Source organism: Streptomyces sp. NPDC057486, assembly GCF_042802415.1.
Lineage (GTDB): Bacteria > Actinomycetota > Actinomycetes > Streptomycetales > Streptomycetaceae > Streptomyces > Streptomyces yanii.
Genome location: NZ_JBHVEE010000012.1, coordinates 1 through 57,671 on the forward strand (window position 1 = coordinate 1; position 57,671 = coordinate 57,671).

42 protein-coding genes, 1 tRNA gene and 2 pseudogenes (1 of these 45 running past the window's edge) are annotated in these 57,671 nt (G+C 70.7%); 26 read left to right on the plus strand and 19 right to left on the minus strand.

The annotated features are described in order from the left end of the window. Positions 1-720: 720 nt before the first annotated feature. On the plus strand, positions 721-1,200 hold the full coding sequence (locus tag ACFU6I_RS08635) for an HIT family protein (protein ID WP_384363091.1): 480 nt from the start codon (positions 721-723) through the stop codon (positions 1,198-1,200). Between the two features lie 63 nt (positions 1,201-1,263). Here the strand turns inward: ACFU6I_RS08635 and ACFU6I_RS08640 are convergent, their stop codons facing one another. Together ACFU6I_RS08640 and ACFU6I_RS08645 are read right to left on the minus strand one after the other, a co-directional pair. Continuing rightward, on the minus strand, positions 1,264-1,473 hold the full coding sequence (locus ACFU6I_RS08640; RefSeq protein ID WP_384363093.1) for a hypothetical protein: 210 nt from the start codon (positions 1,471-1,473) through the stop codon (positions 1,264-1,266). 515 nt (positions 1,474-1,988) lie between these two features. Beyond that, a complete protein-coding gene (locus ACFU6I_RS08645) occupies positions 1,989-2,975 on the minus strand; it encodes an NAD-dependent epimerase/dehydratase family protein (RefSeq protein WP_384363095.1) in 987 nt (328 codons plus the stop codon). Positions 2,976-3,475: 500 nt separating this feature from the next. Between ACFU6I_RS08645 and ACFU6I_RS08650 the strand changes: the two genes are divergently transcribed. Then, on the plus strand, positions 3,476-4,021 hold the full coding sequence (locus tag ACFU6I_RS08650) for a lamin tail domain-containing protein (RefSeq protein ID WP_384363097.1): 546 nt from the start codon (positions 3,476-3,478) through the stop codon (positions 4,019-4,021). Between the two features lie 432 nt (positions 4,022-4,453). On the opposite strand, the gene ACFU6I_RS08655 is transcribed toward ACFU6I_RS08650, so the two are convergent. Continuing rightward, on the minus strand, positions 4,454-5,062 hold the full coding sequence (locus tag ACFU6I_RS08655; RefSeq protein ID WP_384363099.1) for an NIPSNAP family protein: 609 nt from the start codon (positions 5,060-5,062) through the stop codon (positions 4,454-4,456). A 509-nt stretch (positions 5,063-5,571) separates the two neighbouring features. Between ACFU6I_RS08655 and ACFU6I_RS08660 the strand changes: the two genes are divergently transcribed. The 4 genes and pseudogenes from ACFU6I_RS08660 (at position 5,572) to rox (ending at position 10,470) form a co-directional block, all read left to right on the plus strand. After that, a complete protein-coding gene (locus tag ACFU6I_RS08660; RefSeq protein WP_384363101.1) occupies positions 5,572-6,528 on the plus strand; it encodes a hypothetical protein in 957 nt (318 codons plus the stop codon). Positions 6,529-6,646: 118 nt separating this feature from the next. Then, positions 6,647-6,854, plus strand: a pseudogene (locus ACFU6I_RS08665) (aldo/keto reductase); the annotation flags it as partial. Between the two features lie 1,515 nt (positions 6,855-8,369). Then, the gene (locus ACFU6I_RS08670) at positions 8,370-8,552 is read left to right on the plus strand and encodes a DUF6480 family protein (protein ID WP_345515775.1); all 183 of its coding nucleotides are present in this window, start codon (positions 8,370-8,372) and stop codon (positions 8,550-8,552) included. A gap of 487 nt (positions 8,553-9,039) precedes the next feature. Continuing rightward, entirely contained in the window at positions 9,040-10,470 is a 1,431-nt protein-coding gene (gene rox, locus ACFU6I_RS08675; protein WP_384363103.1) for a rifampin monooxygenase, read from the plus strand. A gap of 191 nt (positions 10,471-10,661) precedes the next feature. On the opposite strand, the gene ACFU6I_RS08680 is transcribed toward rox, so the two are convergent. The 3 genes from ACFU6I_RS08680 to ACFU6I_RS08690 form a co-directional block, all read right to left on the minus strand. Further along, positions 10,662-12,056, minus strand: coding sequence for an NAD(P)/FAD-dependent oxidoreductase (locus ACFU6I_RS08680; protein WP_384363105.1), 1,395 nt, complete (start codon positions 12,054-12,056; stop codon positions 10,662-10,664). Between the two features lie 46 nt (positions 12,057-12,102). Then, positions 12,103-12,339 (minus strand): hypothetical protein, encoded by a 237-nt coding sequence (locus tag ACFU6I_RS08685; protein WP_384363107.1) that lies wholly within the window; start codon positions 12,337-12,339, stop codon positions 12,103-12,105. 101 nt (positions 12,340-12,440) lie between these two features. Continuing rightward, positions 12,441-13,184: a TetR/AcrR family transcriptional regulator gene (locus ACFU6I_RS08690; RefSeq protein WP_384363109.1), complete on the minus strand. Its 744-nt coding sequence runs from the start codon at positions 13,182-13,184 to the stop codon at positions 12,441-12,443. Between the two features lie 92 nt (positions 13,185-13,276). On the opposite strand from ACFU6I_RS08690, the gene ACFU6I_RS08695 reads away from it, so the two are divergent. Next, complete coding sequence (locus ACFU6I_RS08695; protein WP_384363111.1) at positions 13,277-14,911, plus strand: amidohydrolase; 1,635 nt, start codon at positions 13,277-13,279, stop codon at positions 14,909-14,911. Between the two features lie 120 nt (positions 14,912-15,031). Here ACFU6I_RS08695 and ACFU6I_RS08700 read toward each other — a convergent pair whose 3' ends face one another. Further along, positions 15,032-16,084 (minus strand): LacI family DNA-binding transcriptional regulator, encoded by a 1,053-nt coding sequence (locus tag ACFU6I_RS08700; RefSeq protein ID WP_384363113.1) that lies wholly within the window; start codon positions 16,082-16,084, stop codon positions 15,032-15,034. Between the two features lie 130 nt (positions 16,085-16,214). On the opposite strand from ACFU6I_RS08700, the gene ACFU6I_RS08705 reads away from it, so the two are divergent. From ACFU6I_RS08705 to ACFU6I_RS08725, 5 genes are read left to right on the plus strand one after another with little or no spacing between them, the layout of a single operon-like run. Beyond that, positions 16,215-17,858 (plus strand): ABC transporter substrate-binding protein, encoded by a 1,644-nt coding sequence (locus ACFU6I_RS08705; protein WP_384363115.1) that lies wholly within the window; start codon positions 16,215-16,217, stop codon positions 17,856-17,858. After that, positions 17,855-18,808: an ABC transporter permease gene (locus tag ACFU6I_RS08710; RefSeq protein ID WP_345515823.1), complete on the plus strand. Its 954-nt coding sequence runs from the start codon at positions 17,855-17,857 to the stop codon at positions 18,806-18,808. The genes ACFU6I_RS08705 and ACFU6I_RS08710 overlap by 4 nt, the downstream gene beginning before the upstream one ends. After that, entirely contained in the window at positions 18,805-19,689 is an 885-nt protein-coding gene (locus ACFU6I_RS08715) for an ABC transporter permease (protein ID WP_384363117.1), read from the plus strand. Before ACFU6I_RS08710 ends, ACFU6I_RS08715 begins: the two co-directional genes overlap by 4 nt. 5 nt (positions 19,690-19,694) lie before the next feature. After that, positions 19,695-20,702 (plus strand): ABC transporter ATP-binding protein, encoded by a 1,008-nt coding sequence (locus ACFU6I_RS08720; protein WP_384363119.1) that lies wholly within the window; start codon positions 19,695-19,697, stop codon positions 20,700-20,702. Beyond that, positions 20,699-21,511: an ABC transporter ATP-binding protein gene (locus ACFU6I_RS08725; protein WP_384363121.1), complete on the plus strand. Its 813-nt coding sequence runs from the start codon at positions 20,699-20,701 to the stop codon at positions 21,509-21,511. Before ACFU6I_RS08720 ends, ACFU6I_RS08725 begins: the two co-directional genes overlap by 4 nt. 676 nt (positions 21,512-22,187) lie before the next feature. Here the strand turns inward: ACFU6I_RS08725 and ACFU6I_RS08730 are convergent. After that, positions 22,188-22,331 (minus strand): hypothetical protein, encoded by a 144-nt coding sequence (locus ACFU6I_RS08730; RefSeq protein WP_384363273.1) that lies wholly within the window; start codon positions 22,329-22,331, stop codon positions 22,188-22,190. A 25-nt stretch (positions 22,332-22,356) separates the two neighbouring features. On the opposite strand from ACFU6I_RS08730, the gene ACFU6I_RS08735 reads away from it, so the two are divergent. Beyond that, positions 22,357-22,512, plus strand: coding sequence for a hypothetical protein (locus ACFU6I_RS08735; RefSeq protein ID WP_384363123.1), 156 nt, complete (start codon positions 22,357-22,359; stop codon positions 22,510-22,512). Positions 22,513-22,866: 354 nt separating this feature from the next. Here the strand turns inward: ACFU6I_RS08735 and ACFU6I_RS08740 are convergent, their stop codons facing one another. After that, positions 22,867-26,628: a S8 family serine peptidase gene (locus ACFU6I_RS08740; protein ID WP_384363125.1), complete on the minus strand. Its 3,762-nt coding sequence runs from the start codon at positions 26,626-26,628 to the stop codon at positions 22,867-22,869. 144 nt (positions 26,629-26,772) lie between these two features. Between ACFU6I_RS08740 and ACFU6I_RS08745 the strand changes: the two genes are divergently transcribed. Continuing rightward, complete coding sequence (locus ACFU6I_RS08745) at positions 26,773-29,658, plus strand: AAA family ATPase (protein WP_384363127.1); 2,886 nt, start codon at positions 26,773-26,775, stop codon at positions 29,656-29,658. Between the two features lie 276 nt (positions 29,659-29,934). Here ACFU6I_RS08745 and ACFU6I_RS08750 read toward each other — a convergent pair whose 3' ends face one another. The 3 genes and pseudogenes from ACFU6I_RS08750 to ACFU6I_RS08760 all read right to left on the minus strand — a co-directional run. After that, positions 29,935-30,375, minus strand: coding sequence for a heme-binding protein (locus ACFU6I_RS08750; protein ID WP_384363129.1), 441 nt, complete (start codon positions 30,373-30,375; stop codon positions 29,935-29,937). Next, the gene (locus ACFU6I_RS08755; protein WP_384363131.1) at positions 30,372-31,883 is read right to left on the minus strand and encodes an APC family permease; all 1,512 of its coding nucleotides are present in this window, start codon (positions 31,881-31,883) and stop codon (positions 30,372-30,374) included. The genes ACFU6I_RS08750 and ACFU6I_RS08755 overlap by 4 nt, the downstream gene beginning before the upstream one ends. An 816-nt stretch (positions 31,884-32,699) precedes the next feature. Beyond that, a pseudogene (locus ACFU6I_RS08760) lies at positions 32,700-32,819 on the minus strand (oxidoreductase); the annotation flags it as partial. 169 nt (positions 32,820-32,988) lie between these two features. Between ACFU6I_RS08760 and ACFU6I_RS08765 the strand changes: the two are divergent. Then, the gene (locus tag ACFU6I_RS08765; RefSeq protein WP_384363133.1) at positions 32,989-33,837 is read left to right on the plus strand and encodes a hypothetical protein; all 849 of its coding nucleotides are present in this window, start codon (positions 32,989-32,991) and stop codon (positions 33,835-33,837) included. A gap of 567 nt (positions 33,838-34,404) precedes the next feature. On the opposite strand, the gene ACFU6I_RS08770 is transcribed toward ACFU6I_RS08765, so the two are convergent. Both ACFU6I_RS08770 and ACFU6I_RS08775 read right to left on the minus strand, forming a co-directional pair. Then, positions 34,405-34,478, minus strand: a tRNA-Pro gene (locus tag ACFU6I_RS08770). 50 nt (positions 34,479-34,528) lie between these two features. Then, the gene (locus ACFU6I_RS08775) at positions 34,529-37,153 is read right to left on the minus strand and encodes an ATP-binding protein (RefSeq protein WP_384363135.1); all 2,625 of its coding nucleotides are present in this window, start codon (positions 37,151-37,153) and stop codon (positions 34,529-34,531) included. A 107-nt stretch (positions 37,154-37,260) separates the two neighbouring features. Between ACFU6I_RS08775 and ACFU6I_RS08780 the strand changes: the two genes are divergently transcribed. Together ACFU6I_RS08780 and ACFU6I_RS08785 are read left to right on the plus strand one after the other, a co-directional pair. Continuing rightward, positions 37,261-37,755, plus strand: coding sequence for a DUF309 domain-containing protein (locus tag ACFU6I_RS08780; RefSeq protein ID WP_384363137.1), 495 nt, complete (start codon positions 37,261-37,263; stop codon positions 37,753-37,755). An 81-nt stretch (positions 37,756-37,836) separates the two neighbouring features. Continuing rightward, positions 37,837-38,217, plus strand: a complete 381-nt coding sequence (locus ACFU6I_RS08785) for a hypothetical protein (protein WP_384363139.1) — start codon at positions 37,837-37,839, stop codon at positions 38,215-38,217. Between the two features lie 12 nt (positions 38,218-38,229). Here the strand turns inward: ACFU6I_RS08785 and ACFU6I_RS08790 are convergent, their stop codons facing one another. From ACFU6I_RS08790 to ACFU6I_RS08800, 3 genes are read right to left on the minus strand one after another with little or no spacing between them, the layout of a single operon-like run. Next, a complete protein-coding gene (locus ACFU6I_RS08790) occupies positions 38,230-39,474 on the minus strand; it encodes an FAD-dependent oxidoreductase (protein ID WP_384363141.1) in 1,245 nt (414 codons plus the stop codon). Then, positions 39,471-40,895, minus strand: a complete 1,425-nt coding sequence (locus tag ACFU6I_RS08795; RefSeq protein WP_384363143.1) for an FAD-dependent oxidoreductase — start codon at positions 40,893-40,895, stop codon at positions 39,471-39,473. The genes ACFU6I_RS08790 and ACFU6I_RS08795 overlap by 4 nt, the downstream gene beginning before the upstream one ends. After that, positions 40,892-42,325 carry an FGGY family carbohydrate kinase gene (locus tag ACFU6I_RS08800; RefSeq protein WP_384363145.1) on the minus strand — a complete coding sequence of 478 codons (1,434 nt, stop codon included), beginning with the start codon at positions 42,323-42,325 and terminating at the stop codon, positions 40,892-40,894. Before ACFU6I_RS08800 ends, ACFU6I_RS08795 begins: the two co-directional genes overlap by 4 nt. Positions 42,326-42,714: 389 nt before the next feature. On the opposite strand from ACFU6I_RS08800, the gene ACFU6I_RS08805 reads away from it, so the two are divergent. Then, positions 42,715-43,722 (plus strand): hypothetical protein, encoded by a 1,008-nt coding sequence (locus tag ACFU6I_RS08805; protein ID WP_384363147.1) that lies wholly within the window; start codon positions 42,715-42,717, stop codon positions 43,720-43,722. 70 nt (positions 43,723-43,792) lie between these two features. Next, entirely contained in the window at positions 43,793-45,322 is a 1,530-nt protein-coding gene (locus ACFU6I_RS08810) for an amino acid permease (RefSeq protein ID WP_384363149.1), read from the plus strand. An 84-nt stretch (positions 45,323-45,406) separates the two neighbouring features. On the opposite strand, the gene ACFU6I_RS08815 is transcribed toward ACFU6I_RS08810, so the two are convergent. Next, complete coding sequence (locus ACFU6I_RS08815; RefSeq protein WP_384363151.1) at positions 45,407-46,174, minus strand: sulfite exporter TauE/SafE family protein; 768 nt, start codon at positions 46,172-46,174, stop codon at positions 45,407-45,409. 254 nt (positions 46,175-46,428) lie between these two features. Between ACFU6I_RS08815 and ACFU6I_RS08820 the strand changes: the two genes are divergently transcribed. From ACFU6I_RS08820 to ACFU6I_RS08850, 7 genes are all read left to right on the plus strand, one after another. Then, on the plus strand, positions 46,429-49,365 hold the full coding sequence (locus ACFU6I_RS08820) for an alpha-L-fucosidase (RefSeq protein ID WP_384363153.1): 2,937 nt from the start codon (positions 46,429-46,431) through the stop codon (positions 49,363-49,365). A gap of 350 nt (positions 49,366-49,715) precedes the next feature. Then, positions 49,716-50,882: a substrate-binding domain-containing protein gene (locus ACFU6I_RS08825; protein WP_384363155.1), complete on the plus strand. Its 1,167-nt coding sequence runs from the start codon at positions 49,716-49,718 to the stop codon at positions 50,880-50,882. Between the two features lie 102 nt (positions 50,883-50,984). After that, positions 50,985-52,343 (plus strand): extracellular solute-binding protein, encoded by a 1,359-nt coding sequence (locus tag ACFU6I_RS08830; protein WP_384363157.1) that lies wholly within the window; start codon positions 50,985-50,987, stop codon positions 52,341-52,343. 45 nt (positions 52,344-52,388) lie between these two features. Beyond that, complete coding sequence (locus ACFU6I_RS08835) at positions 52,389-53,387, plus strand: carbohydrate ABC transporter permease (protein WP_384363159.1); 999 nt, start codon at positions 52,389-52,391, stop codon at positions 53,385-53,387. After that, positions 53,384-54,262 (plus strand): carbohydrate ABC transporter permease, encoded by an 879-nt coding sequence (locus ACFU6I_RS08840; RefSeq protein WP_384363161.1) that lies wholly within the window; start codon positions 53,384-53,386, stop codon positions 54,260-54,262. Before ACFU6I_RS08835 ends, ACFU6I_RS08840 begins: the two co-directional genes overlap by 4 nt. 43 nt (positions 54,263-54,305) lie before the next feature. Then, entirely contained in the window at positions 54,306-55,358 is a 1,053-nt protein-coding gene (locus ACFU6I_RS08845; protein WP_384363163.1) for a hydroxyacid dehydrogenase, read from the plus strand. Next, a complete protein-coding gene (locus ACFU6I_RS08850; RefSeq protein WP_384363165.1) occupies positions 55,355-57,241 on the plus strand; it encodes a DUF2264 domain-containing protein in 1,887 nt (628 codons plus the stop codon). The genes ACFU6I_RS08845 and ACFU6I_RS08850 overlap by 4 nt, the downstream gene beginning before the upstream one ends. A 45-nt stretch (positions 57,242-57,286) precedes the next feature. On the opposite strand, the gene ACFU6I_RS08855 is transcribed toward ACFU6I_RS08850, so the two are convergent. After that, a protein-coding gene (locus ACFU6I_RS08855; protein ID WP_384363167.1) for a lactate utilization protein C crosses the window boundary here: on the minus strand, positions 57,287-57,671 show its 3' portion. The gene runs 248 nt beyond the window's last position; only the last 385 of its 633 coding nucleotides appear in the window; its start codon lies beyond the right edge, outside the window; its stop codon occupies positions 57,287-57,289.

Here is a 57,671-nt window from a genome sequence, read left to right on the forward strand (position 1 = left end):
CAGTTGCACTCGCGTCACGTAAGACGGTCTATCGGACCGGACCGTCTCACGTAGGAACATCCCTCAAATTGATCACGACTCGATACGCGCCCTAGCTCCGCCCAGGAGATCCAGGACTCGCCGTGCAGCTCATCACTCCGGGGCTCGAAGTGAGCAAGGACCTCTTGTGACACGTCATGGGGGAGGCCGCGGTGATCGGCGAGGGCGCGGAATGAGGTGGTGTCGCGGACACCGAACAGGGACCCGAAAGCAACGTAGGAGCGCCCGTTGTAGAGATGCGCGAGGTCGATGGCGCCGAACCAGCTGCGGTCGTCCTCGTCCAGCCAGCGATCCCAGCGGCACTCGATGAACCCGTGTATGTCTGTCCCCATACCCGGCATTGTTCTCCGCCGACGTGAGGCGGGCGACGAAATTTTCTGGCTCCTTGCCAGCCGCGCGTGCGGCCTCTCGGGCCACGCCTTCCCCCAGGTGCGCCCCGAGAGTACCCCCCAGCGGAGAAATCGCACCTCAGACGTGCCAGGGGGAGGCCTCTGTGAATCTGTCTGGACTCAGCCAATCGGTGTCGTGCCTGCCGTGCGCTTGTGCGACGTCGATGGCGGACTGCCGCACTGTCTGGTCCCGACCAGGCGCTGCTGCGTGTGGCTTATCCGGCCCTTGAACTGTGTGAGGAGGGTGGGGAGCCAAGAGCGGTCCTTGATCACCGGCATGTAGGTTCTGGCCATGACTGGTGATTGGCAAATGGACCGGATCGGGACTGCTCTGCGGGGTGAGAACCCCACCGTCTTGCGGCGGTTGACATCGGGGTTCGCAGTGATCGGGGACGTTCAGTTCCTGCCGGGGTACTCGGTACTTCTCGTGGATGAACCGGATGTGCAGCGGCTGTCCGACCTGCCGAAGGCGAAACGGCTGTCGTTCCTGTCCGACATGGACCAGCTCGGTGAAGCGGTTGAGCGGGCCTGTCGGCGGCTGGACCCGGCTTTCCGACGGGTGAATCTGGAGATCCTGGGGAACACGGACCCGTTCCTGCATGCCCATGTGTGGCCGCGGTTCGAGTGGGAGCCGGCCGATGTGGTGGGTGCTCCCGTGTGGCTCTATCCGCGTGAACGGTGGAGCGACGAGCAGTTCAGGCTCGGTCCGCAGCATGATGTGCTGCGGGACGCGATCGGCAGCGAACTGGACCAGTTGCGCTCGATGGCCTGACGGCGGCGGGCCCGCCGACCGTCAGGTCGGTGGGCCCAGTCATCGGTGACGGTCAGCAGAATCTCATTGAAGTCGCCGTAGCGGGGCGACCTCGGAGACACGGTTGGTGATGGTGGGGCGGGCGGCTTCCGGCGTCGCGAGCAGGGCGACGATCGTGACGGGCTGATCGCGGTGCGGGCAGTTCCGAACAGCCGTCGGCGCCAGGGATTCGACGGTTCCGGGGGTGTCGGTGTACTCCAGAAAGTGCTCAAGCAGGTAAGGGCTCGCGCGCATTGGGGCCGTTTCGCCCGGCACTGCTGGTGGTGCGCTGGTTCCGTGAACGCGGCTGTGTGCACTGCCTGGCCCGCGACGCCGGGGGCTCGCAGGCCACCGGCTACCGCTACCTGCACGAGGGCATGCTCGCCTCGGAGCCGCCCGGGGCGTACAGAACCGGCCCCACCTCCCAACACCCAGGCATGAAACGGCATCTGGGTGCGCACGGACTTCAGCGCGCTGTCCGCGCCGGCCCCATCACCGACGGAGCCGATCCACCCGTCGCTCGTCATCTTCTCGACGTGCACCGAGCCGCCGCGCTCGCACACCCAACGTTCCGCCGTCCCCTCGGCATCGCCCTCATCCCAGAAGGGGACCCGCTGCGAACCGATGCGGGCGACGTACACCGCGCGCCGCCGTCGTGCCCGCGCAGCTCGACCGCACCGGGGCCGGCCGGCGGATCACCGACGCGGCCGACGCCGGCGACCCGTCGGATCTCCACCCCAGTTCGCGCGGCGCGCGCCCACCGCGCCCCGCTACCTCAGCGCGTCCAGGAGAGCACGCTCACGCTCGGTGCTCAGGCCGGCCCGGCGAGGTCGGTCGAGACCCTCTTTCCGCTCCCAACGCAGCGCGTCCGCCAGCAGTTGGGCCCTGGGCCGGTGCCGCAGCCCGGCCGCGCTCGCTGCGGCGCCGTTGCGAGCGCTGAAGCCGGCCCAGTCCGGGTCGGCCATCCACATCGCGAGCGACTCCGGGCCCATGAACTGACCCACTTCCTGCCCGAGCAGCCAGTCGGGGTCGGCCTCCACCACCGGTCCGGTGTGCCCGCCGATTTCCCGCGACAGTGCGACCCACTCCCCGAAGGGTACGATCGGGCCGACCGCGTTGTACGTTCCGGTCGTCCCCTTCTCCGCACAGTCGAGCAGCCATGCCGCCAGATCCCGCGCGTCGACCGCCTGCGTCGGGATGCCCGGGGAAGCCGGCACCAGCAGCGGCGCCAGCGGGTCGCGCGCCGCGCGGCCGACCCAGTAGCCGGTGCGGCCGCTGTGGTCACCCGGGCCGCCGATCAGTCCCGCCCGCGCAATGAGAAGGCGGTCGCCCACCGCGGCCGTCGAGGCTTCCTCACAGGCCACCTTGGCCTCCCCGTACTCCTCGCGGTCGACCTCGTCCCGCTCGGACGCCGGTAGCAGTTCCGCCGACTCGTCCGCGTCCGGCTCCGCGTGAGAGGCGTACGCGCTGACCGACGACACGTACGTCCAGTGGCCTGCCCGCTCGCCGAGCGCCGCCAGCGCCCCACGGACGAAACCAGGCTGCCACGACACCTCGACCACGGCGTCCCAGTCCCGGCCCGCCAACCCTTCGTATGCCGACGGGTCGCGCCGGTCCGCGGCGACCAGCGCCGCACCCCCTGCCACTTCGCCGCTCTCTCCGCGGGCCAGGCAGGTCACCCGGTGCCCGCGTTCCAGTGCCTGCCGCGAGACCTCGCGGCCCACCCATGCCGTTCCACCCAGTACCAAGATCTCCATCGGCCCACTCAAACAAAGACCTTGAGCCTGCGCGCCCTGCTTCGCCGAGAGCGGAGCGGCCCACCGGGAAGAGCTCCGGACTCCGCACCAGCTGGATCTGCCACTGCCGACGACTCGGCGAACTGTCGCGTGGGTGTATGACCATCGCGCCACTGTCCGAATTATTAAGTATTGCGCCTGTTACCCGATTGGCGTGGTGCTGGTGGCGGAGTGCGGTGCGGAGCGGCGGGGTGCGCCAGGGGCCGGAAAGGGCTTGCCACCGAGCCCGGCCGGGGTGGATGCCACTCCCAGTGAATGTCAGGGGCACGCCTACACGGGGTGTGTGACCGTTACAGTTGCCAGTTACTGAAATGTCCGCATTGTGTAACGGGGGTCAAAGTCTCCGCCGGCGCCGGGGCGGGTGTTCCAAGGTGTGGGTCCTCGGCTTGTTGGGCCGGGACCCGTATCGCGCAGCATGGCCCTTCTCCGGGCCTGGGCGCCTCTGACTTGAGGGGACATCAGTGTCTGCTTCTCGTACCGTCCGTCGTCTCGTCGCCACCGGTCTGGCGGCCGGATCCGCCGTCGCCGTGGCGGCGATGCCGGCGTCCGCCGACGACGGCCACCAGTGGGGCCGTCACCACCAGGAGCACTCCAGGGTGGTGCTCGGTGACATCCAGTACAACAGCCCGGGCCGTGACGACTACTCCAACCGTTCGCTGAACGCGGAGTGGGTCGAGGTCACCAACACCGGTCGCCGGGCGGTGAATCTGGACGGGTGGACGCTGTCGGACAGGGACGGCAACCGATACCGCTTCGATGACCTGCGCCTGGCCGGCCAGGCCACGGTCCGGGTCCACACCGGCTACGGCCGTGACACCCGCACCGATGTCTACCAGGACCGCAGCAACTACGTCTGGGGCAACCACTCCGACCGCGCCACCCTGCGCAACGACGACGGTCGGGTCGTCGACACCGAGTCCTGGGGCCGTGACCGCGACCGCGACCACCGCTACGGCGACCACCGCGACCGCGACCACCGCTACGGCGACCGTTGGAACCGCCGCTGACCTGACCCCGGCCCGCCACTGATCGCGGGCGCTCCTCGGGAACCAGTGGCGTGCTGCCATCCCCCGCCCCGGGGTGGCGGCACGCCACTCGCGCGCTCACCGGTGTTCTTGCGGGCAGGGGTTCGTCGGGGCAGCACGGACCGGACACGCACCGCGACCCTGGTCCGCGCATCCTGTGGGTTGGTCCATAACTGCGCACGCTACGTTCAACGACGCACGCACGCGACAGGCACGGGGTGCCCGGCCGACACTGTCGCCTGATCAAAGCGAAGGCTCTCCGCCTTCGCGACGAGGGCCGGCTGCGACGGTCACAGTCGACAGCGAGTGTCGACGGCTCCGGACAGCGGTTGCCGACCCTGGGCTTCCGGGACGCCCGCAGACTCCCCCTACAAAGCCGCCGCCCCTGATCCACCAGGAATGACGGGACACCCCTCAGGACCGCCGCCCCCGGACGGGCTCCAGCCGTAGCTGCTGCGGAGCCGATTTCAGATGGGCCGAGAGGTCCGGAAGGGGTGTTGCCTCCCCCGCCGTGAACCAGAGCATGACGTCCTCACCGGTACGGACCGGCAGTGCGGGGAAATTGTTCTCCGCGTGCTCGGTGCGGTGGACCGCCTGCGGAGGAGCTCCGGCGGCGGTCAGCCGGGGTCGCAGGTGCTGCTCGAAGTGGTCGGCGAAGGCCATGTCCAAGGGGTGGCAGATGGTCGCGACGACCGGCGTCGCGGCGTCCGGAGCCGCAAAGCCCGGTCCGCGCAGCAGGAGAACGTCGTCCGAGTTCAGCATGGTCGCATTGGCCGCCTCACGGTGGGTCTGCCAGACGGGACCGTAGTAGAAGGCGTGCAGCGCTCGCGCCCGCGCAGCCATGTCCGGGAAGCTGCGCAGCCAGACGAAGCGGTTCGGGTCGTCCAGGTCCCGGAACCGGCCGCCGACGGTGATACCGACCGCCTCCTGACCTCTGACGAACTGCTGCTCGAAGAGGTCGACCAGCGTGTCCCGGGCGCCCGGGTGCAGGGTGTACTGCCGGAGTTCGACTATGGCGTTCATGGCCGAGAAGTTAGCGGCACTCCACTGACATCTCCTGTCAGTGGAAATCGGCATGAGCAAGCGACCCACGCATGACCGCAGGGGCCCACCCGGCCCGGAGCCGGACAGCCCTTGGCCGACATGGGCCGGAGCTCGCCATCCAGCGGGGCCCGGACGAGCGGCGTGAGGCTGTGCAGGACGGCGGTGCCGATCCGGGGCGTGGGCACCGGCCCAGCGTTGCGCAGCACGGTGGCGTGCCGGCCGAGGCCGGGGAGACGCCGACGCGTTCGGCGAGCGCGGTGGCCGTCGCCGGATCGCGCACACCTCGGAGGACCGCGGCGCAGGTCCGGCCGAGCAGCGGGACGTCGTACGAGGAGCACGACGGCAGGTGCAGGATCGGCGGGTGTGACGGTCGGGGTGAGGCCTTTCGCCCAGACGTGAAAGGCCATGCGGTCGCGGGGTGCCCTGGGCAGGCTCTCGAGCGTCCCCGAGCGGCGGGGGCCACCCATGTGTACCCGGAGGTCGCAACGATGCCCGGCACCAACCGTCTTCTGTGTCTCGGCGCCTCGGTCCTGCTGGCCGGCCTGGCAGCCCAACCCATCCCGGCTGTCGCGCACGATCTGCCGCGCACCTATGTCATCACGCGGTCCCCAGGGGTCTTGCCCGAGGGGATCGCGATCGACGGCGACGGCACGATGTACGTGTCCTCCGACGGCACCGGCGCACTGTACCGGGGGAACGTCCGCGCCCCCCGCCTGCACCCCTTCCGTGCGGACGGCGTCGAGGACCGAACGAGCACCCTGGGGGTGCACACCGACGCCCAGGGTCGGGTCTTCTCGGTCGGAGGCGCCGAGCTGACCGTCCACGACCGCCGCGGGCGCCTGCTGGCCACGCTCACCGCACAGAGCGGACCGCTCGGTGCGCCCGACCTCAACGACCTTGTGATCACCGAGGACGCCGTCTACGTCACGGACTGGGCCAATCCCGTCGTGCACCGCGCCGAGATCCACGACGGTGAACTCGGGCCCCTGGAGCCCTGGTTCGACATCCGCTCCGCCTTCCCCCGGTTCCCGGCACAGTTCTGGCTGCTGAACGGCATCGTGGCGGACCGGTCGGGGCGAACCCTGCTGGTGGCCTCCAACGGAACAGAGGCTGTGTGGCGGGTCGACGTCGCCACCCGGGAGGTAGGCCAACTGGATCTGGGCGGGGCGTCCTTCGGTGCCGACGGCATGCTGCTGCGCGGACGAACGTTGTACGCGGTGCTCAACTACGGTGCCCCGAGCGGGGTCTACGTCGCCTCGCTCGACGAGGAGCTGCGCACCGGATCGGTGACCCACCGGATCACGGGCGAACCGTTCGACCTGCCCACCACGCTGGCCCGTCACGGCTGCCGGCTCTACGTGGTGAACAGCCAGAACGACGACCCCCCGGGGGAGCCCCCGTACACCGTGAGCGCGATCGACGACCCGGTCTGCGACCGTCCCTGACTTGGTCTCTCACCTGCGCGCTGCGGTCGTGGGGTCGCTGACTTCCTCCGTCGCGGTTTCGGTCCCGCGTACGCCCCGGCCCTGCCGAGCAGTTCGTCGTGCGATCCCACCTCCGCGATCCGTCTCGCAGTCGGCCCTGGCACGGCTGCTCGCTCAGGGCGAGCACATCGTGCCCATCCCCGGCACCCGCAGCGCGGATCGAGGAGAACGCCGGCGCCGCGGACGTCACGCTCACCGAGGCCGACCTCGACTTCGCAAGGGAGATCCTGCCCCATGAACGGCTTCGACGCCGCTACGCCGAGGAGGGTATGCCCACCTGGATCTGAACGCCCGGACGCAGGACCGCCACCAGCCCCGGGTCACGGAAGCGCGGGTGTGGGCGATTCCGTCAGGGCGAGTGGATGTCCGCGTGCAACGACAACGAGGCGGTCAGCCGATACACACAGCGATCAGGCAGATCTGCGTCGGGGATGTCGGATCACCCGGCGACGTGATCGGCCGAAGGTTCACAGCCGATGGTCCTGCGTCGGGGCGTTCGGCGGCAGCGGGCGCGGTCGTCTCCGGGGCCTGGGCCTGAGCCTGGGCCGGGGTGTCGGCGCTGCCGACGTGCGTCGCGTCTGCCGACTCGGGTGTGGTGTGCGGCGTTGCCCTCGGGATCGCGGGAGACGGGGCCGTGGCGGCGGCCTTCGACTGCCGGCTCGTCGTCCCCGTGCGAGGCGCGGCAACGGTGGCGCTCCGCTGTCGGCTCGTTGTCGTGGGTGGGTGAGGGTCGGGATGCCGCGAAACCTGGGCGTCCGGTTGCTCCGATACCGAGTCGGTGGTCGCTGTCCGGGGCGTGGCCGCGGTCACCGGCTCCGGCGGTGAGGCTGCGTGCGTGTGGCTGCCGGCAGGCCGGGTGGACGGCAGCGCGGCAACGGTCAGGCCGCCACCGACAAGGGCAACGGCCGTTGCGGCCGCGGCCCGACGCTTGTTCTTCTTCCAACGTGCCCGCTGCCGACGCCGAGCCGCCCGGCCCTGTCCGGTGGAGGCGGTGCCTTCGTGGCCGCTGATCGAACCAGCGCCCGAAGCATCCACCGCGTCTCCGAATGCGCCGCTGCCGATCGGTTCGGCGTCGGAGTGCTGAGTGCCGAGGTAGGACCCCGGAGGGGGCATCTCCTCCGCGCTCCATGCCTGCCCGGCCGTCGCAGCAGCGGCGGCCGCGCCGGGGAGGCGCTGGGCGGGCGGGGCAATGTCGGGAGCGTATGCGCCGCACCCCGGACACACGAGTGCCCCATTGAGAAACCGGCGGCACGCGGAGCAGTAGTCCATCTGCGATCTTTCTGTGCTGGCTGCGCCGCCAGGGATGTCGGCGACCTGTCTCGGGCTTTCGCACGCGGGATCGAGCGGGCAGCAACGCTACTGGCACCCGCCGAAGATGATGCGCAGCCCTTGTGACGCTGCTGCAAAGATCTACCGGCGGTGGCGCGGCCCTTGCATGGAGCGGGTGAAAGGGACCGAGCTCTGGCCCCGGGATCGGGAATGACGGATCCGGCCCGGCCGAGCGGGTCACGTGTGTCGGCGGGCCCGGTCGGCCCTGAGGTCAGCGCATCGTGCGTGGTCCGGGGATGCAGGGGCGGGGTACCTCACGCCCTGGGGTACCACGGGTCGGCATGGGCGGTCCGTCGCTCTGGTCGTGCGGGGCGACGACCCTGCCGATGTGGCCCGTCCATGCCCGAACCGCGGGAGAATCGCGCTCCTTGTCGTCTGCAGAGTTGCGCCCACCCTTCCCCCGGCCGCGCGTACAGCGGGATCACTGCCCTGGACCCCATGCGAACGGCATGCGCGCAGGAGAGGGTGGAGGCATGGCCATATCACTGAATCCCCCAGGGGAGACACCACCTGCCGAGGGCTCCATCAGCGAAGCCCACCAGGAACGCCCGGACGGAGGCATCTGGGAACACCCCGCCCTATGGGCAGGACTCATTCTGCTGGGATCGGTCATCTTTGCCGCGTTCTTCATCGCGCGGATCTTCGGATACGGATGACCAGCCGGCCTCGGCGCCGGCCGGTGACCGGACCAGGCCTTGGCCGGCGTCGATCGCGGTGAGCATCGGGCAGCGAGTCGGCGTCCCAGCGACGGTTGTCCGGTCCCCCACCGGACGGCGTCCCCGCCGGCGGCGAAGGCCGGAGCAGCGTGTCCGTCGGACACCGGACCCACCGGCTCGACGGACGCGACACAAGACAAAGGCAAGGAGGTTGCCCACTCCTTGCCACTCTCAACCTATAGCGCATGGGGGGCCTTGCGGCAAGACCCCGGTCGTGCTGCAGAATCTCCGACCGAAGCCATTACCTGAGGAAAACAGGGCTTCGCGAAGTACATGCGCTTTGTCGGCATGTGGGTCTCGCCGGACGCGGACTGTCGGTGGGACTCGAGGTGCGGTTGCGGGCACTCGGCACGGAGGTGCGGGTGTGCGCGCCGCCGGGCTACGCGGAGCAATCGGCCGAATGCACATGTGTTGACTGGGGGGTTTCATGATCGACGTGATCATTTCTGGCGGCGGTCCGACCGGCTTGATGCTGGCCGGCGAGCTGCGGCTGCACGGCGTGCGCGTGCTCGTGCTGGACAAGGAGGCGGAGCCGACCGTGCAGTCCCGTGCGCAGGGCCTGCACGCGCGCAGTGTCGAGGTGATGGACCAGCGCGGTCTGCTGGAGCGGTTCCTCTCGCTCGGCAAGAAGGTCACAGCCGGCGGCTTCTTCGCCGGCCTCGGCCAGGCGTGGCCCGAGCGGCTGGACACGGCACACTCGTACGTCCTCGCCATCCCGCAGCAGGTCACCGAACGCCTGCTGACCGAGCACGCCACCGAACTCGGCACCGAGATCCGGCGCAGCTGCGAACTGGTCGGGCTGAGCCAGGACGAGCACGGGGTGACCGTCGAGCTGGCCGACGGCACGCAGCTTCGCTCGCGCTACCTCGTCGGCTGCGACGGCGGCCGCAGCACGGTGCGCAAGCTCCTCGGCATCGGGTTTCCCGGTGAGCCCTCCACGGTCGAGACGCTGCTGGGCGAGATGCAGCTGACCGCTTCGCCGGAGGAGCTGGCCGCCGTGGTGGCCGAAGTCCGCAAGACCCAGACGCGGTTCGGCGTCATGCCCCAGGGCGACGGTACGTACCGCGTCATCGTGCCCGCCGAGGGGGTGGCCGAGGACCGTACGACCGCGCCGACCCTCGATGAGTTCAAGCAGCAGCTGCGGGTGTACGCCGGCACCGACTTCGGCGTGCACGCACCGCGCTGGCTCTCCCGCTTCGGAAACGCCACCCGGCAGGCCGAGCGCTACCGGGTCGACCGGGTGCTGCTGGCCGGCGACGCGGCGCACATCCACCCGCCGACCGGCGGGCAGGGCCTCAACCTCGGTGTCCAGGACGCGTTCAACCTCGGCTGGAAACTGGCTGCCGCGGTGGGCGGCTGGGCGCCCGAGGGTCTCCTTGACAGCTACCACGCCGAACGGCACCCGGTGGCCGCCGACGTGCTGGACAACACCCGCGCGCAAATGCAGTTGATGTCCACCGAGCCGGGTCCCCGGGCAGTGCGCCGGCTGATGTCGGAGCTGATGGACTTCGAGGAGGTGAACCGGTACCTGATCGAGAAGATCACTGCGATCGGGGTCCGCTACGACTTCGGTGAGGGCCACGAACTCCTCGGCAAGCGGCTGCGGGACGTGGAGCTGAAGCGGGGGCGCCTCTACAAGCTGATGCACAGCGGCCGCGGACTGCTGCTCGACCAGACGGGCCGGCTCTCGGTGGCGGGCTGGGCGGATCGGGTCGACCACGTCGTCGACGTCAGCGAGGAACTGGACGTGCCCGCGGCGCTGCTGCGGCCGGACGGTCATGTGGCGTGGGTCGGTGAAGACCAGGAGGAGTTGCTCGGCCGGCTGCCCAAGTGGTTCGGCACTGCCGCCGCCGGCTGAGCGCGCAGGCGTGGCTCGAAAAGGCGGGACGTGTCTCCGGCCGGGTCAGGCGCGGTCCGTGACACCCGGTCCCGATGCCTGGGGTGGTGGCGGCCGCATGGGCGCGGGGCAGTCCCCGCGGAGCTCACCGAACGGGCCCTCTTGGTTGGCACCACCGATGTCGAGTACGGCGAGATGCGAACGGCCCGGCGTCAGCTGTCGAAGCCGAGGCCGAAGCGGTCGAGCGTCCTGAGCCAGAGGTTGCGCCGGCCCTCGTTGCGGTCGGCGCGCGCCATCGACCACTTGGTGATGCCGATTCCCGCTGCTCGGACCGGCTCCGGCGGGAACGGAAGCGGCTTGCGGCGGACGAGCTGGAGCTCGGTCCGCGCGGTGCGTTCGCCCGCCAGAAGGTCGAGCATGACCTCGGCACCGAACCGGGTGGCGCCGACGCCGAGGCCCGTGAACCCGGCCGCGTAGGCGACCTTCCCGTGGTGACTCGTGTCGAAGAACACGCAGAAACGGGTGGATGTGTCGATGGCACCGCCCCAGGCATGGGTGAAACGGACCCCGTCCAACTGCGGAAAGGTCGTGAAGAAGTGCCGGGCGAGGGTGGCGAAGGTCTCGGGCCGCTGGTCGTGCTCGGCGCGAACCCGGCCGCCGTAGCGGTAGACGGCGTCGTAGCCGCCCCACAGGATGCGGTTGTCCGCGGAGAGCCTGACGTAGTGGAACTGGTTGGCGCTGTCCGCGAAGCCCTGCCGATTGCGCCAGCCGACGGAGGCGAGCTGCTGTTCGGTCAGTGGCTCGGTCATGAGGGCGTAGTCGTACACGGGGACGGTGTACGGGCGGTGGCGTCGGAGCAAGGAGGGGTAGGCGTTGGTGGCCAGGGCGACGCGCCGGGCGCCGATCCGGCCGTAGGGAGTACGAACCGTGATCCCGACGCCGCGCTCGTCGAGCGAGGTGGCGGGTGTGTGCTCGTGGATACGGACGCCGAGGTCGAGGCAGGCGCGCTTGAGCCCCCAGGCGAGCCGGGCCGGGTTGACCATGGCCACGTCGTCCTTGTTCCACAGGCCGCCGAGGAATGTCGGCGAGTCGATCTCGGCCCGGACGGCCTCGGCGTCGAGCAGCACCGGCTTGCCGCCGTAGCGGGTGAGGGCCTCGGCCTCTTCCTTCAGGCCGTCGACCTGATACGGCTCGGTGGCCACGATCAAGGAGCCCGTGCGCTCCCAGGAGCAGTCGATGCCGTGGCGTTCCACGGCTTCCTCGATGGCCTGGAGGTTCTCGCGACCGAGCCGTTCCAGGAGGCCGATCTCCTCGGGCCAGCGCTGGAGTCCGTTGTGCAGTCCGTGGGTGAGGCTGGATTCGCAGAATCCGCCGTTGCGGCCGGATGCGGCGCCGCCGGCCTCGTCCGCCTCGATGAGCACCACATCGGTGGACGGATCGCGCTCCTTGGCGACGAGGGCGGTCCACAGCCCGGTGTACCCGCCGCCGACCACCAGCAGGTCGCAGGTCGTGTCGCCGACGAGGGCGGGTCCGGACTGCGGCCGACCGGGGTCGTCGAGCCAGAACGGGGTCGGTGCGGCGTCCCGGAGCGAGGCGAGGTGGTTCATGGGCGGACTCCTTCGGATCGCGGAGGTACAGGCCTCCGAAGTGCCGCTATGAGACCGCCCGCGAGACATCAAGGTCAATGGTGTTGACATAAGCGTCTCCCGCCGTCGCCCCACCGGGCCAGGAAAGCACGGCCCTCTCGGCGATCGCGTCGACGTCGAAGGCGGTACGCAGCAGCCGCCCGGCCTCGAAGGATGCGGCTGCCTCACCGTGGGAGGCCCCGATACGGTCCCCGAGCCCCAACTCCGCGTCCAGAGGGGCGACATCGACCCGTCCGGGGGCCACCCATAAGCCGCTCTGCAGGTGACCGGATCCGGCCCCGACGAGCCGTGGGGGAACGTCGTGGCCACGCCTCCCGGAGCTCGGCCACGCCGGCCCGCGGGCCGTCAAGCCCGGGCGTGACGGTCCCCGGAGCCGTCCGCCGGAACGCCTGCGGCGGGCAGCCGGGCCGCCATCGCATCGAGCATCAGTTCCAGAGCGAAGGGATAGCCACTGCCGCGCATGTCGTCGGCGAGCAGGGGCAGGGTCGCTGCGATGTTCGGGTGCGTGGCGGCCGGCAGTTTGCCGTACACCGCGTGCCAGACCTCCGCGTCCGCTTCGTGGGCGGCCCGCGGAAGGGCGAGAGCAGCGGCGTCCTGGGCCGCGAAGGCGAGGGCCTGGTCGACGAAGGCGTGGTACATCCGCACCGCGAGAGGGTCCGGAAAGTTCACCGAGCGCAGGACACCGAGGATCGTCTCAACGGCCCGGGTCTCGTGGGCGCGCCCGGTCGTGCGGTGCGCCGCCAGAAGGGCGGCCTGCGGGTTGGACCGGTAGGAGGCATGAATCCGCAGACCGATCGCACGGAGGTCGGCACGCCAGTCGCCGGTGGGCTCCCAGCCCTCCTGTGCGCGGCCGATGAGCTCGTCGGCGAGAGAGAGCAGCAGTGCGTCGGTGTTGCGGAAATACCGATAGATGGCGCTGGGATCGGCGCCCAGTGCGGCACCGAGCCGCCGTACCGAAAGTGCCTCCGCACCGTGCTGCGAGACCAGACGCAGCGCGGTCTCGACGATCATCCGTTCGGAGAGGACGGCACCCTGCTTGGTCGGCCTGCGCCTGCGCCGCCCGCTCTCGGGAACCACACGTTCGACCATGCGGCGACCTTACGACAACACCATTGACGTGTAAATGACCGAGCGGCTTGCATGGCGCCCACCTGATGTTTCCTCACGTTCTGGAGCACCGTATGACCACGGCCGATCTGGTCTTCACCCGCGGCGCCGTCTTCACCGCCGATCCGGCCCGCACCCGGGCCACTTCACTCGCCGTCGTCGGCGACCGGATCGCCGCTGTCGGGCACGACGACGTGCGCGAGCTCATCGGCCCCGGCACCGAAGTCGTCGACCTGCGGGGGAAGCTGCTGCTCCCAGGCTTCCAGGACGCCCACATCCACGCGGTGTTCGGCGGGACGGAGCTGGCCGAGTGCGACCTGACCGGCACCGTCGGCGTCGAGGAGTACCTGGACCGGATACGGGCCTACGCGAACGCCCACCCCGACCATCTGTGGATCACCGGCGGCGGGTGGTCGATGGAAAGCTTCGACGGTGGTCTGCCGACCCGGCAGTTGCTCGACTCCGTGGTCCCGGACCGCCCGGTCCTGCTGTCGAACCGTGACCACCACGGCGCGTGGGCCAACACCCGGGCACTCGAGCTGGCCGGAATCACCGCCGCCACCCCCGACCCGGCCGACGGCCGCATCGAGCGCGAACCGGACGGCACGCCCAGCGGGATGCTCCAGGAGGGCGCCACGGCGCTGGTCTCCCGCCTGGTGCCGGCGAGCACCCCCGCGGACCGGCTCGCCGGTCTGCTGCGGGCCCAGAAGCTGCTGCACTCCCTCGGCGTCACCGGCTGGCAGGACGCCCTGCTCGGAGTGTTCAGCGGCAGGCCCGATCCGTCGGACGCCTATCTGACCGCCGCCCGCGACGGCTCGCTCACCGCCCGGGTCACCGGCGCGCTGTGGTGGGACCGCGAGCGCGGTGCCGAGCAGATCGACGAGCTGGTCGCACTGCGCGAGAAGTTGAGCCACGGACGGTTCCGGGCCCGATCCGTGAAGATCATGCAGGACGGCATCGCCGAGAACTTCACCGCCGCGATGACCTCCCCGTATCTCGACGGCTGCGGATGCGCCACCGCCAACAGCGGCCTCAGTTTCGTCGACCCGCAGGAACTGCGCAGCCACGTCACCCGGCTCGACGCCCTTGACTTCCAGGTCCATTTCCATGCGCTCGGCGACCGGGCCGTCAGCGAGGCCCTCGACGCGATCGAGGCCGCCGTCGAGGCCAACGGGCACCGCGGCAACCGCCACCATCTCGCCCATCTCCAGGTCGTGCACCCCGACGACCTCGCCCGCTTCGCCCGGCTCGGTGCCATCGCGAACATCCAGCCGCTGTGGGCCGCCCACGAGCCCCAGATGGACGAACTGACCATCCCCTTCCTCGGCCCCGAGCGCGCGGCCTGGCAGTACCCGTTCGGCGACCTGCTGCGCGCGGGCGCCACCCTGGCCGCCGGGAGCGACTGGCCCGTCAGCAGCCCCGACCCGATCGAAGGCCTCCATGTGGCGGTGAACCGCATGGAGCCCGGCGCCACCGACGGCCGGGTCTTCCTCCCCGAGCAGCGCCTGGACCTGGCGACGGCCGTCGCCGCCTACACAGCGGGTACCGCCCATGTGAACGGCCTGGACGACACCGGCAGTCTGCGTCCCGGCAATCTCGCGGACCTGGTGGTCCTGGACCGCGACATCTTCACGGCGCCGCCGGAGGAGATCGCCGAGGCACGCGTCCTGCGGACCTATGTCGGCGGCACGCTCGTGCACGCCTCCTGAGCCTGCCGCCCGGACCGGCTCGGCCTGGTGCCGTGACCGGCAATGCTTGCCCCATGAGGAGCGTCGTCCGGTGCGTGCGTGCCGGGCGGTGCGACGGGGCAAAGCCTGCCGGTCGCAGCTCTAGCTCGTACGCAGCGAGGACGCCCGCACCTGGAGCCGGGTCGGCACCAGCACTCCGGCCGGCCCGGCCTGCCCCTCTTCCAGCGCTGCGACAAGGAGCTCGATCCCGGCCTCCGCAACCTCCCGGGGCCCCAGGCTCAGCGTCGTCACCGGCGGCTGGGTGTGGACGGCCGTCGTGTCCTCGCTGACGCACACCAGGAGCAGATCGTCGGGTACGTCGTATCCGTGGCGGCGTGCCGCTTCCAGGACGAGCGGTGGACTGACCTCGGCCACGACGAGCAGGGCGTCCGGCCGGTCGGCCCCGGTCAGGGCGTCCTCCACGGCTTGTACGACCGGTCCGTTGCCTGCTGCGGCGGCGAGCACGACCTGCTCCGGCAGCTCCTGCGCGGCGGACCACTCGCGGTAGGCGTCGAGGACCGCCACGTGGAACCGCGTCGTACTGTCGGGCAGCACGAGCGCGGGCCGCCGGGCACCTTGCGCCTTGAGGTGGTCCAGTGTCTCGCGCACGGCCGCGGCGGCGTCGACGTCCACCCAGTGCGCTCCCGGCCGTCCCTCGACGGAGCGGTCGGTGAACACCGGGATCCGGGCGGCGAGCAGGTCCTCCACGATCCGGTCGTCGGCGACAGGGTCGGCGACGATCACCGCGTCGAGCGGCAGGTCGGCCCACTCGCCGTGCAGCTCTCCCGCGGGCAGCAGCACCAGGGCGTAACCGCGCTTGAGTGCGGCCGCCGCGGTGGCGCTCGTCAGCTGGGCGAAGTACGGCGACTCCAGGAACGCCCAGGGGGCGCCGGAGAATTCGCCCACCACGTATCCGATCAGCCGGGCCCGTCCCGCTCGCAGTTGCCGCGCGGTGGCGTTGGGTCGGTAGCCCATCCTCCGCGCGGTCTCCCTGGCCTTCTCCCGTACGGCTGGGGAAAGCCGCCCGGTGCCGTTGAGGGCCGCCGAGACGGTGGTCTTGGACAGTCCCGCCTCGCGGGCCACGTCGACGAGCCGTACGCGCGGAGGTGTGGGTGGTGAAGAAGGCCCACCACGCCCTGAAGCAGCTTTTGTCATGGGCTGATGCTGCCACCCCCGCGACCTCAGCAAAACCGTTCCCGCAAAGCCTTGTGCGGGAACGTTCCCGCAACAATACTCACTCCATTCCCCAGCGCCCGTCACTACACCCGTAAAGGGGTGGGTCTCCATGCGCATGCCCAGAGTCATCGCGCTGCTCGTCTGTTCCGTCGCCGTCGCGACCACCGCCACCGCCTGCTCCGGCGCCACGGGCTCCGGGTCCGCCGGCAACGGCGCCGGCCCCGCCTACCGGATCACCCCGACCTCACCGCCGGCGAAGGGCCCACTGGACTCGTTCACCTGGTCCCTCTACGCCGAGCCCTACACGCTCGACTACGCCCTCGCGTACGACTACCCGCCCAACACCGTGCTCGCCAACGTGTGCGAGCAGCTCCTGCGGGTCACGCCCGACATGAAGATCCAGCCCGGCCTCGCGGTCAAGTACGCCCAGCCGGATCCAAAAACCCTGGTGTACACCCTGCGTCCGGGAGTGAAGTTCCACGACGGGACGACGATGACCGCCGACGACGTGGTCGCCTCCCTCAAGCGCCAGATGGCCCCGGCCACCGGCTCGCCCTGGGCGTCCTCGTTCAAGAACGTCGAGGTCATCGAGAAGACCGGCCCGCTGGAGGTGACCATCCGGCTCTCCAAGCCCGATGTCCTCCTCAACGAACTGATGGCCGCCTCCCCCGGCACCGTCGAGAGCGCCGCCTTCCTGGCCAAGGCCGGCAAGGGTTACGGCGGCCCCGGGGGCAAGGTCAACTGCACCGGCCCGTACGCCCTCACCGACTGGGCCCAGGGCGACACCATCACCCTCAAGAAACACGCCGCGTACTGGGACCGGTCGCTGGCCCCGAAGGCCGACAAGGTGACGTTCACCTTCATCGAGGACCCGGCCGCCCGCTCCAACGCCTTCCTCTCGGGTACCGCCGACGGCGGGTACATGGTGCCCTCCGCCTCATTCGCGCAACTGCGCTCCAGCCGCAAGGGAACCGTGCTGTTCGGCCCCAACACCGCCGCGGCCAACCTCGCCGTCCTCGACTTCAAGGGCACCCTCGGGGACCTCAAGGTCCGCAAGGCGCTGTCCATGGCGCTCGACCGCAAGAACATCATCAAGGCGGCCGCCGGCGGCATCGGCGTCCCCTCCAAGGCCCCCGCCGCGCGCGGCGCCTGGGCGCTGGCTCCGGAGAAGACCGACGGCTACTTCGACGCCCTGCCCGAGCCGACGTACGACCTGAAGGCCGCGAAGAAGCTCGTTGTCGAGGCCGGCGCCACGGGCCGGAAGGTCACCGTGGCCACCAGTTCGCTCGCGCCCGAGGTCAGTATCGCCGCCAACGCCGTCCAGGCGGCCGGCCGGCAGATCGGCCTCGACGTCCGACTGAAAGCGGTCGCCCCGGAGGCGTACAGCAGCATCTTCGTCGACCCCGACGCCCGCAAGGGCCTCGACCTCGTCATCACCAACGGGTACGACAACACGCCCGACCCGCTGGAGTTCTACCAGTACCTGCGTACCGGCGACTTCGGGAACTACGGCAAGTGGTCGAACGCCGAGTACGACGCCGCGTTCGACCGGGCGAACGCGGAGGCCGATCCTGCCGCCCGCGCCGACCTGACCGCCGAGCTCCAGAGGATCGCGGTGCGCGAACTCCCGATCATCCCGCTGTACGAGTCGCCGTACACGGTCTTCCTCGGCAGCCGCGTGACCGGCGCCCCCACCGGCATCGCGCAGCTGTACTACCCGTGGGCCGCGACGATCGGGGCCGCGAAGCCATGACCCGCTATCTCGTCGGACGGCTCCTCGGCCTCGCGACGGTGCTGTTCGTGACCTCGCTGGTGGTCTTCGGCACGGTCCACCTGGCCCCCGGCGATCCGGTGTCCTTCCTGCTGCACGGCCGCCCGGCGACGCCGGAGGCCACGGCGGCGCTGCGAGCCCAGTACCACCTGGACGACCCGCTGCCCCTGCAGTACACGAAGTGGCTCGGAGGCGTGCTGCACGGCGACTTCGGCCGGTCCGCCCAGTTCCACCAGGACGTCGGTAGCCTCATCGGTTCCCGCCTTCCGGGCACCGCCCTCCTGGTGGGATACGCGGCGCTGCTGGTCGCCGTCCTCGGTGTGGGGGCCGGTCTCCTTGCCGCGCTTCGCCCCGGCCCGGTGGACCGCGCGGTGCTGCTCGGCACGGGGGTGGCCACGGCGACACCCTCCTTCGTGAGCGCCATGGCGCTCGTCTCGCTGTTCTCCGTCCAACTGGGCTGGTTCCCGGGACCGGGCGGCACCCCGGAGGGTTTCCCGGATCGGCTCTACCACCTCACGCTGCCCGCCTTCGCTCTGGCGCTGACCTTCGCGGGGCTGCTCGCCCGGGTGACCCGCTCGGCAATGCTCGACGAACTCGGACGCGACCACGTCGAGGTGGCGCGCGCCCGCGGTGTCGCGCGTCGGGCCGTGATCCGCCGACACGTGCTGCGCAACGCGCTGGGCCCCGTCGTCACTGTCGGCGGCACGATGCTCGCCGGTCTGCTCATCAGCACCTCGATCGTCGAAACCGCCTTCGACGTGTCCGGCATCGGCTCCCTGCTCGTGCAGTCGGTGACGGCCAAGGACTTCGCCGTCGTGCAGGCGATCACCCTGCTCAGCGTGGCGGCCTTCGTCGTGGTGAACCTCGCTGTCGACCTGCTCGCCCCGGTCATCGACCCGCGGCTGTCCCTCCGGGGGGAAGGCTCCTCATGACCACCACAGCAACTCCCGCGGCCGGAACACCCACACTGCGCCGCCGCCCCGGCCTGCGCGGCCTCCGGGTCCTCGGCCAGGGCCCCATGTTCACCGCAGCCGTCGTGGTCCTGGCCGCGCTCGTCCTGGTCGCCGTCCTGGCACCCGTCCTCGCACCGCACGACCCCGAGTCGCTCGACCTGTCGGCGAGTCTGGTCGGGACCACCGGAGACCACTTCCTGGGCACCGACCAATCGGGGCGCGACGTCCTGTCCCGGCTGATCCATGGCGCGCGGACCGGTCTGTTCGGACCGCTGCTCGTCGTCGGTGTCTCCACGCTCCTCGGCACCCTGCTCGGCGTGATCGCCGCCTGGCGGGGCGGCTGGGCGGACACGGTCCTCTCCCGGTCGATGGACATGGTCTTCGCGATCCCCGGACTGCTGCTCGCGATTCTCCTCGTGGCCGTGGTCGGCTCCGGCATGACCGCACCGGTCATCGCCATGGCCGTGGCCTACACCCCGTACGTGGGACGGCTGGTGCGAAGCATCGCGCGCCAGGAGAAGGCCCGTCCGTACATCGAGTCCTACCGGGTGCAGGGCTGGTCCGGCTGGACGATCTGCCTGCGGCACCTGCTGCCCAACATCGCGCCCACGGTCCTCGCCCAGTCCGCGATGAACTTCGGGTACGCGCTGATGGACCTGGCGGCGCTCTCCTACCTCGGCTTCGGTGTGCAGCCGCCCACCGCCGACTGGGGCGCCATGATCAACGAGGGCCAGTCGGCCCTCCAGCAGGGGGCGATGCTGCCCGCCCTCGCGCCGTCCGCGTGCATCGTGCTCGCCGTGGTGGCGTTCGGCATCGTCGGCGAGGGACTCGCCGACCGGATCGCGAAGCGGGAACGGTGAGTGCCATGACCCAGGACAGCCCTCAGGTGCGAAGCACCGGGGACGGCTCCCCCGTACTCGACATCGACGGGCTCGGCGTACGGCTGCCGGACGGGCAGGCAGCCCGGCCGATCCTGGACGGCGTCAGTCTCCGGGTCCTTCCGGGGGAGACGGTCGGCCTGGTCGGCGAGTCCGGCTCCGGCAAGTCTGTTGCCTGCCGCAGCGTGCTGGGGCTGCTGCCCGCCGGGGCGCGGACGAGTGGGACGGTACGGGTCGCCGGCCGGGATGTGCTGACCATGAACCGTACGGAGCTTGCCGCACTGCGGGCCCGGCAGGTGGCCATGGTCTTCCAGGACCCGCGCGCCGCCGTCAATCCGCTGCGCCGGGTCGGTGACTTCGTCACCGAGGGGCTGCGCGCGTCCGGTCTCCCCGCCGCCGCGGCCACCACCCGGGCCGAGGCTCTCCTCGACGCCGTGGGCATCCGCGATCCGCGGGGCGCGCTTCGCCGCTTTCCGCACCAGTTCTCCGGCGGGATGCTCCAACGGGTGGTCATCGCCGCGGCCCTCGCGAGCGAGCCCGCCCTGCTGGTCGCCGACGAACCGACCACGGCCCTGGACGTCACGACGCAGGCGGAGATCATCGCGATCCTCACGCGCCTGCGGGCCGAACAGGGCACCGGACTCCTCTTCGTCACCCACGATCTCGAACTGGCCTCGGCCATCTGCGACCGCGTGTACGTCATGTACGCGGGCCGGATCGTCGAGACCCGGGGCACCGACGAGCTGTTCGACCGGCCTCGCCATCCGTACACGTCGGGGCTGCTCGCCTGCACCCCCCGCATCGAACCGGGCGCACCGACCCCCCGGCCCATCCCCGGTCGTCCCGTCTCCCTCGCCGAGGCGCCGCCGGGGTGCGCCTTCGCGGCGCGCTGCGCGCACGCGCAGCCGCGCTGCTCCGAAGAGACCCCCGTACTGGCGCGGTACGGCGACGGTCTCACCGCGTGCCACCGCGCCGACGAAGGGATCACACTGTGACCGGAACGACGAAGGGGCTCGTGGTCGACGGGCTGCGCAAACGGTACGGGGACCACACCGCGGTCGACGACGTGTCGTTCACCCTGGCACCGGGGTCCTCCCTGGCCGTCGTCGGCGAGTCCGGCAGCGGCAAGACGACGACCGTACGCATGCTGGTCGGCCTGGAGCGGCCGGACGGCGGCACCGTCCGCCTCGATGGCCGGGACCGGTCGGCCCGCCCGCGGAACCGAGCCGAACGACTGTCGCGCGCCCGGGAGATCCAGATGGTCTTCCAGGATCCGTACCTCTCCCTCGACCCGCGGGTGACGGTGGCCGGCTGTGTCGATGAGGTCCTGCGTCTCCACACCCGACTGAACGCGGACGCCCGGCGCTCCCGGGTCGCCGAACTGCTGAGCCAGGTAGGCCTCGGCGAACGGGAGGCCGAGGCCTTGCCCCGACGGCTCTCCGGCGGGCAGCGTCAACGCGTCGCCATCGCCCGGGCCCTGGCGGTCGAACCCCGCGTCCTCATCCTCGACGAGGCGGTCGCAGCGCTCGACGTGTCCATCCAGGCCCAGATCCTCGATCTGCTCGCCGCGATCCGGCGCGAATCGGGGATCGGCTACCTCTTCGTCACCCACGACCTCGCCGTGGTCCGGCACATCGCCGAGGACGTCATCGTGCTCAAGTCGGGGCGGCTCGTGGAGGCCGGCCCGACGGACCGGGTGCTGGACGCCCCGGAACATCCCTACACGCGCCTGCTCCTCGACTCCGTGCCCCGACGCGGCTGGAACCCGGCCCTCGCGGCACCGGGCCGCCGTGCCCTCGGCTGACGGACACCGCAGGGAACGCCGCCGCGGGGAGGCGGCGTTCCCTGCGTTGCGCCGGACCGCGTGCCTCGCGCCGACCACCGGTCGTGGGCAACCGGACTTCACGCCGCCTCGGTCAGACACGGCCTCCGCCATGCGTATCTGCACGTCGGCACGACAGGCTCGAAACCTGCGCCCCGTGACCCCCAGGAGTGCGGGTCACCTGAACTGTCCGCATACACCGGACCGGTCTCCGCAACGTCCGTGCACCGGCATGCTCGAAGTTCGGTGGCGCGCACGGCGTGCGGTCCCCAACCGGGCTCCAGGGCAGAGCTGCTGTGCAGCCGTCAGAGAAACAGGGGCTTGCCGATGCCGGCCCTGAGCGCTGCGCTGGTGCGTCCTTTCCGCCTCGTCCATGAGCCGTTACACAGTCAGGTCGCGCGGGAGGCTGGGACGGTGAACCGGCTGCTCGGCCGCCGGACGTTCAAGCAGGTCGACCACGTGCTACAAGCCTTACGTTCCTCGGCAGTTCGGATCACCGCCATGAACTGGACCGACCACACCGGTCGGTCCCCGGCCGCTCCCGAGAATGGTCGAGGGGCCGTATCGGATTCCTCTGATACGGCCCCTCCGCTCGAAGGCAGCACGGCGCCGTTCTGACTGCCGTCCCGCGCCCCGGCACGACAAACTATGTCTGCGACTACCGTTTCAGCCGGCCGCGGATTGCCATGACGGCGAATCCGAGGAGGACCGGCTCGGTCAGACGAGACGCCATCTCGGTGTAAGTGCCGGCGGTGGTCAGGTTCCGATCGGAGGAACGGAAGATCACCGAGTTGATGACCACCCGCAGAGACTTCCCTACCCTCCTCATGACCGCTCCGGGACAGCTCGCCCCGGTCCGGACCACGGTGGCTCCCCGTATGCCCGACATCGTGCGAGCGGTGGACGTACCGAAGGCGGGTCAGTGGCTCGTTGAGGAGAATCCCGTTTTCATCACTGCCGAACTGCTGCGCCTCCTCGACTGACGACATGGAGTGGGACCGACTACAGGGCTTCCCGACCGCGCCGCCCGGCGACCATGGACACACGGGCGCTCCGAAAACCGCGGGCAAGCAGGGCGCAGGACCGGCTCTCTGCTACCGACGGCCTGAAAGTCTTGGCCTTCTCACGGAGCTCCTCGACCGTGTGGTTCGACACCAGCGACACGATTTCCGGGTCAAGAGGTCTGACGGGCTGAAGTATCGGGGATTCCTGCGGGAGCGCCCGCACATCGGCTGCCAGGTGGCGTGCCTTGCGGACGGCGCCTCCTGCCCGGAACGGGCGGAAAGCGCAACAGCGCGGCCGTCCCGTCCGGGGCGGCCGCGCTGTCCGTCAGCCTCCTACCGCTCGGTCCAGGGATCGAAGTAGGCGACGGTCGCGGTGTCGATCTCGACTCCGGTGTCGAAGCTTCCGGCCGTCGAGCTCTGGCCGGTCACGAACATCCGCACACCGTCCTTGGTCGCGTCCATGGCGATCGCGTGGCCGCTGTCCAGGGAGCCGACGAGGCCGTCGTACCGGCCGAGCCAGACCTGGTCGCCGCTGGCGGTGTCGTACGCGATCGTCACGTAGTCGCTCCCGGCGTCGCTGTCGCTGCTCGTGCCGGTGATGACGACCTTGCTGCCGTCCGGCGTGACGGCGATACCCCACGACGTGTCGTCGTAGTGGGCCTTGCCGTCGTAGCGCTGGACCCACAGCCGCTTCCCGGTCGCCTCGTCGTAGGCCACGGTCGTCATGTCGAACCGGGTGCCCTCGCCCTCGGTGTTGCCCGTGACGTAGACCTTGCCGCCGGCCACCGTGACGGCGTACGGGTTGTCCGACGCGTGACCCGGCCCGTCGTAGCGGTCGGTCCACAGCCGCTTGCCGGTGGCGATGTCGTAGGCCTCCGTGGCCAGGTCGGTCGAGGTCGTGGCCGAACTGCTGGCGCCCGTCACGATGACCGACTTGCCGTCCTCGGAGACCGCCATCGCCGACGGGATGTCGAACCCGTTCGCCGGGCCGTCGTGGCGAGCCGTCCACTTCTGCGCGCCGGTGGCGGCGTTGTAGGCGACCGTGCCCCAGTCGGAGTAGCCGGTCTCGGTGGTACCCGGGCTCTGGCCGCTGACGATCAGCGTCGCGCCGTCAGGCGTGATCGCGATCATCCGGGAGTCGTCGGTCTTGTGGCCCGGGCCGTCGTACGTCGTCGCCCAGGTCTGCGCGCCGGTCGCCGTGTCGTACGCCGCCGTGAAGTAGTCGTCGATGCCGCCCTCTTTGAGCGTCGTCATGCCGGTCATGTAGACGTGCTTGCCGTCGGGGCTGACCACGTTCGCCCAGGCCGAGGCCGTGAGCTCGCCGGGACCGGTGTAGCGCGCGTCCCACTTCTGCGCCCCCGTCGCGGTGTCGTAGGCGATCGTCACGGCGTCCGTGCCGGTGTCGACGCCCGTGGTCGCACCGGTGACATAGAGCGTGCGGCCGTCCGGGCTGATGTTGGTGTCGAGGGGCTCGGCGTAGTTGTCCGTCGGGCCCGCGTAGCGCGACGTCCACAGCTGGGCGCCGGTCTTCGGGTCGTAGGCGATGGTGACGATGCTCAGGTTCTGCTGACCCGGCGCCGACCCGTAGTTGATCGCGGTGACGTAGACCCGCTTGCCGCTCGGGTCGAGGACGACCTGCTCGCCGGAGTCCTGCACGCCCGGGACGCCGGTGACGGTGGTCCAGGCCTCCGCCACGGGGCGCGCCACCATCGGGATCCGCACGCGGTGCGTGTCGTCGGCCCAGGTCAGGGAGCCCGACACATAGGTGTTGACGGCCGCGGTGGTCCGGGTGAACTTCACGCTGAAGGACCGCGTCTCTCCGGGACGCAGCGTGAGCCGGTTCGGCGTCACCTTCACGGTCACGCCGTCGAGGCCGCTGACCGAGGGGCTGTAGGACGCCGTGTCCGATCCGACGTTGGTGACCTCACGGGTTACCTTCTGGGTCCCCGGCGCGAGCCGTCCGATGGCGATCGACGGGGTGTTGAGGTCGCTGGGGTCGAAGGACTCGCCCTTCTTGGCCTCGGCGTCACAGACGTCCTGCCGGACGCCCTTCGTCGTGCCGCACAGGAACGCGAGCCAGTCGTCGGTACCGCTGTCGTAGACGAGACCGGGGTCCACGGCGCTGTTCGGCTGGACGTGTCCGGCACCCTGCGCGAAGGCGACCGCCGGCTTGCTGGCCGGGCCGTCGAGGAGGTCGGTGCCGGTCGTCATCAGGGCCGACTTGATCGCCATCGGCGACCACTCGGGGTGGCGCTGCTTGAGCAGGGCCGCGAGGCCGGCGACGTGCGGGGCCGCCATCGAGGTGCCGCTCATCAGGTTGAAGTCCAGCCCACCCTGACCCGGAGGGGCGACCGCCGCGAGGATGTCCTGGCCGGGCGCCGCGAGGTCGGGCTTGAGCAGGTCGCCGTCGGCAGCCGTCGTCGGCCCGCGGGAGGAGAAGGAGGCGATGTTGGGCGCAGGGGCGTCGGAGGCGATCTTGGCCGCGGAGATCGTGGCGGTGGCGTCGACGGTGTCGGCGTACGCCTTGACCGCGGCGCGGTTGGCGAACGGCAGGTGCACCGACGGCACGGCGTGGATGTCGGAGTCGATGTCGTTGGCGTCGGCGCTGGTGTTGACCATGATCATGCCGATGCCGCCGGCCTCCTTCACCGCGAGGCTCTTGTTGACGCGCGGGTTGTTGCCACGCTCGCAGACGACGATCTTGCCGGTCACCTTGGCGGGGTCGAGCACGGGCTTGCCGTTGTTGTCGGCGGCCGCGTAGCACAGCTTGGAGAGCGTCTCGCTCGACGTCGAGAGACCGGCCGTCGCCTTGCCGGCGTAGACGAGCGGGGCCGAGCCGGCCGAGGTGGCCGCGAGCGAGGCTCCGGTGTAAGTCTTCCCGTTGCCCAGGGTGACCGTGCCGGTCGTCGTCCGGTTGTGCGTGTCGGCGGCGACCGTCGTCACCCAGGGGGACGGGTGCGCGACGGTGGTGGCGGCGGGGCCGCTGTTGCCGGCGGAGGCGGAGACGAAGATGCCGGCCTCGGCCGCCGCGAGGAAGGACACCTCGGACGGGTCGAGCAGGTCGGTGGTCGTGCCCGACACGGAGAAGTTGATGACGTCGACGCCGTCGGCGACCGCCTGGTCGATGGCGGCCACGACGTCGGAGTTGGCCCCCGACGCAGTGGAGCCGTCCTTGGCCGACCACAGCGCCTTGTAGGAGGCGATGCGAGCGCGCGGCGCCATGCCCGTGATCGCGCCGAATATGGACGTCGGCCCGGTGGCGGCGACCCCGTGGTCACCGCCGGAGGTCGAGGAGGTGTGAGTGCCGTGCCCGTTGTAGTCGCGCGCGGAGAGGAATTCCCACGGCATCTGGCTCTTGATGCCGACGTCGCCGCCCCACGCCTCGTCGAAGTGGCGTGCGGCGACGATCTTGCCGTTGCAGTCGCCCTCGCCCCATGAGCCGTCGGTGGCGAGGTCGCAGGTCCCGTGGAAGTCGGTGAGCGGCGCGTATGCCTTCCCGCTGACGTCAGGGTTGGCGAAGCTCTGGCTGTCCGGCCAGACGCCGGAGTCGATCACGCCGATGACGCGGCCCTCGCCGGCGCCCTCGGGACCGGCGAGCTGGTCCCAGAGGCCGCCCGGCTTGTCGAGGCCGAGGAAGGCGGGCGTCGACGACGTCTGCGTCGTCACCTTCTGATCCTCGGTCACGGCGACGACTTCCGGCATCGCGCGCAACTGCGCCGCCTGACGAGTCGTCAGCTCGGCCGCGAAGCCGTCGAAGGAGTAGACGTAGCTGTAGAGCTTCTTCACCCCCGCCGCCCGTACGGCGCGCTGCTGCTTGTCGCGGAGGTGGTCGACATACCGCTTGACGTTGGCCGACCGAGGGTTGATCTTCTTGCCGCGGGCCGGCTTGGTCGCCGCCAGCCCGGGCTCGTCGCCGCCGTAGGCGACGACGGGAGCGAGTGCCATCTGGACGATGTAGGTCTGCTCCTTGTCAGGGCTTGCCGGGTCCGGGGCCGCCGACACGGGCGCGGCCGTGGCGGCTGTCAGCACGATCGCTGTCAGCGCCACGGTGCCCGGCCACCACCGCCGGGAATGGCGGGAGTTGGTCCGTCTCATTCGTTCACCTTCCACATGGATCTTCGAGGGTGAGCGCTGACGGTAGCGACGGTGCGCTCTCGGTGGCCTCCGTAGGGCACACGGAATTTTGGGGGGTAGCCTGATCGCGACGTTGCGAGATCGGGCTGGTGGGAGGGTCGAAACATGTCCTTGGAGTCGCAGTCAAGCCACGCAGACGACCCGGCCGACACCCTGATCGGACGGCGAGAGGAGCTCGCCGTCCTCCAAGCGACCATCGCCGCCCCGCCGTCACTCGCCCTCGTCGAGGGCGAGGCCGGGATCGGGAAGAGCCGCTTGGTGCGAGAGCTGCTGGCCGCACCTCCGGTCGCTGGTCGCAGGACCTTGGTCGGGCAGTGTGAGCAGCTCCAGGAGCCCCTGCCGCTGTCCCAACTGCTCGACGCCTTCCGTCAGGTGGGAAGCACGCTGGCCGGCGTCGAGGCGCTCAACCCGGTGCTCGGTGCCCTGGCACCTCTGGTCCCGGAGATCGCCGCGCAGCTGCCGCCGCCCCCGCCGGCGCTCGCCGACCAAGGAGCGGAGCGGCACCGGGTCTTCCGCGCCGCCGTCGCTCTTCTCGACGAGCTCAGCCCCTTGGTGCTCGTGCTGGAGGACGTGCACTGGGCGGACACGGTGACCTTCGACTTCCTGGCCTTCCTCGCCGCACACCTTCCTCCTCACCTGACGGTGATCCTCACCGCGCGCACGGAGACCGGGCGGCTCCCGATCCGGGAGGCCTTGGCCCGGGCACCTTCCGGCGCGGCCCGCATCGTCGGCCTGAGCCCGTTGAACCGGCCGGAAGTGGCTCAGCTCGCCGGCCGGATCCTGCACGCCGACCCATCTCCCGAGGTCGCCGATCGCCTCTACGAGAGAACCGGCGGCATCCCGTTCGTGGTCGAGGAGGTCCTGCGCACGTTCATGGAGGGCTCGGCGACGCGCGCGATCCCGGCTCGCCCCGAGGCTTTGGACGACCTCGCGGTTCCGGTGGTGCTCCGCGACGTGGTCGTGCAGCGCCTCCTCACCCTCGACGACGACGCCCGGGAGATCCTGAACGCGGCCGCCGTCCTGGGCCTGGTCACCGACGACCGCCTGCTGGCGAAGGTGACCGAGCGTGGCGCCGGCGAGATCGCGCGATCGCTCGCAAGCGCGCAGGCCGTCGGCCTGCTCCACGAGGAGGGCGGGCACAGCTGCTTCCGCCACGCCCTGGCCCAACAGGTGGTGTATGAGTCGGTGCCTGCGGCCGAGCGGCGGTGGTTGCATCTGCGGACCGCCCGTGCTCTGGAGTCGGGGGTGGGCACATCCACGGCGGCCAAGCTCGCCCATCACTACCGGCTCGCGGGCCGCCACCGGGAGTTCGTCGTCCACGCGGAAGCGGCCGCCGAGACCGCACTCGCGCACGGCAACGACGCGACGGCCGCCCGCTTCCTGCTCGAGGCACTCGGCGCGGAAGGCGTCCCGCAGACAGACCGGGTCCGGCTCGCCCTCAAGCTGGGCAGGGCTGCGGTCGACGGGCTCGCCCACGCCGAGGCGCTGCCGATCGTCGACCGGCTGCTGGTGACCGAGCAGCTGTCGGCCGCCGTACGCGGCGAGCTGCGCTTCGCTCACGGACGCCTTCTCCGCCAGTCGGGTGACGCCCGCGCCGGCTATGTGGAGATCGAGAACGCCATCGAGGATCTTGCCGACGAGCCCGCGCTCCTCGGCCGTGCGCTCGCCGTCCTGGCCGCGCCCGAGACGATCACGGACCGGCACATGCGCGAACACGTCGCTCGCTGTGACGAAGCGACGGCGGCCGCGCTGCGCAGCGGCGACCGCAGTGTCGACGTCGCCGTCCGCATCACGCGGGCGGGACTCATGCTCGAGCAGGGCCGGCCGGAGAGCTGGCCGCTGATCGACGACCTGTTGGGCGGGGACGAGCTGCGCACCTCCTCCCGGGAGCGCGTGCGCGCGTGCCTCAACTGGGCCCAGGCCGCCCTGCACGTCGGCCGACTGGACCGCGCCGAGGCGCTGTTGGCCGAGGGGCGCCGGGTCGCCGAGCAGGCGGACTACCTGCGCTTGGCCGAGGTGGTCGACCTCGTCGCTGCCGCGGTCGACCGCGCCGCCGGCCGGTGGGACGGCCTGATCGACAGGGTCCGCCGGATGGGCGGGGCCGACGCGACGTTCGGGGCGGCGTCGCTGGACTCGCGGCTGCTGCACGGCTCGCTGCTCGCGGCGATCGGCCCGGCCGAGGAAGCCGCCGCCCGCTTCAGCGAGGTCATCGCCGTCGCCGAACAGGTCGGCGCCGTCTGGCCGCTCATCGCGGCGAGGACCGCCATGGCCCGGTTGCTGCTGACGATGGACGACGCGGGCGGCGCCACCGACCACGCCAGGGCCGCCGTCGCCGACGTCCGCGCCAAGGGGAACTGGGTGTGGGGCGCTGCGCCGGTGGTGTGCCTCGTGGAGGCGGTGACCGCGCGGGGGCAGGGCAGCGAGGCCGCCGAACTCGTCGACGAGTTCGCGGCCGGGCTCGACGGGACGGACGCGCCGCGCGCGCAGGCTGCCCTCCTGACCGCCCGGGGCGCGCTCGCCTCCGCCCACGATCGCGCCGACGAGGCCGAGGCTCTGCTCGGGTCGGCGCGTCGGGTCCTCATGGACGCGGGACTGCGCTACGACGAGGCACAGGCGGCCGAACGGCTCGGCCGACTTCGCTGCGAACGCGGTGAGGTGCGGGGCGGTCTCGACCTGGAGGCTGCCCTTCGCCTGTACGGCACGATGGCCGCCTCGCGTGACATCGCGCGCATCTGCCGCAGCATGCGGCAGTTCGGCGTACCGATCCCGTATCCCTGGCGGGGTGGACGGCGGTCTCTCGGTCAGACGCTGTCGCCGAAGGAGCACCGGGTGGCTGCTCTGGCGGTCGCGGGCAAGACCAACCAGGAGATCGCCAACGAGCTGTTCCTGTCTCGCCGCACGGTTGAGAGCCACGTCTCCAGTGCCCTGCGCAAGTTCGGCTGCGGGTCGCGCAAGGACCTGGCGGCAATGCTTCTCGACGTCGCCGAATGACGCCAAGCTCCCCGACTGGATCACCACGGTTCGCGCCGCCGATCTGCCCCCACCTGCTCTCCTTCGCAAAGGGCCTCGAACTCGACCGCGCCGCCGTCGATGCCGGACTCACCCTCATGTCGTAACCGAGGTCGGTCAGGGTAAGTGGACACGTCCACCGAGGGTGTCGGCGAACCTGCTGCCAGCCGGCCAGGTGTGCTTCCTCCCCCTGGCACGCCGCTGGGCCGGGCGGAACCGTACGGTCCCACCCGGCCCGACCCGGTATCGGCCGGGCGATCAGCCCTCGGCCTCCCAGGCCTTGGCCACCGCGGCCTCGGCGCACACCACGTCGTCAGCGGGGTCGGAGGCGCCGCTGACTCCCACCGCGCCGACGATGTGCGTGCCCTCGCGCAGCGGGACCCCGCCGCCGAAGACCACGAACCGGCCTCCGGCCGCGGCCTGCAGCCCGTAGAGCGGCCCGCCGGGTGCCGAGAGCGCGGCCAGCTCGTGGGTGGGGATGCTGTTGGCGACCGCGGTGTACGCCTTGTCCGTGGCCAGGACGGTCCCGGCGATCTCCGCGCCGTCCATGCGCTGGAACGCCACCAGGTTGCCGCCCGCGTCCACCACGGCTACGGACACCAGCACACCCTGCCGTCGGGCCCGCGCCACCGCCGCGTCGCACAGCGCGCCCGCGGTGGCGAGGTCCACCACCCGCCGCGGGGCCGCCGCCCCGGTCACGCGCCGGCCTGCTTGGTGGTGACGGCCGCCGCGGTCGCCTCGGCGGCCTCGTCCTCGTCCGCCCCCGCCAGCACCTCTCCCGTGCGTGACAGCAGTTCGGGACGCCGCCGGCCGAGCACCCAGGCCGTGGTGGTGAGCACTGCGATGTACGCGAGAACCGCGTACGGGAACCAGTTGTACGGCGCGGCCGGCACCGGCCACACCGAGCCGTACACCGGTATCACCATGAGCAAGATGCCCAGCATCGGCAGAACTCCGTGTCGCAGCGGGTTGAAGCGCCGGGACGGGGCGCGGAAGAACCGCATGCAAGCGATGTTGGTCAGCCAGTACACCGGGATGATGCCGAACGTGAGGATCGCGCCGAGGTAGGCGTAGGTGTTGAACGGCCCCACCCACAGCCCGAGAAGCAGGGTCACCACCACGGCGAAGCCGGACTGGACGAGTACGGTCGTGACCGGGGTGCCCAGCTTCGGGCTGACCCTGGCGAGCCGCCGGGGCAGCATGCCTTCGCGGCCCATCGCGAAGAGGATGCGCACGATGCCGTTGTTGGAGTTGACCGTGACGGCGAAGATCGACGAGAGGCCGGCCAGGCCGATGAGCAGGTTCAGCCAGGGCGCGAAGGTCTGGCCGAGGGTGACGAACGGCGAGGGGTCGTCGGCCAGCTCGGCGACGTCACCGTCGCCGGTGCCGAAGCCGATGGTCTCGGCGTAGGTGCAGAAGATGTAGATCGCCCCGACCAGGATCAGGGAGTAGCCCAGGCCGCGTGGCACGTTGCGCCGCGGGTTGCGGGTCTCCTCGCCAAGGGTGGCGGCGGCCTCGAAGCCGATGAAGGACAGGACGCCGTACACCATGCCGAGCGCGATGCCGCTCACGCCGTGCAGCGACCGCGCCGGATTGAACGGCTCCGCGCTCAGACCGTGCGCGCCGCCCTTGCTCAGCACCACGACGCTGAGCACCAGGATGACGGCGACTTCGGCGGAGAACATGATCAGCGCCGTCTTGATGGAGCCGGCGATGCCGCGCACCGACAGCAGGGTCATCGCTGCGGCGGCGACCAGCGAGACGGCCACCCAGGGAACGTCGATCCCGTGCTGCTTCAGCACGTCGTGGGCGTAGGAGCCCATCAGCGCCAGCTCGGCGGGCACCAGCAGCGCGTACGCCACGAACATCAGGCCGCCGGTGACGAAGCCCGCTCGGGGGCCGACTCCTCGGGAGACATACGTGTAGAAGGCGCCGGCGCTGGGCAGTTCGCGGGCCATTTCCATGATCCCGTTGGCGACGATCAGCGAGGCCACCATGGAGAGTGCGAAGACGAAGGGCGTGGCTGCACCGGCCTGGGCGGCCACGAGCTGGGGGTTGAAGTACACCGAGACGGCGGGGCCCATGAGCGCCGCCGACATGACCACCGCACCGCCGAGGCCGATGGCGCCCCGTTTCAGGCCGGTCGGTGCGTCGGGCGGGGCCGGGGATGAGGCCGAGGCCGCGGGTGCTGCTGCGCTGTCGGTCATCGGCAAAACCGCCTTCTGGGTTGTGACCCGGTAGGCACGGCGGCGCATCGTCGCGCGCGGGCGCGGGAGTGCGCATGTGCGTGCGTTACGGGCGGGGACGGGGGCCATCACTGCGGGGGCTCCGACACCCGCGAGGAGCGTGGGGATCGGAGATGGCATGAGGGTAGTGAGGGGCACTCCTGCGACCGAGGCGTCACTGTGTAAGAAGTGCGGTGAGTTTTCTCGGCAACGTGACGGTTGAGGTGGGTGATGATCGCCCGGAGCCGGGTTGGTGACCTGGCGTCGGACAGAGGTGACAGCGTGACAGCTCCTGGTCGGAACAGGTCTGCGAAGACCACGTTCCGCACACCCAGAGGCTCGGCTCCACGTTCCGCACACCCAGAGGCTCCATGTGACGGCCAATGGCGCCTACACCGCCGTGCCCCTGACCGACCTCGGTTACGAAATGCCGGGCCCGGCTTCCGCCAGCCGGTCAAGAAGCCCGGGGCGGCCAACTCACCTGGGATGAGGTTGCGTTCAACGCCCTCATCCGCCGGATTCACGGCGTCACTGAACGCGCCAACGCCCTGAAGCAACTGCGGCGTGAAGGCGCCGATGATGTTCAGCAGGCCGGAAATGTTGAGGTCGATCCGGTGCTGCCACTGGTCTGGTCTTTCTGCAGCTCCTCCATCGGGGCGGGCAGCATGACGCCGGCGTTGTTGAAGACCACGTCGACCGTGCCGACTTCCGCGGCGATGCGGTCGGCGACGGCATGGACGCTGTCTTGTCAGTGACGTCGAGGGTGATCGCCAGGGCAGTGCCACCTGCCTTCTCGATCTTGGCGGCCAGGGCGTCGAGGCGGTGCCGGCGGCGGGCGAAGAGGGCGACCTTGGCGCCGAGCTCGGCCAGACGCAGCGCAGTGCCCTCGCCGGTGCCGCTGGACGCACCGGCGATCACGGCGACCCGGCAGGCAAGGCGGTTGTTGCCGGCCGACGCTCCGATGCGATGCTGATCGCTCGGCCCATTGGGATACAACCGGCCCCGGACACTGTCCCATGAACCAGACTAGTGGCAGGATAGTCCCACAAACTGTATCGACCGTGGGTATATGTTTCCTGGGGCACCCATGAACGTCCGGCTCCACTTCCGACTCTTCGCTGCAACGGCCGCGACCGGCCTGGCGCTCACCGCCTGCGGGAGTTCCGGCGGACCCTCTCACGCATCGCGAACGCCGTCCGCGGCACCGGGTACGTCTTCGCCGCCGTGGTCGGCCACCGTTCCCGTCCCGTCGGGCCCCTCGGTGATCACCCCGTCGGGCACGCAGGCGCCGACCACACCGGCGCCCGGCGACGGCGCGCCGCCGCTCGGCTCTGCGCGCCTCCAGCCGATGTGGCCGTTCACCACGCTCTCCGAAGCCCGGGCATGGGAGCGTGACTTCCACTCCGGCGGCCACCAGCCCTGGCATCTCGACCCCGACCGGACCGCCCTTTCCTTCACCCAGGGCTTTCTGGGCTTCCAGGGCATCGGCCGCATCTCCGCGCACACCGTCAGCGGCCGGGATGCCCGCATCGGCGTCGGACTGAGCAGGCCCGATGGCGTCACGGGCACCGCGGCGGTCATCCACCTCGTGCGGTACGGCACCGACCCGGACGCCCCGTGGGAGGTCGTGGGCACCAACGACACGAGGTTCTCCCTGACCACGCCCGGATATGGATCGATCGCGCGCTCCCCGCTGCTGACCGGCGGGCGGATCACCGGCGTGGACGAGAACATCCGCGTGCAAGTGCGCCAGCCGTCGTCCGCGGCGCCGCTGGGCACCGCCTGCTGCATCCCGGCAGGTGGCAACGACCGGCCCTGGAAAGAGCCTGTGTCGTTCTTCGGCGCCGCCGACCCGGTGCTCACGGTTGTCGCGTCCACCGGCGGGCACATCGCCGAGGTCGAACGCTTCACGGTCACGGCAGTGCGCACCGGCTGACCGGCTGGAGTGCCAGGCGTCAACTCGTCCTTGTAGCCGCCATTTTGGCCCGCATGAGAAACCGGCCTCCGATGGCCGACGCGATCCGGCCCACCGTTGCCGCGAGGCCCGGTCCCCAACGTCGCCCCACCTACGCAGCGTCTCCCAACCGCGTTCAACTTCTCGATGGCCCGCGCAACAGCACGGACAGGAATCCAACATATGGGGTCCTGGAAATCGGACATGGGGCCAAGCTTTCGTATGGTCCCATACCGTCGGTTCCGGTTATGAGGACGCCGCTCCCGACCCCGCTCCCACCGACAGCGAGTGTGACCTGCACCGAGAGCGCAAGCCCCTACCCATAGGACCCCCGAACGACGGGGAGCCAGCGGTCACAAAACGGACACGAATTGGAACGCGTGGGCAAGGAATCGAATATGTGGACAGCGGCCCGAGTGAGCCCAATCCGTTAAGGGGACCGGGAGGAAGCGCACTCCCTCCCATCGCTCCCAGGGAGCGAACCCGGAACAGAAAAAGGGCCGTTCTAAAAACGGCCCCCCACCTGCGACGTTCGATACGTTCGAACCGTCGGGACGACAGGATTTGAACCTGCGACCCCTTGACCCCCAGTCAAGTGCGCTACCAAGCTGCGCCACGTCCCGATGCGATTCCGCCCGGTGTTCCCGGCTGGCCTCGCAGGACAAACATTACCTCACTCCGCGGGCCTGATTGACGTCCGTGCCTGATGGGCGCGGGTCGCGAGCTCTTCGGCACCGCACGCCGTGGCCAGTTTCTGGGCTCGGGCGAGCTCGCGCGGGGAGCGGATGGCGATGCCGTAGTCGACACGGGCCAGGGCGTGTTCGTACGCGGACGGGGACGCCTCCAGGTGCCGGACCGCGTCGGCCAGCAGATGGTGGGCGTCCTCGGGGCGGGCGAACAGGGCAACACAGCGCAGGGCCTCGCCGATCGCGGTGTTCGTGCCGAAGCGTTCGGCGTGCACCCGGGCCGAGGTGGCGAGCTGGGCTGCACGGCCCGGGTCGTCGTCGGCCAGGGCACGGGCGAGGTCGCCCGCCCATGGCGCCCAGATGCCGTTGAACCGGCCGCGCGGTTCAAGAGCCTGGCCGGCTGCTTCGAGTTCGGCCACGGCCTCCTTCGTACGACCTTCGGCGAGCAGGAGGCGACCGCGGACGCACGGTGCGTCCGGGAGGACCATCGCGCTGGGATAGGGCATCCCGAAGTTGTACCGGTCAGCTATCGTGCGGGCCTCGGTGACCCGGCCCCGGGCCAGCAGTGTGTCGATGAGCAGGCAGGCGGCGTCCCAGTGGACGGGAAGGCCGCTGCCCACGCGGTCGGCGAGACGCAGCCCTTCTCGCAGGAAGCCCTCCGCCTCGGCCAGCCTGCCGCGACGGCGGTGGACGAGGCCGAGGAGGGTGTGGGCGAAGGCGAGGTGCGCGCCGCTCCAGCCGGAGATCTCGAAGGCGCGGACAGCCTCGCTGAACAGTGCCTCGGCCCGGTCGAGCTGGTCGGTGAAGGCATAGGTGATCCCCACCGTGGTGGGGAACTCGAAGCCCCATTCGGTGTCGGTCCACCCGAGTCCGCGGGCCGGACGCCCGTCGACCAGGGCGCGTTCGCAGAGATCGACGACGAGCTGGCAGTCCTCGCCCCGGAGCATGGCGTCGAAGGCGCGCAGCGTGAGCAGGGCGCGTTCGGCGTTGTCGCGGCCGGTGAGGTGGTCGGCGTTGCGGGCGAGTCTGCGGGAGCGGCCGGGGCCGTCGTCCTCGGCGGCCTGCATGCCCTCCCACATGAAGTGCGCGGCCTGGAGTCGCATCCGGCCCGGTCCGGGGGCGGTGCGCCCGGTCTCGGCGGCCAGAGCCAGTGCCGCTTCCTTCAGCTGGTTGTTGTGGGACAGGGCTGCGGCGAGCCGGAAGGTGGCGTCGACGCGCACCTCGTCGGCGAGTCCGGGCAGATCGAGGGCGGCCCGCAGATGCTGCACGGTGGTGGGCGGGGAGCTGAGGAGTGTCGCGCAGCCCAGCTCGTACAGCAGCGTGGCCCGCACCTGGTGGCGCGGCGGTTCCTGCAGGGCGCGTTCCAGGCAGCGGCGGGCGGCTTCGGGGGCACCGACCGCGAGATGCTGTCCGGCCGCCTCACGGAGCTGCTCGACCAGTTCCTGGTCGTCGTCCGGGTGGACTTCGAGGAGGTGGCGGGAGGCAGCGGCGGCGCCGAGTCCGGCGCGGGTGATCGCCCAGGCGGCGCGGCCGTGCATGGCAGTGCGGGTGGCCGGCGGGATGGAGCGGTACACGGCGGTGGCGATCAGCGGGTGGACGAACTCCAGCGGGTCGAAACCGCTGACGATACGGGCGTCGCGCAGCCGCGCGGTGCAGTCGGCGGCCTCGGCGGGACTCATTCCGGCGAGGGTGGCGGCGAGGTCCTGGGAGATGTCGGTGCCGAGAACGGCGGCGGCCCAGGCGAACCGGTTGGCGTTGGTGCCGAGCCGTTCGAGCCGGTCGACGAGTCCGCTGCCGCGGGCCGAGGCGCCGAGTTCGCGCAGCAGTCCGGCCGACTCCTCCAGGGGAACCAGTTCGCGGTCCTGCACCTTGGCGACGAGTTCGACCGCCTCGTACGGGTTGCCACCGGTGACGGCCCACACCTCGCGGCAGAACGGGTCGTCGGCGTGGTCGCCGAGAGTGGCCCGGACCAGTTCCGCTGTGGCGTCGGGCGTGAGGGCACGGAGTGCGACCCGGACCTGGGCGGGGTGGCTGCCGCCGTCCCCCGTCCGCGCCTCCAGTTCCTCCGGACGGTGCGTCTGGACGACGAGGACGGGCAGTTCGCCGACGCGCGCGGTGAACGAGGCGAGCCAGGCGAGGGATTCGCCGTCCGCCCAGTGCGCGTCGTCGATGATCAGCAGCAGCGGACGGTGGCTCAGCCGGGAGGCGAGGCGCGACACGACGTGGTCGAGTCCGTCGCGCACACCCTGCGGGTCGGGCTGCGGGCCGCTGGGCGCGGCGAGTCCGAGGGCGGGTGCGGCGACCTCGAACCAGGCGCCGAACAGACCGCGTACCTCGTCGGGCGCGAACTGGTCGAGTGCGGGCTGCAGGAGTTGGCGTACGACGTGGAACGGGACGGATGTGACCGTCTCGCCGCCCCGTGCGGACCAGATTGTGCACCGATCCGCGGCCATGGTCCGGATCTCGGTGAGCAGAGCTGTCTTGCCGATGCCTGCCTCACCACTGAAGATCAGCAGCCCCCCGGCTACCTGGGCGCCGCAGAGGGCATCCACGGCCTGTGCGGCGGCAGCGAGTTCCGGTTCACGCTCGTACAGCGGCCGGGACGGCTTCATGCCTACCCTCCCCTAGTGTTGCGGATTACTGCCGAGCCTAGTCGTGCGCGAAGGCCCGCGGACAGTGGTTCCGACAGTTCGCCGCAGGTGCGGGGCACAATCGACGGGTGGACGAGACTCGCAGGGACCGCGACGCCGAGGGCCGGGCGCGCAGTGCGCGCCCCCGTGACGGGCTGGGGCGCCCCCTGCCGTACGGGGCGCCCGGGGTGGAGCGGCAGCCGGAGGGGGTGGTGCGCTCCCCCGAGGAGACGCTGCTGGAGGCGCAGCGGCTGCTGGACGCGGGGATGCCGTTCCACGCGCACGAGGTGTTCGAGGACGCGTGGAAGTCGGGCCCGGATGCGGAACGGGAGTTGTGGCGCGGGCTCGCACAGCTGGCGGTGGGGCTGACGCATGCGGCGCGCGGCAATGCGACGGGTGGGGCACGGCTGTTGCGGCGGGGCGCGGCGGCCCTCTCGGCGTACGGGAACGCGTCGGCGCACGGGATCGAAATCGATGCGCTGACCGGCTGGGCGCAGGAGCTGGCCGGGCGGGTGGAGACGGGTGGGGGGCGAACGGTGGACGCGGCCGAGGAGGCGCCCCGGCTGCGACGGGAGGGCGGATGAGCCGGATGGCGACGTTCGATTTCGGCAACCGTCGCACGGAGCGGTGAACACGGCGCCGCGAAACTATTACCATCCCGCGTCATGAGCACTTCTGACCAGGACCAGTCCGTGGACACCCCGATAGCCGCCCTCGACAGCGACACGAACGGCACAGAGACCGACGTCGAGGCCGACGCCGAGGTCGAGGAGGCGGTGGCCGGGGACCGCAGATTGACGCCACGTCAGGCCAGACGGTTGCGGATCGTGCTCTCCTCGGTCGGCATGGCGGCGATGGCGGTCGTGCTGGCGCTGCGGATCGCGAGCCGGTCGTCCGTTCTGGTCGTCGGGGTGTACGGGCTGGCGCTGATCCTGTGCGGGATCGTCATCGAGCTCAGCCGTAACGGTCGTACCCGGTTGGGAAGTTGGCTGCTGGCCGTCGGCCTGGTGGCGGCGATCGGTTCGGACTGGCTGCTGATCCCCTGACGTCCGGCCGGTTCAGACTGCTGTGATCCGCACGGTTCCGCCGTGCGGATCGACGCGATCGAGCCAGTCTGCGCGCAGCCGGAACGGCCGGTTCGGTTCGGCGGGCAGCAGCAGCCGCTGCCGGTGGAGCACGCGTCCGTCCTGGCCGACGACGAGGTGCGGTCGGGACAGTCGACGGGCGGTGCGCAGGATGAAACGGCCGTGGAGCGGCCGGGCGCCGTCGGGGTCGAACAGGTTCGGTGCGATCCACTTCAGCGGGGCATCGACGGCGAGTGCGGGACGCTCGGCGGGCCAGTCCCCCGTCGCCAGCCGACGCAGGACCGGGGCCGCCACGGCCCGTCCCTCGGCTGCCGCCGTGCCCGCCCTCTCCACCGCATGCAGCAGATTGCCGACGGCGAAGACACCGGTCTCGGAGGTGCGGTAAGAGGCGTCGTACGCGGGTCCGCGGGTCCCGGGGTCCAGGGCCAGTGCGCCGCGGCGGGCCAGCTCGTGGTCGGGGATCCAGTCCCCGGTGAAGACGACGGTGTCGCAGGGCAGGGTCGTGGTCCGGCCGTCGTGGTGGCGCAGGCCGACTCCAGTGAGCCGTTCCCGGCCGGTGAGCCCGGTGACGGTGGCATGGGTAAGGAGCGGTGGGCGATGCCGCGCCCGCACGAGAAGCGGGGCGAGGGTGGTCGGCAGGGACGGTGGCTGGTCGGTGACCAGGGCGACCACGTCGACTCCGGCCACGCGCAGGGTGTCGGCGGCCGCGTGGCTGACGGGTTCGTTGCCGATGACGACCGCCCGTGTGCCGATCCGCTGGCCGAAGAGATGGACGGCCTGCTGGAGTTCGCCGGTGGAGTAGACGCCGGGCGGGCGGCTGCCGGGGACGAGCCGGGCGCTGCGCGGCCGTTCGCGGGCGCCGGTGGCGAGGACGACCGCGCGGGCGGTGATGCGTTCGAGTCCGGTGGGTCCGGTGGTGTCGACGGTGCGTGGTCCGGCCCAGCCGGTGACGGTGATTCCGGTACGGAGACGGGCTCCCGCCCCTACCGCGGCGGCCACGCACTGCCGGGCGTACCCGGGGCCGGTCACCGCTCCCCCGGCGCGACCGGTCCCGAATCCGCCGTGGAAGCAGTGGCGTGGGATGCCGCCCGCGACCTGTTCACGCTCCAGGATCTCGACGTGGCCCGCGCCGGATGCGGCGAGTTCGGCCCCGGCGCCGAGGCCGGCCGGTCCGGCGCCGACGACCAGCACATCGACGGTTCGCTCGCGCCGGGTCATGGCGTGGCCTCCTCGATCAGGGCGCGGACCGCGGCCCCGCAGTAGAACCCCTGGCAGCGCCCGCCGCCGGCCCGGGTCCGGCGGCGCAGTCCGTCCTTCGACCTCGGCGGGACCGTGCTGGCCAGCGCGTCCCGGATCTCGCCCGCGGAGACGCCTTCGCAGTGGCAGACGAGGGTGCCGTAGGCCGGGTCCCGGGCGATCAGGTCGGCGCGCCGGTAGGGGCGGGGAGATGCCTCGCCCAGGTTGGGCATGGTCAGGGGCTCCAGTTCGGCCGGTGTGCCGAGACCGAGGCCGGCGGCGGCCAGCAGTTCGGTGACGTACGCGGCGATGGCCATGGAGGCGGTCAGGCCGGTGGACCGGATGCCGCCGACGGCGATGTACCGCTGGTCGGGGTAGTCCTGGATGCGGTAGTCCTCGTGACCGGTGGCGGCGCGCAGTCCGGCGTAGACGGCGGTCACTTCCTCGTCGATCAGTTCGGGCAGGATCCGCCGGCCCTTCTCGCGCAGAAGGGCGAGCCCTTCGGCGCTGGATCCCGTGGCGGTCTTGTCGTCCAGTTCCTCGGCGGTGGGTCCGAGCAGGACGTTGCCGAAGACCGTCGGTGCCACCAGGACGCCCTTGCCCGCCCGGGTGGGCACGGGCAGCAGGATGTGGTCGACCAGTGCGCGGGCGAGCTTGTCGAAGACGATGAGCTGGCCGCGGCGCGGGGTGACGGTGAAGGCGTCGTGGCCCAGTTGCCGGTCGAGTTCGTCTGCGTACAGTCCGGCGGCATTGATGAGGTAGCGGGTGCGCAGCGGTCCGCGGGTGGTGGTGAGGGTGTGGATGTCCGGACCGCTGTCGATCTGCTGGACGCGGCAGTCGAGGTGCAGATGGACTCCGGCGCGGACGGCCTGGGTGGCGTACGCGAGGGGGGTCGTCCAGGGGCAGATGATGCTCTCGTCCGGGATCTCCAGCGCCCCGAGCGCGCCGGGGCCCAGATGGGGTTCGCGGGCCCGCAGTTCGTCGGCGTCGATGATCCGCGCAGCGTGATAGTCGTTTCGCTCCGCCTTGGCCAGCAGGCCGGGGAGTGCGGCGAGTTGCTCCTCGTCCCAGGCGACGAGGAGCGCGCCGACGCGCTCGACCGGGATGCCGGTCGCGGCCGCGTACGCGGCGAGCCTGCGCTGCCCTTCGCGTACGAGACGGGCTTCCAGTGAGCCGGGGACGGCGTCGAAACCGGTGTGCAGGATGGCGGTGTTGGCCTTCGACGTGCCGTTGCCGATGTCGTCGGACCCGTCGACGAGGGCGGTACGGATCGGGTAGCGGGCCAGCTCACGGGCGAGGGCGGTGCCGACGACGCCTGCGCCGATGACGGTGACGTCGTACGCCGCGCCGCCGTCGGGCAGGCTGTGGACCGGGTCTTCGGCCGTGGTGACCGTCGGCGTCATGCGCGGTCCAGCAGGGTCTTCACCGCGGCGCGGAATCGGGCGAGGCGTTCGGCGGCCTCGTCCGCGCCGATCCGGGGTTCGTACACGGCAGCCGGTTCCCATGCGGGTAGGGCCTGTTGGAGCGGTAGTTTCGGGTCGATGCCGAGGCGGGCGACGACCCCGGCCCCGAGTGCGGTGACGTCCGGCAGTGCGGACACCTCGACCGGTCGTTGCAGCAGGTCGGCCTGGGTCTGCATGAGGAGCGCGGAGCGGGTCAGACCGCCGTCCACACGGAGCGAGGTCAGCGGTCCGCCGAGGTCGGTGGCGACGGCGTCGGCGAGTTCGACGACCTGGGCGGCGATGCCCTCGCACAGGGCCCGCACCAGGTGGCCGGCGGTGGTGTCCAGTCCGAGTCCCGTCACCGAGCCGCGCAGATCGCTGCGCCACCACGGTGCGGCGAGCCCGGCGAGCGCCGGTACGAACGTGACACCGCCGGAGTCGGGGACGCCCGTGCCGACGGGGTCGAGCTCAGCGGCACCGGAGATCACTCCGAGATCGGTGAGCCAGCGGACGGCGGAGGCGGCGGTGTAGACCTGTCCGTCGAGGCAGTAGCTGGTACGGCCGCCGAGCCGCCAGGCGACACAGCTGACCAGTCCGGTGGAGCCGCGGCGGGGCGTGGGCCCGGTCTGGGCGAGGAGGAAGGCGCCGGTGCCATAGGTGCATTTGGCGGTGCCGGCCTGCAGGGCGCCCTGGGCGAGCAGGGCGGCCTGTTGGTCGACGAGCAGTCCGGTCAGGGGGAGTTCGCCGCCGAACACCGTCGTGGTGCCGACCGGGCCGGCGGCGTCGACGACGGACGGGAGCCGTTCGCCGGAGAGGCCGAAGATGTCCAGAGCCTCGGGTGACCAGCCGACCCGGTCGAGGTCGAGCAGCTGGGTACGGCCGGCGGTCGCCGCATCCGTGACGAACGCCCCGGTCAGCCGGTGGACCAGCCAGGAGTCGCTGGTGGTGACGACACCCTCGCGGGTCAGCTCGCGGCGGATCCAGGCCATCTTCGGTGCGGCGAAGTACGGGTCGAGCGGCAGCCCGGTGAGTTGCCTCAACTCGTCCTCGTGTCCGGCGAGTTCACTGCAGACCGATTCGGCCCGGCGGTCCTGCCAGACGATTGCGTCGGTGAGCGGCTTTCCGGTTGCCGGGTCCCAGGCGAGCACCGTCTCGCCCTGGTTCGCGAGCCCGACGGCGACCACCGGTTCACCCGCCTCGTGCACCGCCTGCCGTCCGGCTTCGACGACCGATCCGAACAGCTCGGCGGGATCGACCTCGACCACTCCTCCGGGCTCGTACCGAGGCCGCACCTGGGCCGCACCGGAACCGATCACGCCGCGTTCCGGGCAGATCACCAGCGCCTTGGTGCCGGACGTGCCCTGGTCGACGGCGAGCACGGGGCCTGTCATCGACACTCCTGCTGTGCGGAAGCTCTACGGCTTGAACGGAATCGTGATCAACGGTCGCTGACGCACAGACTGGTGCAGACCACCGCGTACGTCAAGCTCCCGCATTCCACACCTTGCGGAATGGCCAAATGATGGTCAACATCCTTCCATCTCAGGTGACTTGAGTAAGATCCGCGAATCGGTCAAGAGATCGGCAGAACGCGCTCTACACTCACCGCCGAACCAACAATCGGACGCTTTCCGGCAGTTCGGTTTTCAACAGCTACTTCACCCCCCACGCCCTTGAGGATTGATGAGACCGAGACCATGCCGCGGGCGCCTGCATCGCACGTGCCGGGACGTCCGCTTATGCGCGGATTCGCTGCCGTGCACGGGGGCGGGGGGAGTCCATGGCGACCAGTGATTTCCGACCGGTCTATCACCCGGCCGGACACGACAACGACTTGCGTGCGGCATTACAGGATCTGCGCACCGGCCGCTGGGTATCCATGCGGAATCTGCTGGAAAGCACACCGGACTGGACACTGTGGACCCAGCGCACCCAGGTGCTCGGCGCGGTCGCCGCAGGCTCCGACGCGGTGCAGGCCTGGCTGTCCGAGGAACCCCGGAGTGTCGCGGCTGCCGTGATGCACGCACGGGTCGTGGTCGAGCGCGCCGTACGCGCCCACCGCGAGGGGCATCACCGGGCGCAGGAGTTGTGGCAGGAGGCCTGGGAAGCCTGCAGGTCGGCCGCCCACGCCACCCCCGCCGACCCGGTGCCCTGGGTGTGCCTGCTGGCCCTGTCGCAGTTGGACGAGCGGCAGGAACTGCAGGAGCACCGGCTGCATCCGCCGGGCCCCATGCTCTTCCCCGGCCCGTGGGGGCTGCTGGCGGAGGCCGACCGGCGCGATCCCTACAACCGCGAGGCCTACCACCGGATGCTCCAGTTCGTGTACGCGCGAAAGGCCGGCGGAACCCTCTCCGAGGCGGTCAACTTCGCACAGTGGGCGGCCTCTTCGGCTCCTGAGGGATCCGCGCTCCACGCTCTCCCGCTGTACGTGCGGGTCGAGCGGTACCGCCGTGAGCGCGGTCATGAGAAGGCGCTGGATCTCCACTGGGTCACCGAGGACGCCGAGCGGGATGCCGAACGGGCCCTGCATCTCTGGTTCCACCGCACAGATCCGGCCAGGCACTCCCTGCTCGACGTCAATCATCTCGCCCACTCCCTGTGGGGCGCCCTGCAATTCGCCGACGCGGCACCGGTGTTCCGGGCGCTCGGCCCGTACTTCACCACCCTGCCCTGGGCCTATCGCGCCCCCGACCCCCGCGACCCTTCGGGCGCCGAGGACGTGTACCTGCGCGCCCGGACCCGCTGTCTCGCCGCGGCACCAGAACCGCGCCGGGGACAGCACGACTGACCCCGGCACGCTTCCCCCCACATGCGACAAACCGTCCCCGATTGCTTCCCTTTCACGGAGGTCTCCCCTCATGTCCATACCCACCTCGACCCAGCCGGGCGCGCAGGCCGCTCCCCAGAAGGACGAGGAGCAGCGGCTGCGCGAACTCGGTTACCAGCCGGTGCTGGCCCGTCGCATGGGCGGCTTCGGCAACTTCGCCATCAGCTTCTCCGTCATTTCGATCCTGTCCGGCTGCATGACCCTGTACGGCTTCGGCATGTCGGCCGGCGGCCCGTCGGTGATGCTGTGGGGCTGGGCCGGTGTCGGCCTGTTCGTCCTCTGCGTCGGCATGGCGCTCGCCGAGGTCACCAGCGCGTACCCGACGTCCGGGGCGCTGTACTACATGGCGGACCGGCTCGGCGGCCGCAAGTGGGGCTGGTACACGGGCTGGCTGAACCTGCTCGGTCTGCTCGGCGCGATCGCGGGTATCGACTACGGCGCCGCGCTGTTCACCGGCGCGCTGATGAACCTGCAGTGGGGCTTCACCCCCACCCCCGGCAAGACCATGATCATTTTCCTCTGCATTCTGCTGCTGCACGCCGTGCTGAACCTCTTCGGTGTCCGTCTGGTCAGCGTGCTCAACTCGATCAGCGTGTGGTGGCACCTGGCCGGCGTCGCCGTGATCGTCAGCGTGCTGGCGATCGTGCCCTCCCACCACCAGTCGCCGTCGTTCGTCTTCACCGAGTTCGTCAATGACACGGGCTGGGAGAACCCGCTCTATGTGGCGGCGATCGGCCTGCTGCTGGCGCAGTACACCTTCTGCGGCTACGACGCCTCCGCCCATCTGTCGGAGGAGACCTCGAACGCCTCGGTGTCGGCGGCACGCGGCATCGTCCGCGCGATCTGGGTCTCCTGGATCGCCGGTTTCGTACTGCTCGCCGGTCTGACGTTCGCGATCCAGGACTACGTGGGCACCCAGGAGAGCGCCACCGGTGTGCCTCCGGCCCAGATCCTGATCGACGCGCTCGGCACCTCGGGCGCCACCGCCATGCTGCTGATCGTGATCGCCGCCCAGCTGTTCTGCGGCAACGCCGAGGTCGCCGCCGCCAGCCGGATGGTGTTCGCGTTCAGCCGCGACAACGCCCTGCCGGGTTCGGCGCTGTGGCGCAAGGTGAGCGCCCGCACCCAGACGCCCGTACCCGCCGTGTGGCTGTCGGTCGCCGTCGCCGGACTGCTGGCGCTGCCGTCGCTGTACTCGGCCACCGCCTACGGTGCGGTGACCGCGATCAACGTCATCGGCATCACGCCCGCCTACGCGATCCCGATCTTCCTGAAGCTGCGCGCCGGAAACCGCTTCGAGCAGGGACCCTGGCACCTGGGCCGCTGGTCCAAGCCGATCGGCTGGATCGCCGTGGTGTGGGTGGCCATCGTGACCGTACTGTTCCTGCTTCCGCAGTCGTCGCCGGTGACCATCGACTCGATGAACTACGCGTCGGTCGCACTCGTCGCCGTACTGGTCCTGGCCACCATCTGGTGGTTCGTCGCACGCCGTTCCTACAGCACGCCGTCGGCGTACGGGAACGCCCGCGAACAGGCGGAGATCGCCGCGGACATCGTCTGACACGACGGCTTCCGCGCTCCCTTTCTCCTCGACCCCTCCTGGACCGTCCGGTCCGGGAGGGGTCCGTCATTCCATGGGATGCGGTCAGCGCAGCAGCAGCTGGAGTCCGCCGAGCACGGTCGCACCGAGCACCAGTCGCTCGAAAAGCTTCTGGTTGATCCGATCCACACACTTCCGGCCGATGTACGCGCCCGGGACGACGAACAGAAGCATGGCCGCGTCCAGCAGCAACGACTGCGCGTCGATGAGGCCGAGGCCCACACTGAACGGCACCTTGGAGGTGTTGACGATCAGGAAGAACCACGCCGATGTGCCGAGGAATCCGAGCTTCCGGAAGCCCGCGGACAGCAGGTAGAGCGACATCACCGGGCCGCCCGCGTTGGCGACCATGGTGGTGAAACCGCCGAGCACCCCGTACGAACGGGCCTTGAGCCTGCCTGCCCCGGACAGGCCGCCGGCCTCGTCCGGAGCCACCTTGTTGTCGGCCCCGGTGCGGCGCCGCCAGATGGTGACGCCCGCCATGAAGAGCAGGATCGCGCCGATCGAGGTCCTCACGGCGTCGTCGTCGGCCCACATCATGAAGACGGTGCCCATCACCACGCCCACGGCGACGGCGGGGAACAGCCGCAGCAGCGTCGGCCAGTGGGCGTGCCTGCGGTAGGTGAAGACCGCGAGCGCATCGCCCGCGATGAGGATCGGGAGCAGAACTCCGGTGGACTCGCGGGCCGGGAGTACGGCCGCGAAGACCGCGAGACTGATCGTATTGGCACCGCTGACGGCCGTCTTGGAGAAGCCGACGAGCGTGGATGCCGCGGCCAGCGCCGCCAGTTGCCAGAGTGTGAGGGTGTCCATGCCAGGTGCAGATGCTAATCGCACGCACTTCCGAACCGCCAGCCCGCCCCTCCGCTCAACGTCCGCCTTTGCACCGACTCATCCGATGTGTTGGCTCCGCACACGCACGAGGCTTGCATCAATTGCCTTTATTTACCGCCCAGTTGCCCGCCTGAAGGGTTGACCCCGGATATCAGCATTGCAAGCATCGGATGTCTTCGTGAGTGGCTCCCCTGCCTCCACGCGCATCGGCCCCCAGCGAGAGAGCGACGGCCATGGCATTCGTACCGCACAGCTCATCCGTAGGGCAGAGATGGCGGCTGTTCTGTCTCTCCCTGGTCCTCGCCGTATCAGCGGCGCTTCTCGGCGCGCCCGCCGCCACCGCCGAGGTCCAGCATCCGCGCCAGCAGTGGATGAGGGAGTCCACCGCCGGCCTGTTCCTCCACTGGGGCATGTTCACCGCGCCCCGCCACACCGACTGCGCGACGTGGGAGCACGACGTCACCGCGGGCGGCTGGTCCCCCGACTACTGGGTCGACGAGGCACGCAAGCTCGGTGCCTCCTACATCGTCCTGGCCACCTTCCACAGCAGGCTCGGCTACGCCCGCCCCTGGCCATCGAAGATCCCCGGCAGCTGCTCCACGGACCGCGACTTCCTCGGCGAACTCGTGAACGCGGGCAAGGCCAAGGGCATCAAGGTCATGCTGTACATGACCGACGATCCGCAGTGGCACAACGAGGTGGCGGGGGTGCGGACCCTCGACTCGGACGCCTACTCGGCGTACAAGGGCGAGAAGGTCGATCTGACGACCCGCGAGGGGTTCGGCCGGTTCAGCTACGACCAGTTCTTCGAGGTGATGGAGAACTACCCGGATCTGGCCGGGTTCTGGATCGACAACGACAACGAGTACTGGGAGAGCCACGAGCTCTACGAGCAGATCCGGGCGAAGCGGCCGTCCTGGTTGTTGACCAACAACAATGAGGACACGCCGATCATGGACACGGTCAGCAATGAGCAGAAGACCGGCATGACTCCGGCGTACGACTACCCGTCGGCCGCCTTCACACCGATGCCGCGCATCTCGGAAGGCGACTACAAGCTGCCGACGAGCGGCGACTGGTGGTACGACGGCAAGGACCACCCGGTGGACTTCCGCCTGAGCACCGGCCGGTACATCACCAACGCGGGCTCGTCCATGAAGTCGCTGATGGCGGAGACGGCCATGGTGAACGGCAGGTTCCCGCCGAGCCAGCAGGCCTACAACGACTTCATGGCCGGGTGGACCGCCCCGATCCGGTCCTCGCTGGAGGGCACCGAGGGCGGCGGCTACATGTACGGCGGGATGCAGCCCGGCTTCTGGAACGACGGTGCGCACGGCGTCATCACCGTCGGGCCGGGCGCGGTGACGCAGTACGTGCATGTGGTGACCCGGCCCCGAACCGACATGGTCCGGCTGCGCGACAACGGCTACCGGGCGACCCGGGTGACCGATGTGCGCACCGGCAAGGACATGGCCTTCAGCCAGTCCGGGGGTTACCTGACCATCCTCGACATCGCCGACTGGGATCCGTACGACACGGTGTTCAAGGTCGAGACGGACGGCCGGCAGCACTCCTACTACCCGCAGAAGTCCCTACGGGCCACTGCCTCGTCGGCGGCCGACGGGCACCCCGGCGGGGCGGTCGTCGACGGAAGCGACGGAAACTACTGGGACAGCGACGGGAAGCTTCCCGCCTCCGTGACCATCGACCTCGGAAGCCTCCGGAGGGCGACCTCGCTCGCGGTGAACCAGCGCGAGTGGTCGCCGACGCACGCACGGTCGACCTTCGGCAGGCCGGAGGACTCGGCGCGGATCAAGGACTACGCGGTCTCGGCGAGCGACGACGGCAGGCACTGGAGGACGGTCCGGGCCGGCGCTCTGCCGAGCGCTCGCGGAGTGCAGCTCATCGACATCGGTGAGCAGAAGGCCCGCTATCTGAAGCTCGATGTCCGCAACACCTGGGCCAGCCCGCAGGCGCCGGACTTCTTCGGCCGACTGAGGATCGACGAGATCAAGGTGGCGTACGGGGCGCCGGTGTCGGGCTCGGCGCAGGTGCCGCTGGAGGCGGAGTCACGGCGCAATGACCGGGACGGCGCTGTGCGGGCGTCCGCGTGCGGGGCCTGCTCGGGGTCGGCGCGGCTGGTCGGATTCGGCGGCGGATCCCGTAACTCCGTCACCTTCCACGACGTGACAGCCGCCGAAGCCGGCAACTACCGGCTCCAGTTCGACCACACAGCCGGTGCCGCGGCCTCGCTGTCCGTACGCGTCAACGGCGCGGCGGCGATCAACGTGCCGGTGCCGGCGGGCAACCCGGACGTGCCGGGGTCCACGGCGGTCTCCGTGCCCCTGACCGCCGGGGCGAACACGGTCGAGGTGTTCAGCACGGCGCCCCGGGGCCCGGGTCTCGACCGGATCGCCGTCGGACCGCTGCCACCGGCGTCGTACGCCCCGAAGACGACCATGACGGTGGAGCCCCACGGGCTGCAGTGGGTCGGCGCCGGGCAGCGGTCCGTCCAGGTGACGGCGGAACTTCGGCTGGACGCGGATGATGTGCTCGACGGTGTTCGGCTCGCCCCGAGGGCGCCCGCGGGCTGGACGGTCGAGGGCGGCCCGGCGACGGCGTCGTCGCTGCGGCTCGGCCAGACGCTGAAGGCGCAGTGGACGCTGCTCTCGCCTCCCGGTGCGGACGTCACCCCGACGACGGTGCCGGTCACCGCGGAGTTCCTGACGCTCGGTACCCCGCACACGGTGACGCAGAACGTCGGCATCCGGCCGCGCCCGGCGGACCGGGTGTTCATGCGCGAGGCCGAGGACTCGCGGAACAGGCTCGGCACCGCCGGGCTCACCGGTTGCTCGCCCTGCTCCGGCGGGGAGAAGGTACGCAACATCGGAGGCAGTGCGGCGGCCGATGTCCTGTTCCCCGATGTCACCGTGGACCGGGCGGGGACGTATCCGCTGTTCATCGACTACACGGTGAACGGGGACCGATCGTTCCTGGTGAGCGTCGACGGCGGTGCGCCGGTCGAGGCGGCGGTGAGCGGGATCGGGAACAGCACCCCGCAGACGACCTCCGTACCGGTGACGCTCACCGCGGGGTCCCACACGATCAGGGTCTACAACGACCGGAAGTCCGCGCCCGACCTCGACCGGTTGTCGCTGGGACAGCCGTAGGGGCGCTGGGCGGGTTCACCTCAGGGGCCGTTCCTCAACGGCCCCTGAGGCATGTCCGTCCCGGGCCGGGGCGGACGTGGCGCCGGGAGGGGCACGAGTGCCCCTCCGTCGCCGCGGACCAGAACCTTCTCGGTCTCCGGGCTCCGCCTCCTTTCCGATCGGTCTCGAGTTCGCTGACGGTGGGTGGCGTCGAGCAGGGCTCGCAACGATGTCGCGGGGCCGTCGGCGCGTACGGAACGGAGATGATCGGCCGTGGACAGCGCGGGGGTGATCGCTATGCTGCCACCCAAGCGTTCGCAGGAAGCGTTCAAACGAACAATGCGCAGCGGTACGGCGAGGGGGCCATCAGCATGCGGGAGCCGGTTGAACTGAGGCGTCAGCGAATCCTGTCGGTGGTGCAGTCGCGAGGCGCCGTCAAGGTCAGCGTGCTCGCCGCCGAGCTGGATGTCTCGGTGGTCACGATCCGCCGGGACGTCGAGGAGCTGACCCGGGCCGGGAGGCTGCGGCGCGGGCACGGGGTGGCCCGGCCTGTGGTCGACGCGGCGGAACCCGTCCCGGTCCCGGCGGCGCGGACCGCGGAGCCGGCCGGCGACGCGGGCGCGGTGGCCATCGTCGTACCGGAACGGCATTCGTATCTGTACGAGACGCTGCACGGCGCCCGGACCGTGCTGGAGGAGTCCGGGATGCGGATCGCCCTGCACATCGCGCCGCAGTCGGCCGGTGCCGAACGACCGCTGGTGGAGCGGGCCCTGGCGGACGGGGCCCGTGGACTGCTGATCGCCCCGCGGTGGCGCAACGCCCGCTCGGAGGAGCTGGACTACGGCTGGCTGGCGGAGGTGGGCGTGCCGACCGTGCTGATGGAGCGGCGGCCCCGGCCGGGCAGTGCCCTGCACGCCCTGGACTCGGTCTGTTCCGATCACTGGTACGGGACGCATCTCGCCGTGGACCATCTGGTGGCGCTGGGCCACCGCCGCATCGTCCTGGCCGCCCGTGACGACAGTCCGACGGCGCGCACCATCCGGGCGGCGTTCGCCGGGATCGCGGCGGACCGGCCGGAGGTGGAGGACTGGTCCGTGGTGCTCAGTTCACCGACGGCGGTGCCCGGTCCCGGGCCCGGGTCGCCGAGCGCGGCGCTCCGGGTCCAGGACGCTCCGGCACCGGCCGAGGGCACCGCCCCGGATCTCGCCGCCCTGCTGCGCGAGCGGGGCGCCACGGCAGCCGTGCTGCACGGCGATGTGGACGCGCTGATGCTGGTGCAGCGGATGGCGGAGAGCGGGGTCCAGGTGCCGCGGGACTGCTCCGTGGTGGCGTACGACGACGTGGTCGCGGCCCTGGGCAGTACGCCGCTGACCGCGGTGGCGCCGCCGAAGGCGGAGATCGGGCGGGCGGCGGCCGAACTGCTGCTGTACCGGCTGACCGGGCCCGCCGGTACCACCGGACCGGTGCGCCGTACGGAGCTGCTGCCCACGCTGAAGGTGCGTGGTTCCGCCCTGCGGGTCACCCCTGTAGAAGACTGAGCGTTTGACCGCTTTCATTTTCTTCTGAGCGATCTATTGACCCGTACCGATCAGCCGATCAGGATTCCCCGTGTCTTGAATCAGGAGCCGCGGGAGGCACCCATGCCCGGTCGACAGAGCCGTCGATCCGTGCTCGCCACGATCGCCGCCCTGCCTCTGACAGGCGCGCTCAGCGCCTGCAGCAGCAGCGACGGCGCATCGCGGTCGGGCAGCACGAGCAACGCCGTCAGCACCGGCGCGAAGCGCGCCACGCACATCACCTTCTGGTCCGCTCTGCGCGGAAGCCAGCAGGTCGTGGACGCGTTCAACCGCACCCACGACCGCATCCAGGTCGACTTCCAGCAGGTCCCCTCGGGGGGCCAGGGCGGGTACGCGAAACTCAGCAACGCGGCGCGGGCGGGCAACGCCCCGGACGTCGCCACGATCGAGTACCCCCAGCTCCCCGGCTTCGCGATCGATGGTGTCGCTCGTGAGATCACCGGTCTGATGAGCGACGGGCTGCGCGCCGAGATGCTGCCGCAGGCGCTCGCGCTGACCACGTTCGAGAAGCGCATCTTCAGCGTTCCGCTGGATGTCGAACCGATGGTGATGCACTACCGCACCGACCTCTTCCAGCAGTACGGACTCCACGTGCCGCGCACCTGGGACGAGTTCGAGGAGGCGGCCCGTACCGTACGCCGGAAGGGCAGGGGCCGGCGGCTGGCGAACTTCGCCACGGACGGCGCCCCCCAGTTCGCCTCGTTCGCCTGGCAGGCCGGTGCCCAGTGGTTCGACACCGCGGGGGGTGCCTGGAACGTCTCGCTCGCCGATGAGCCGAGCCGTCGCGTCGCGTCGTACTGGCAACGGCTCATCGACCAGGACCTGGTCTTCATGAACCCCGTGGACGGCCGCCAGAGCGACGCCCAGATCAGCAACGGCCAGGTCCTCGTCCGGCTCAGCGGAGCGTGGGACGCCGGGGCGCAGATGAACGCCCGGCCCGCGCAGAAGGGCGCATGGGCCGTCGCGCCACTCCCCCAGTGGGATCCGGCCGCACCGTCCCTCGGCACCCATGGCGGCTCCACCTTCGCGGTGACGAAGGACAGCAGTCACCCGGAGGCCGCGATGGAGTTCATCGAATGGCAGGTGTCGCACCCGGATGCGCTGCGGGCCCGGCTCTCCAGCGGCACCAGCAGCCAGTATCCGGCCGCCCCCGGCCTCGTGCCCGTCGGCCGCAGGGCCTTCGACCGGAGCTACTACAGCGGTCAGGACATCTACCGCGTCTTCGAGGAGGAGGCGCACAAGATCCGGGACGGCTGGATCTGGGGGCCTCGGATGACCGCCACCAGCAAGGTGATGCAGGACGGCTTCGCGCGGGCGAGCGGCGGTCAGGGCTCATTGATCGATGCCGTACGCGCCGCCCAGAAGGGCACCATGCCGGACCTCAGGGCACTGGGCCTGTCCACCACCGAGCGCACCAGCTGACCGCCCCGTATCCCCTTCCCAGCAGCAGAGAGGCAGGTGACACCCATGACCAGCCCCCTCACCACCGCCCCCTCCTCGATCGGCTCCACGCGCCCGGCCGACGCCCCGTCGTCCGCGGCGCCCGCACGCACCACCCACAGGTCGTCGCGGCGCCGTGAACTCGGCGCATGCGGCGCCCTGATGACGCCCTTCTTCCTCCTCCTGGTGACGGTCTTCCTGATCCCCGTCGGGACGGCCGTCTGGCTGAGCTTCTTCAGCGACGACCAGCCAGGGCTCGGCTTCGGGCCGGAGCACACCGTCTTCGTCGGACTGCGCAGCTACACGGCCGTGCTGACCGACCCGACGTTCCTCAGCAGCCTGGGCACGGTGGCGCTGTACTGCGTGATCTACATCCCGCTGATGGTGGTGTCCGCCCTCGCGCTGGCACTGCTGCTGGACTCCGGAGTGGTGCGGCTGCGTGCATCGGCCCAGCTCGGGCTGTTCCTGCCGCACGCCGTCCCCGGCATCATCGCCGCCCTCATCTGGCTGTACCTGTACACGCCCGGGCTCAGCCCGGTGATCGACCTGCTCGGCAAGGCCGACATCACCATCGACTTCCTCGGACTGCACACCGTCCTGCCGTCCATCGTGAACATCGCCCTGTGGAGCAATCTCGGCTACAACATGGTGGTCTTCTACGCCGCTCTGCAGGCCGTGCCGCGCGAGGTGATCGAGGCATCGGTCGTCGACGGCGCCGGACCGGTCCGTACCGCCCTCCAGGTCAAGACGCCACTGGTGCGCCCGTCCATCGTGATGGTGGCGATGTTCACGCTGATCTTCGCGCTTCAGCTGTTCACCGAGCCGATGCTGCTCAGCCAGGCCAGCCCGATGATCAACTCGCGTTTCTCACCCAGCATGTACATCTACGACGCTGCCTTCACCCGGAACAACTACGGCCTGGCAGCCGCCGCCTCCGTCGTCCTGCTGATCTGCACCGTCGCGCTCTCCTACGGCGTCACCCGCTGGACCAACCGCGCCACCGCCCCCGAGGAGGACGCCCGATGAGCGCGACGAGCACCACCACCCGCACCGCCACCACGCTGCGTCCCCGGCTTCTTGGCCGCTCCGTCGTCAATCTCGTCGTGGGCGTCTCGGTGCTGTACACGCTGCTGCCGGTGCTGTGGCTGGTGCTGGCAGCGTCGAAGGACCGGGACGCCCTGTCCGGCAGTGACGTCCTGTCGCTGAATCACTTCTCCTTCGTGCAGAACCTCAAGGACCTGTTCGCGATGGACGGGGGGCTGTACGGGCGGTGGTACGGCAACAGCCTCCTGTACGCGGTCCTCGGCGCCGCTCTCGGCGCCCTGGTGAGCATCGCCTGCGGCTACGCCTTCGACAAGTACCGTTTCGCGCACAAGGAGAAGCTGTTCGGGCTGGTCCTCGCCGCCGTCATGGTGCCGCAGACCGTGCTGGCCCTGCCGCTGTATCTGATGGCGTCCGGCACGGGGCTGGTGAACACCTTCTGGTCGGTTTTCATCCCGGTGCTCTTCAACCCGTTCGGCGTGTACCTCGGCCGGATATTCAGTCAGGGATACGTCCCCGACGAGGTTCTCGAAGCGGCCCGGGTCGACGGCGCCGGCGAGCTGACCACCTACTTCCGGGTCGCGCTGCGGATGCTGGGGCCCGGCCTCGTCACCGTCTTCCTCTTCCAGCTCACCGCCATCTGGAACAACTTCTTCCTGCCGATGGTGATGCTCTCGGACCAGGACCTGTATCCGGTCAGTCTGGGGCTCTACACCTGGAACAGCTCCGCCACCGTCTCCCCCGAGTACTACCCCGTCGTGATCATGGGCTCGCTGCTCGCGATCCTGCCGCTGATTCTCGCCTTCGCCCTGCTCCAGCGGTTCTGGAAGTCGGGGCTCACCGCGGGCTCCGTCAAGTAGCGGGCCAACCGGATCACGTCCGCGCCACTCCCCGACCAGGAGCATGATGCCCAGCACCGCCTCGACCGTCCCGACCGCCCCCACCACACACCGCCGACCACGCGCCGCCGTCGCCATGAAGCCGGACGCCGCGGCCGCCGTCCTCACCCCCGGAGCCCTGGCCGCACTCGCCGGGGTGTGCGAACTCGCCCCTCTGCCCGTCCTCGACGACTTCATCACCGAGCGGGCCCGCGCCACGCTCGCGGACACCGAGATCCTGGTCACCGGCTGGGGCTGCCCACCGCTCGACGAGAACGTACTGGCGGCGGCACCGCGGCTGCGTGCCGTCGTCCACACGGCGGGCAGCGTCCGCGGTCATGTCACCGAGGCCTGCTGGGAGCGGGGCATCGAGGTGTCCTCGGCGGCGGCGGCCAATGCGCTGCCGGTCGCGGAGTACACCGTCGCGATGATCCTGCTTTCCGGCAAACGAGTTCTGGAGCGGGCCCGCGACTACCGTGCCGAGCACTCGCGCGACGACTGGCTGCGCACCTCGGCGGAGGTGGGCAACTACGGGCGCACCGTGGGCATCCTGTCCGCCTCGCTGATCGGCCGGCGCGTCATCGAGCTGCTGCGCCCGTACGACCTGCGGGTGCTGTTGCACGATCCGTGCGTCTCCGAGGCGGACGCCGCCGAGCTGGGCGTGCGTCCGGTCGGCCTCGCCGAACTGTTCGCGCAGAGCGATGTGGTGAGCGTCCACACTCCGCTGCTGCCCGCCACCCTCGGTCTCGTCAGTCGCGAACTGCTCATGTCCATGCGCCCCGACGGGGTGCTCATCAACACCTCGCGGGGCGCCGTCGTCGATCAGGACGCGCTCACCGATGTACTCCGGCAGAACCGGATCCGCGCAATTCTCGACGTCACCGACCCCGACACGCTGCCGTCCTCGCACCCCCTGTGGGAGTGCGAGAACGCCCTGATCACTCCCCATCTCGCGGGCTCGCAGGGCAACGAGTGGCGGCGGCTGGTCGACCTGGCGGTCGGCGAGATCGACCGCTGGGCCGCAGGCGACGGCTTCGCCCACCCCGTACGACGCGAAAGGCTGGCATTCCTCGCATGACCTCTCCTCTTGAACTCCCCTCCGAAGACCGCGGCGCGAGCCCGCACACCGGCTACACCCGGGCGCACTGGGAGGCGGCGGCGGACGGAATGCTGCGGGCTGCCTGGCAGTGGTCCACCCCCGGCAGCGCCCTGCTCGACCTGCCGGGGCGGCCGTCCGGCTCCGGGGTGCGCTCGGACGGTCTGGAGGGCTATGCCCGGACGTTCCTCGCCGCCGCGTTCCGGGTCGCGGGCGCGGACGGCAAGGACCCGCACGGCTGGGTCGACCGGTACGCGGACGGTCTCGCGACCGGTACGCGGACGCCCGGCCGGGACGACCTGGAGTCCTGGCCGCTGATCCTCGACCACCATGTGCAGGGCCAGCCGATGGTCGAGTCCGCCTCGGTCGCCATCGGGCTTCGGCTGACCCGTCCCTGGCTGTGGGACCGGCTGGACGCCGGTGTCCAGGACCGCGCCGAGGAGTGGCTGCGCGGCGCGCTGCGGCACACGCCCGCCCCCAACAACTGGTACCTGTTCCCCTACTCCGTGGCCGCGTTCCTGGAGTCGGTGGGCCGCGGTGACGCGGAGACGTCCCGGGCGAAGGAACGGGCGCTGGACCTGCTGGAAAGCTGGTACTGCGGACAGGGCTGGTACTCCGACGGGGACGGTCGCGCCTTCGACCACTACAACGGCTGGGCGCTGCACCTCTACCCGATGCTGGACGCGCACCTGTCGGGCGACCCGGAACTGTCCGCGCACTACGGCTCCCGGCTGCGCGAGCACCTGGACAACTACACGCTGCTGTTCGGCGGGGACGGTGCCCCGGTTCACTTCGGGCGTTCGCTGACCTACCGGTTCGCGGCCGGTTCGGCTGTCGCGCTGGGCGCCCTCACCGGGCACACCCCGCTCTCCCCCGGCGCCTCGCGGCGGGTGATCAGCGGATCGCTGCGCTACTTCCTGGACCGCGGCGCGACGGGTACGGACGGGCTGCTGAACCTGGGCTGGCACGGCCCGCACGAGGCGACGCTGCAGCACTACTCGGGACCCGCGTCCCCGTACTGGGCGTCCAAGGCGTTCGTCGCGCTGCTCGCCCCGGACGGCCATCCGCTGTGGACGGCGACCGAGGAGCCCGCGCCCAGCGAGGGCCCCGACCGGGTGCTGGCGCTGCCCGCACCGGGTCTGCTGATCCAGTCCACCCGGGCGGACGGCATCGTCCGGCTGCACAACCACGGCAGCGACCATGTCCGGCCGCACGAAGGCGAGTCGGGTGTGCAGGACGACCCGCTGTACAGCCGCTGGTCGTACTCCACGGTGACCGGCCCCACGTCGCGGGTGAACGCGGCGGACAACCACCTGGCCGTCGTCGTCGGCGGAGTACGCAGCGGCCGTCGCAGCATCCGCCCGCTGGGCGCGGGAGGGGGCGACGGCTGGGGCTGGGCGGCATCCTGGCACCGCCCCGTCTTCACGTCCGGTCCGTCGATGGTGCCGGGGATGCGGGTGGAGAGCGTCACGGTGGTCCGCGGCCGGTACGAGCTGCGGGTGCACCGGGTGCTGGGCGCCCCGGACGGGGCGCGGGTGGAGCAGACGGGCTGGGCGACCGGCCCGGACGACTCCGCACGGTCCGAGCTGCACGGCCTGCACGGCTGGGAGACCCGGGACGAGGTACGGGCTCCGCAGGGCACGGCGTACGCCCGGTGGGCGGTGGTGCCGAGGCTGGGCGCGGAGGCGGAGGGAACGGTTCTGCTGGTGTCGCTCGCGTCGCTGACGACGGAGGCGGAGCCGACGGGACTCGCGGCGGCGGTCAGCGGTGTGAACGTGGACGGCGACACGGTCGAGGTCGGCTGGGCGGAGGACGGAGCGACGACCCGTATCGCCTTCGAACCGCTGACGGTCGAGCACGGCTGACCGCTGGGTCCGCCGGACGGCCTCCTGGCCGTCCGGCGGATGTCCCTATGCGTCGACGCGGATCACGACCACCAGCGTGCGCGGACCGTGTACCCCTTCGACCCGTTCCAGCTCGATGTCCGACGTGGCCGACGGCCCGCTGATCAGCGTCGTCGGACGCTCCGGCACCAACCGCGCGACCGCCTCCGGAACCCCCACCTCGACGGCCGACAGATCGACGACACACACATGCAGGTCGGGGACGAGCGACAGGGCCCGCCGGCCCTGGTCGGGTGAGCCGTCGAGGAAGATCGTGCCGGTCTCGGCGCAGCCGACGGCCGACGCGGTGACGACTCCGTCCAGCGCGTCGAGCCGGGGCGCCGGGATGTCGGCGGAGTCCTGCTGGACGTCACCGTCGTACGCGCCGAGCCACTGCTCGTCGAGCCCGGCG

Excerpts from the sequence above, each read along its gene's own strand:
- ACFU6I_RS08810 (WP_384363149.1), top strand. The coding sequence starts at position 43,793 with ATGTCCATACCCACCTCGACCCAGCCGGGCGCGCAGGCCGCTCCCCAG.
- ACFU6I_RS08660 (WP_384363101.1), top strand. The coding sequence starts at position 5,572 with ATGCCCGGCACCAACCGTCTTCTGTGTCTCGGCGCCTCGGTCCTGCTG.
- ACFU6I_RS08775 (WP_384363135.1), bottom strand. The coding sequence starts at position 37,153 with ATGAAGCCGTCCCGGCCGCTGTACGAGCGTGAACCGGAACTCGCTGCC.
- ACFU6I_RS08805 (WP_384363147.1), top strand. The coding sequence starts at position 42,715 with ATGGCGACCAGTGATTTCCGACCGGTCTATCACCCGGCCGGACACGAC.
- ACFU6I_RS08815 (WP_384363151.1), bottom strand. The coding sequence starts at position 46,174 with ATGGACACCCTCACACTCTGGCAACTGGCGGCGCTGGCCGCGGCATCC.
- rox (WP_384363103.1), top strand. The coding sequence starts at position 9,040 with ATGATCGACGTGATCATTTCTGGCGGCGGTCCGACCGGCTTGATGCTG.
- ACFU6I_RS08715 (WP_384363117.1), top strand. The coding sequence starts at position 18,805 with ATGACCACCACAGCAACTCCCGCGGCCGGAACACCCACACTGCGCCGC.
- ACFU6I_RS08845 (WP_384363163.1), top strand. The coding sequence starts at position 54,306 with ATGATGCCCAGCACCGCCTCGACCGTCCCGACCGCCCCCACCACACAC.
- ACFU6I_RS08695 (WP_384363111.1), top strand. The coding sequence starts at position 13,277 with ATGACCACGGCCGATCTGGTCTTCACCCGCGGCGCCGTCTTCACCGCC.
- ACFU6I_RS08820 (WP_384363153.1), top strand. The coding sequence starts at position 46,429 with ATGGCATTCGTACCGCACAGCTCATCCGTAGGGCAGAGATGGCGGCTG.
- ACFU6I_RS08830 (WP_384363157.1), top strand. The coding sequence starts at position 50,985 with ATGCCCGGTCGACAGAGCCGTCGATCCGTGCTCGCCACGATCGCCGCC.
- ACFU6I_RS08850 (WP_384363165.1), top strand. The coding sequence starts at position 55,355 with ATGACCTCTCCTCTTGAACTCCCCTCCGAAGACCGCGGCGCGAGCCCG.
- ACFU6I_RS08795 (WP_384363143.1), bottom strand. The coding sequence starts at position 40,895 with ATGACGCCGACGGTCACCACGGCCGAAGACCCGGTCCACAGCCTGCCC.
- ACFU6I_RS08825 (WP_384363155.1), top strand. The coding sequence starts at position 49,716 with ATGCGGGAGCCGGTTGAACTGAGGCGTCAGCGAATCCTGTCGGTGGTG.
- ACFU6I_RS08705 (WP_384363115.1), top strand. The coding sequence starts at position 16,215 with ATGCGCATGCCCAGAGTCATCGCGCTGCTCGTCTGTTCCGTCGCCGTC.
- ACFU6I_RS08755 (WP_384363131.1), bottom strand. The coding sequence starts at position 31,883 with ATGACCGACAGCGCAGCAGCACCCGCGGCCTCGGCCTCATCCCCGGCC.
- ACFU6I_RS08655 (WP_384363099.1), bottom strand. The coding sequence starts at position 5,062 with ATGAACGCCATAGTCGAACTCCGGCAGTACACCCTGCACCCGGGCGCC.
- ACFU6I_RS08690 (WP_384363109.1), bottom strand. The coding sequence starts at position 13,184 with ATGGTCGAACGTGTGGTTCCCGAGAGCGGGCGGCGCAGGCGCAGGCCG.
- ACFU6I_RS08640 (WP_384363093.1), bottom strand. The coding sequence starts at position 1,473 with ATGCGCGCGAGCCCTTACCTGCTTGAGCACTTTCTGGAGTACACCGAC.
- ACFU6I_RS08765 (WP_384363133.1), top strand. The coding sequence starts at position 32,989 with ATGAACGTCCGGCTCCACTTCCGACTCTTCGCTGCAACGGCCGCGACC.
- ACFU6I_RS08670 (WP_345515775.1), top strand. The coding sequence starts at position 8,370 with ATGGCCATATCACTGAATCCCCCAGGGGAGACACCACCTGCCGAGGGC.
- ACFU6I_RS08800 (WP_384363145.1), bottom strand. The coding sequence starts at position 42,325 with ATGACAGGCCCCGTGCTCGCCGTCGACCAGGGCACGTCCGGCACCAAG.
- ACFU6I_RS08740 (WP_384363125.1), bottom strand. The coding sequence starts at position 26,628 with ATGAGACGGACCAACTCCCGCCATTCCCGGCGGTGGTGGCCGGGCACC.
- ACFU6I_RS08840 (WP_384363161.1), top strand. The coding sequence starts at position 53,384 with ATGAGCGCGACGAGCACCACCACCCGCACCGCCACCACGCTGCGTCCC.
- ACFU6I_RS08735 (WP_384363123.1), top strand. The coding sequence starts at position 22,357 with ATGACCGCTCCGGGACAGCTCGCCCCGGTCCGGACCACGGTGGCTCCC.
- ACFU6I_RS08790 (WP_384363141.1), bottom strand. The coding sequence starts at position 39,474 with ATGACCCGGCGCGAGCGAACCGTCGATGTGCTGGTCGTCGGCGCCGGA.
- ACFU6I_RS08635 (WP_384363091.1), top strand. The coding sequence starts at position 721 with ATGACTGGTGATTGGCAAATGGACCGGATCGGGACTGCTCTGCGGGGT.
- ACFU6I_RS08645 (WP_384363095.1), bottom strand. The coding sequence starts at position 2,975 with ATGGAGATCTTGGTACTGGGTGGAACGGCATGGGTGGGCCGCGAGGTC.
- ACFU6I_RS08745 (WP_384363127.1), top strand. The coding sequence starts at position 26,773 with ATGTCCTTGGAGTCGCAGTCAAGCCACGCAGACGACCCGGCCGACACC.
- ACFU6I_RS08785 (WP_384363139.1), top strand. The coding sequence starts at position 37,837 with ATGAGCACTTCTGACCAGGACCAGTCCGTGGACACCCCGATAGCCGCC.
- ACFU6I_RS08680 (WP_384363105.1), bottom strand. The coding sequence starts at position 12,056 with ATGAACCACCTCGCCTCGCTCCGGGACGCCGCACCGACCCCGTTCTGG.
- ACFU6I_RS08835 (WP_384363159.1), top strand. The coding sequence starts at position 52,389 with ATGACCAGCCCCCTCACCACCGCCCCCTCCTCGATCGGCTCCACGCGC.
- ACFU6I_RS08720 (WP_384363119.1), top strand. The coding sequence starts at position 19,695 with ATGACCCAGGACAGCCCTCAGGTGCGAAGCACCGGGGACGGCTCCCCC.
- ACFU6I_RS08700 (WP_384363113.1), bottom strand. The coding sequence starts at position 16,084 with ATGACAAAAGCTGCTTCAGGGCGTGGTGGGCCTTCTTCACCACCCACA.
- ACFU6I_RS08710 (WP_345515823.1), top strand. The coding sequence starts at position 17,855 with ATGACCCGCTATCTCGTCGGACGGCTCCTCGGCCTCGCGACGGTGCTG.